The organism is Chitinophagales bacterium (assembly GCA_019694975.1).
In the GTDB taxonomy this organism is placed as follows: domain Bacteria; phylum Bacteroidota; class Bacteroidia; order Chitinophagales; family UBA10324; genus JACCZZ01.
This window is the reverse complement of sequence record JAIBAY010000012.1, coordinates 1-57671: the sequence shown is the minus strand read 5'-3', so window position 1 is coordinate 57671 and position 57671 is coordinate 1. Positions and strand designations below refer to the sequence as shown.

At 41.1% G+C, this 57671-nt stretch carries 40 protein-coding genes; 27 read left to right on the top strand and 13 right to left on the bottom strand.

The window, feature by feature from the left end; all coding sequences use genetic code 11:
• Positions 1 to 287: 287 nt before the first annotated feature.
• Positions 288 to 908 carry a murein L,D-transpeptidase catalytic domain family protein gene (locus tag K1X61_15935; GenBank protein MBX7110141.1) on the bottom strand — a complete coding sequence of 207 codons (621 nt, stop codon included), beginning with the start codon at positions 906 to 908 and terminating at the stop codon, positions 288 to 290.
• A gap of 202 nt (positions 909 to 1110) precedes the next feature.
• On the opposite strand from K1X61_15935, the gene K1X61_15930 reads away from it, so the two are divergent.
• Entirely contained in the window at positions 1111 to 1698 is a 588-nt protein-coding gene (locus K1X61_15930) for a hypothetical protein (protein MBX7110140.1), read from the top strand.
• Positions 1699 to 1974: 276 nt separating this feature from the next.
• Here the strand turns inward: K1X61_15930 and K1X61_15925 are convergent, their stop codons facing one another.
• From K1X61_15925 to K1X61_15915, 3 genes are read right to left on the bottom strand one after another with little or no spacing between them, the layout of a single operon-like run.
• On the bottom strand, positions 1975 to 2202 hold the full coding sequence (locus tag K1X61_15925) for a Na+/H+ antiporter NhaA (GenBank protein MBX7110139.1): 228 nt from the start codon (positions 2200 to 2202) through the stop codon (positions 1975 to 1977).
• 44 nt (positions 2203 to 2246) lie between these two features.
• Entirely contained in the window at positions 2247 to 3419 is a 1173-nt protein-coding gene (locus K1X61_15920; protein ID MBX7110138.1) for a cation:proton antiporter, read from the bottom strand.
• 3 nt (positions 3420 to 3422) lie between these two features.
• Positions 3423 to 4802: an HAD-IB family phosphatase gene (locus tag K1X61_15915; protein ID MBX7110137.1), complete on the bottom strand. Its 1380-nt coding sequence runs from the start codon at positions 4800 to 4802 to the stop codon at positions 3423 to 3425.
• A gap of 280 nt (positions 4803 to 5082) precedes the next feature.
• On the opposite strand from K1X61_15915, the gene K1X61_15910 reads away from it, so the two are divergent.
• Entirely contained in the window at positions 5083 to 5391 is a 309-nt protein-coding gene (locus K1X61_15910; protein MBX7110136.1) for a hypothetical protein, read from the top strand.
• A gap of 997 nt (positions 5392 to 6388) precedes the next feature.
• On the opposite strand, the gene K1X61_15905 is transcribed toward K1X61_15910, so the two are convergent.
• The gene (locus tag K1X61_15905; protein ID MBX7110135.1) at positions 6389 to 7756 is read right to left on the bottom strand and encodes a T9SS type A sorting domain-containing protein; all 1368 of its coding nucleotides are present in this window, start codon (positions 7754 to 7756) and stop codon (positions 6389 to 6391) included.
• A gap of 1175 nt (positions 7757 to 8931) precedes the next feature.
• Here K1X61_15905 and K1X61_15900 point away from each other — a divergent pair.
• The 3 genes from K1X61_15900 (at position 8932) to K1X61_15890 (ending at position 12837) form a co-directional block, all read left to right on the top strand.
• Positions 8932 to 10125, top strand: coding sequence for a beta-lactamase family protein (locus K1X61_15900; GenBank protein MBX7110134.1), 1194 nt, complete (start codon positions 8932 to 8934; stop codon positions 10123 to 10125).
• A 129-nt stretch (positions 10126 to 10254) separates the two neighbouring features.
• Positions 10255 to 10887, top strand: coding sequence for a response regulator transcription factor (locus K1X61_15895; protein ID MBX7110133.1), 633 nt, complete (start codon positions 10255 to 10257; stop codon positions 10885 to 10887).
• Positions 10888 to 10926: 39 nt separating this feature from the next.
• Entirely contained in the window at positions 10927 to 12837 is a 1911-nt protein-coding gene (locus K1X61_15890; GenBank protein MBX7110132.1) for a hypothetical protein, read from the top strand.
• Positions 12838 to 13053: 216 nt separating this feature from the next.
• On the opposite strand, the gene K1X61_15885 is transcribed toward K1X61_15890, so the two are convergent.
• The 6 genes from K1X61_15885 to K1X61_15860 all read right to left on the bottom strand — a co-directional run bounded on the left by K1X61_15885 (position 13054) and on the right by K1X61_15860 (position 28790).
• Positions 13054 to 15357, bottom strand: a complete 2304-nt coding sequence (locus tag K1X61_15885; protein ID MBX7110131.1) for a M4 family metallopeptidase — start codon at positions 15355 to 15357, stop codon at positions 13054 to 13056.
• 52 nt (positions 15358 to 15409) lie between these two features.
• Positions 15410 to 16852: a hypothetical protein gene (locus K1X61_15880; protein ID MBX7110130.1), complete on the bottom strand. Its 1443-nt coding sequence runs from the start codon at positions 16850 to 16852 to the stop codon at positions 15410 to 15412.
• A gap of 907 nt (positions 16853 to 17759) precedes the next feature.
• Positions 17760 to 19718, bottom strand: coding sequence for an FG-GAP-like repeat-containing protein (locus K1X61_15875; GenBank protein ID MBX7110129.1), 1959 nt, complete (start codon positions 19716 to 19718; stop codon positions 17760 to 17762).
• 221 nt (positions 19719 to 19939) lie between these two features.
• Positions 19940 to 21439, bottom strand: coding sequence for a T9SS type A sorting domain-containing protein (locus K1X61_15870; GenBank protein MBX7110128.1), 1500 nt, complete (start codon positions 21437 to 21439; stop codon positions 19940 to 19942).
• Between the two features lie 161 nt (positions 21440 to 21600).
• Positions 21601 to 24207 carry a T9SS type A sorting domain-containing protein gene (locus tag K1X61_15865; protein MBX7110127.1) on the bottom strand — a complete coding sequence of 869 codons (2607 nt, stop codon included), beginning with the start codon at positions 24205 to 24207 and terminating at the stop codon, positions 21601 to 21603.
• Between the two features lie 1781 nt (positions 24208 to 25988).
• Positions 25989 to 28790, bottom strand: coding sequence for a T9SS type A sorting domain-containing protein (locus tag K1X61_15860; protein ID MBX7110126.1), 2802 nt, complete (start codon positions 28788 to 28790; stop codon positions 25989 to 25991).
• A gap of 603 nt (positions 28791 to 29393) precedes the next feature.
• Here K1X61_15860 and K1X61_15855 point away from each other — a divergent pair.
• Positions 29394 to 29639: a hypothetical protein gene (locus tag K1X61_15855; protein ID MBX7110125.1), complete on the top strand. Its 246-nt coding sequence runs from the start codon at positions 29394 to 29396 to the stop codon at positions 29637 to 29639.
• A 265-nt stretch (positions 29640 to 29904) separates the two neighbouring features.
• On the opposite strand, the gene K1X61_15850 is transcribed toward K1X61_15855, so the two are convergent.
• On the bottom strand, positions 29905 to 31977 hold the full coding sequence (locus K1X61_15850) for a T9SS type A sorting domain-containing protein (protein ID MBX7110124.1): 2073 nt from the start codon (positions 31975 to 31977) through the stop codon (positions 29905 to 29907).
• A 797-nt stretch (positions 31978 to 32774) separates the two neighbouring features.
• On the opposite strand from K1X61_15850, the gene K1X61_15845 reads away from it, so the two are divergent.
• From K1X61_15845 to K1X61_15765, 17 genes are all read left to right on the top strand, one after another.
• Complete coding sequence (locus tag K1X61_15845) at positions 32775 to 34391, top strand: hypothetical protein (GenBank protein ID MBX7110123.1); 1617 nt, start codon at positions 32775 to 32777, stop codon at positions 34389 to 34391.
• Positions 34392 to 35000 (top strand): response regulator, encoded by a 609-nt coding sequence (locus K1X61_15840; protein MBX7110122.1) that lies wholly within the window; start codon positions 34392 to 34394, stop codon positions 34998 to 35000. It abuts the gene before it with no gap.
• A 335-nt stretch (positions 35001 to 35335) separates the two neighbouring features.
• Entirely contained in the window at positions 35336 to 35689 is a 354-nt protein-coding gene (locus tag K1X61_15835; protein ID MBX7110121.1) for a response regulator, read from the top strand.
• A gap of 115 nt (positions 35690 to 35804) precedes the next feature.
• Positions 35805 to 36314 (top strand): DUF1269 domain-containing protein, encoded by a 510-nt coding sequence (locus K1X61_15830; GenBank protein ID MBX7110120.1) that lies wholly within the window; start codon positions 35805 to 35807, stop codon positions 36312 to 36314.
• Positions 36315 to 36467: 153 nt separating this feature from the next.
• Positions 36468 to 36935, top strand: coding sequence for a hypothetical protein (locus K1X61_15825; GenBank protein ID MBX7110119.1), 468 nt, complete (start codon positions 36468 to 36470; stop codon positions 36933 to 36935).
• A gap of 81 nt (positions 36936 to 37016) precedes the next feature.
• Positions 37017 to 37478, top strand: coding sequence for a hypothetical protein (locus K1X61_15820; GenBank protein ID MBX7110118.1), 462 nt, complete (start codon positions 37017 to 37019; stop codon positions 37476 to 37478).
• Between the two features lie 78 nt (positions 37479 to 37556).
• Positions 37557 to 39185: an arylsulfatase gene (locus K1X61_15815; GenBank protein ID MBX7110117.1), complete on the top strand. Its 1629-nt coding sequence runs from the start codon at positions 37557 to 37559 to the stop codon at positions 39183 to 39185.
• A gap of 101 nt (positions 39186 to 39286) precedes the next feature.
• Positions 39287 to 40858, top strand: coding sequence for an arylsulfatase (locus tag K1X61_15810; GenBank protein MBX7110116.1), 1572 nt, complete (start codon positions 39287 to 39289; stop codon positions 40856 to 40858).
• 86 nt (positions 40859 to 40944) lie between these two features.
• Complete coding sequence (locus K1X61_15805; GenBank protein MBX7110115.1) at positions 40945 to 41985, top strand: haloacid dehalogenase-like hydrolase; 1041 nt, start codon at positions 40945 to 40947, stop codon at positions 41983 to 41985.
• 183 nt (positions 41986 to 42168) lie between these two features.
• A complete protein-coding gene (locus K1X61_15800) occupies positions 42169 to 42579 on the top strand; it encodes a hypothetical protein (protein ID MBX7110114.1) in 411 nt (136 codons plus the stop codon).
• Positions 42580 to 42633: 54 nt separating this feature from the next.
• The gene (locus K1X61_15795) at positions 42634 to 43356 is read left to right on the top strand and encodes a 2'-5' RNA ligase family protein (GenBank protein MBX7110113.1); all 723 of its coding nucleotides are present in this window, start codon (positions 42634 to 42636) and stop codon (positions 43354 to 43356) included.
• A 111-nt stretch (positions 43357 to 43467) separates the two neighbouring features.
• Entirely contained in the window at positions 43468 to 44802 is a 1335-nt protein-coding gene (locus tag K1X61_15790; GenBank protein ID MBX7110112.1) for a DUF2252 domain-containing protein, read from the top strand.
• 59 nt (positions 44803 to 44861) lie between these two features.
• Positions 44862 to 45413, top strand: a complete 552-nt coding sequence (locus K1X61_15785) for a DUF308 domain-containing protein (GenBank protein ID MBX7110111.1) — start codon at positions 44862 to 44864, stop codon at positions 45411 to 45413.
• 228 nt (positions 45414 to 45641) lie between these two features.
• Complete coding sequence (locus K1X61_15780) at positions 45642 to 46106, top strand: hypothetical protein (protein ID MBX7110110.1); 465 nt, start codon at positions 45642 to 45644, stop codon at positions 46104 to 46106.
• Positions 46106 to 46756: a hypothetical protein gene (locus tag K1X61_15775; GenBank protein ID MBX7110109.1), complete on the top strand. Its 651-nt coding sequence runs from the start codon at positions 46106 to 46108 to the stop codon at positions 46754 to 46756. The genes K1X61_15780 and K1X61_15775 overlap by 1 nt, the downstream gene beginning before the upstream one ends.
• 22 nt (positions 46757 to 46778) lie before the next feature.
• Positions 46779 to 48233 (top strand): cardiolipin synthase, encoded by a 1455-nt coding sequence (gene cls / locus K1X61_15770; protein ID MBX7110108.1) that lies wholly within the window; start codon positions 46779 to 46781, stop codon positions 48231 to 48233.
• A gap of 31 nt (positions 48234 to 48264) precedes the next feature.
• The gene (locus K1X61_15765) at positions 48265 to 49008 is read left to right on the top strand and encodes a DUF3575 domain-containing protein (protein ID MBX7110107.1); all 744 of its coding nucleotides are present in this window, start codon (positions 48265 to 48267) and stop codon (positions 49006 to 49008) included.
• Between the two features lie 920 nt (positions 49009 to 49928).
• On the opposite strand, the gene K1X61_15760 is transcribed toward K1X61_15765, so the two are convergent.
• Positions 49929 to 51881 (bottom strand): agmatine deiminase family protein, encoded by a 1953-nt coding sequence (locus tag K1X61_15760; GenBank protein ID MBX7110106.1) that lies wholly within the window; start codon positions 51879 to 51881, stop codon positions 49929 to 49931.
• Positions 51882 to 52008: 127 nt separating this feature from the next.
• On the opposite strand from K1X61_15760, the gene K1X61_15755 reads away from it, so the two are divergent.
• From K1X61_15755 to K1X61_15740, 4 genes are all read left to right on the top strand, one after another.
• A complete protein-coding gene (locus K1X61_15755; protein MBX7110105.1) occupies positions 52009 to 53115 on the top strand; it encodes a histidine kinase in 1107 nt (368 codons plus the stop codon).
• Positions 53112 to 53828, top strand: a complete 717-nt coding sequence (locus tag K1X61_15750) for a response regulator transcription factor (GenBank protein ID MBX7110104.1) — start codon at positions 53112 to 53114, stop codon at positions 53826 to 53828. The genes K1X61_15755 and K1X61_15750 overlap by 4 nt, the downstream gene beginning before the upstream one ends.
• A 212-nt stretch (positions 53829 to 54040) precedes the next feature.
• Complete coding sequence (locus tag K1X61_15745; protein ID MBX7110103.1) at positions 54041 to 55261, top strand: T9SS type A sorting domain-containing protein; 1221 nt, start codon at positions 54041 to 54043, stop codon at positions 55259 to 55261.
• A 567-nt stretch (positions 55262 to 55828) separates the two neighbouring features.
• Positions 55829 to 57433 carry a site-specific integrase gene (locus K1X61_15740; protein MBX7110102.1) on the top strand — a complete coding sequence of 535 codons (1605 nt, stop codon included), beginning with the start codon at positions 55829 to 55831 and terminating at the stop codon, positions 57431 to 57433.
• The last annotated feature ends 238 nt before the right edge of the window (positions 57434 to 57671 follow it).

Below are 57671 nucleotides of genomic sequence, written 5' to 3'. Positions count from 1 at the left end.
GGATTAGTATGCAATAGTGTTCAAAGCTTTTTTGACCACGGTTATTGGCATTTGATTTCAAACATTGATGATTAAGTGCGTCTTCAGTTGCTGGTCTGCGCCTCCCGCTGGCGTTGCTAAGACCAACGGAACCAGCAAAGCGATGCTGTTATTCAGGAGGAATCACCTGCACTGCCCGCATGTCTCATGCGCGCGACACGGCGGCGGTGTAAAATATTTTACCCGCTTACAATGGAGTGAGCAGATTTCGGAAGAAAATTTCTATCGCAGTATAAGTGATAATTTGCCTAATCATAAATCCACATAAGCACTGGTTTCAAGCTTGCATTTAATAACGGATCAATGATCTCGAAACTCTTATTGGAAACTGCGGGACAACCCCACGTTTCCGGCGTTCCGTTTGGATAAACTTCTTGATCCGGAACAGCTTCCCATGAATGAAATACAACAAAGCGTTTAAAAGCATTACTATTAGTTGAATCAAGGCCATGGAGCGCATATTTAACGTGAACACCCCAGGAACTATAGCTTCTTTCTCCAATTTTGAATCTACCCAATGATGAGCAATGACTATTCTCCACATTACTGAATCCGGGATGGTCGTTTGAAAAATCATTACTCCAGGGATTGCCACAACAGCCATGTGCGACCAAAAAGCTGAGTGAGACAGTGTCCTTCTTAAAATCCCATACCATCATTCTTTTTAGACCCGAGTGTACACTCATGTCAATTAAAATACAAAAATCATTGTTGAATTCTTTGCGATTGCAAAAATCCAGCGCCTGTTTTGCTTTTATTCTCGCTGATTCAATATTCAGCGGTTCACCCTTACTTGCAGCTTCTTTGGGTACTCCATTATTACAGTATAAAAAAAACAGGGTGATCAAAACAGTGAAAGTGAGTCGCATGCTTTGCAAGGATACTTTTTCCTAAAACGCCATTTACTTTTAAGGTATTGCAGATAGAATCGACAAAAAAATGGGGTTGGTGAGCGGTTGATTCATCCCGCATTGGCGCTTATTTCAGATGTTATCATGACAATCACTGTTCCACTCGCCTGCAATTAGCCGCACATTATAAAATTCAATATCTTTAATAAAATTCTTCGCAATGAAAAAGCCAGCAGCAACCCATCTGAGAAGTGTAAAGGCCATGAAGCTTATTTCACTTAATAATCCTGTAGTACGCGATCTGCAAACCGATGTTGATTTACCTGAAAAGTATACATCGGCGCAATTAAAACAGCTGGTTGCCACGGCAGGAGGAACGTATAAGTTTGTTCAGCCCTACCTGACGTTGTCTGCAGCAAAAACAATTGATACCAGCAAAGGATACCTTACCGCTGCAGGCTGCAACAGTTTTTTTCCTACTGAACCCGTTATTGATTTTCCCTGGGGAGGTACTGGTTTCAGCGGTAAAATGGAATTATGGCTTACGAATGTAAAAAACGGGGATTCCTTCACCGTGCAGTTCCGTGTGAGTGTCGGCTTCTCTCCTGGTAAATCTGGGCAGTGGAGAATAGGCAGCAGCGACACCCAGGCACACTTTATTGCTATGGTACCTGTTTTCCAGAGTCTCGATTTTTATATACCTCCCATTACCAACGGAATGAACATGAGCCTGCTCACCCTTGAATCAAATTTCAATTCAGATGGTATGTGGACTTTCAAGGATGTGATTATTACCAAACTGCAGTGATTGTTAGCTTTCCGGACTCGGTCGTTTGCAGACAAGCATGTAGAGCGGCGAATGAGTGAATGTTCATTCCATACTTCCACAGTTTCTCCCGTTAGTCCGGATTGGTAATCACAGGTGTTCGAAACCTCCAGAACCCATAACTGGCTTAACTTTCATTCATATTTCTATCGGGAAAAGTGAACATAAAATTCTATCTCAAATAGTCATCAACTATTATCCCCTCAGAAAAAGCATGGTGCCAATTGTAACCCATTGCATTTTCAGTATAAAAATCTCTTAAGCAGATTGTCTGCAACGTATGCCCGGCAAGCTTTTGAGCATGTTTCGAACAGTAGTGACTACAAATCCCGACCAACGGAGTAAAAAGAAAACCTTCATTAGTCCGTCATTTATCCAATATGTTGAACTGTGTCCGCCAATTTGAAAGTCCCACAACTGAATGTAGTTGTCCTTGAGATAAAAGTTTGCACGTAAAAGTGAAATGGCTGTGCAACCAATCAACAAAATGCCTCCCGCTTTTTCGCTTTCAAAAAAATCCGGTAAATAGCTTAGTTAGTTTCATTTTTCTTAGTTGTCATTAGTCCTAGCATCATCACCAAAACGGAGAGAATAATTGCTTGTATGATGAGTGATTTATTTGCGATTGAAATACTTTGCTCGGGAAGTATAGCCAAGAAAAGAAGTATGCTAATTAACCCTCTCGGTGCAACAAATAACAGAGGCGATGAAGGAAGTTTTGAAAATTTAAGTGCAATCCATCTAACTAAAATAATAGATAGAACAATTCCTGCTGCCCAAGGAATTGTTTCAGGATTTAAAATTTCTTTGGCCTCCATCAGAAAACCAAATAGAAGAAAAAACAATGACCGAATAAGAAATGTAGCTTCTGTTGTAATCTCCTTGAACTTCTTTACTTCTTTATCTAATTTTTCAGGTCGTAATTTTTCTATCCAGTTAAACCGTTTCAGCTCGTCAAGGTTGCCAAGGAATAAGCCAAAAATAAGAATGAAGATTAAGCCAGGCAAATGATACACTTTTGAAACCGCATAAATTAGAATGACAATTAGAATAATCGGTGTGAAGGTAATGTGATGCTTAATGCGGCTTAATAAAAACGAAAGACCTAAAACAGCTACGAATGAAATGACAATTATGAGAAGAAACTGTAAAGCAAAGTTTCCAAAGGATTGTGCATTTATTATTTGATTTAGAGCAATGAAATTGAAGAACAGCACACCGAAAATATCCGACAAACTGCTTTCGTAAATAATAAACTCTTTGTTGAAAGCAGAAAGATTTCTGACGCTTGGGATAGCAATAGCACTACTGATTACGCAAAATGGAATTGCATTTACCAAAGCCATTTTATAGGAAACATGCCCTAAGTAATGAAATGCAAACGCAAAAATAAATGCCAAAACAAACATTGGAATGAGTGCATTGAGCAATGATTTTTTAATTACAGAGAGTTTGGATTTATTGAGTTCAAGTTCTAATGAACCTTCCAACACGATTAGGATTAAACCAATAGTTCCGAGTATTGGTAAAAGTGGATTAAGGTCAGGAATATGAATGTTGAACAAATCCACCGTTTGTTTTACAGCCCAACCTAACAGCAACAAAAGTATTACCGAAGGAATTTTTGTAAGCGCCGAACTAATGTCAAAAACATATGCTAAAAGCAGAAGCACACAAATAGTGATAATGATGGTTGTGGTCATTCGTTATTTAGCAAGGGTTAATAGTTCGGAAAAACTTGGCTCGTGAATTACAATGTCGGCATGATGGTTTACCAATTCGTCTTTGGAACAAAACGCTATTCCAAGTCCTGCCTCTTTTATCATGCAAAGGTCGTTCATGCTGTCGCCAATTGTGATTGTGTTTTCTCGTTTGATTTGGTATTTGTTTAGGACATTAAGCATAGCATTTGTTTTGCACAGTGTGTGTTTGCACAAACTTTCTGGATGGCTGAAAAAAAAGGATGGAATTTTGACTTCGCCTGTGCTGATGCTTTTTGAGAATTCCAGTTCATTAGATAGGGAAAAATCCATACCCAACTTATTTTTGATATGGTTGGTGATGCAATCATAACTGTCAGAAATTATTCCGACGATGTAACCTCGCTTCTTTAGTTCTGCAATAATTTCTTTTGTGCCTTTAATAACCGGAATACAGTCAGCTATTCCGATGAGTTCACTTATCGTTTTGCCTTTTAGCAAAGTAGCTATTCGCTTAGTAAGAATGATTACATCCGTTTCGGATGAACGAATGTTCATCAATTCATTTTTGAAACTGAATGTATCGGCACAAGTATCTATAAATCTTCCTTTCAAAAGTGTATTGTCCATGTCAAACACAATTAACTTGTCAAGTGTGTTTAGTTGGCTGTCCAAAGCAAAATCCATTTGCGAACGGATTTCATTCAACACTCCAAGTTCTTCAAAATTGTAATGGGGATTTTTTGAGGAAGCAGCTTTAAGAATAATCGTCTGTGCTACTTCTTTACTCATTTTACCAAGAGCTTGCCAAGGTTTGCTTTTGTTTTCAAGATACCCGATTTCTATTTCTCTCATTCGTGCATTCATAAGGTGCATGTCTATCAGTATGCCTATGTCCACACCGTAATCGTCTCTGAAATCTAATTGCAGAAAGTGTGATTTTTTTCCTGCAATCATTCCGCTTAAAGGTTGACTAAACCGAAGTAAGTCAGGGAAGAAAATGCTGAGAAGTGGTTTTGCCACAAGTTCTGTTACCCTACCAGCATTGCGATTGAATGAGGATTTTACAAAATCAACTTCACCTTGCAAGATGGGGTCAGTCAATAATTTAATGGTGTAGTGCGGATAGGGATCAATATCGCCATCAAGAAAAGCAATGATGTCATTTGTTGCACACAAAATTCCATCTTTCATAGATGCACCTTTGCCTAATTTGGTACTGGTGATAACCTTTGCTCCGTTTTCCTGTGCAATGGAAACTGTCTTATCAAGCGATTTGTCGTCCACCACAATTACCTCTGTTACATGCGGTTGCCCTTTTGCAAAGGTCACAACACTGGCAATGTTTTCTTCTTCGTTAAGTGTGGGTATAATTACAGTAATCATTTATCTTTTTTCGTTATTGTCAAAGTTAACTTTTTGAGCCGTCATGCCGTTATGAAAAACGGTATTTGTGCATGGGACAAAAGCCAATGTGAAGCAAAAATGCGTTGGCTTTTTGCGTGGCTTTGCTTCTCTTTTGCTTTTACGAAGGATAGCCAAACGGCTTTGCCGAAGTTTCTATTGTCGGTTGTTGTCCGCCCCAAAGTTTGATAATAGCACTGTCGCTTTGCAGTTGCAGCTAATCAATGGGTTGGGGATGTTTTGACCGAGAATTATTTTGGGTTTGATGTTTGAAGCTTGGCAAAACCAGACGTCATTGCGGATTGCGGATTTACGATTGCGGATTGGAGGGGCGCAAGCTGAATTTTCATCTCAGTATTCTCTTTTTGCAAACTATAAACTGCAGATTGTAAACTGTCAACCTTTGATTTTGTCTTCCGTCTTCCGTCTTATATCTTCTTCAGAAAGTGCTTGGATTCCCCTCGCTGGTGCGCGCGTTTCACGCGTATCATTAAGAACTCTTTCAAAAGAAATCGATCTCCAAAAGTCTTTTACCTCTGCTGTAATCAATGGCACTGCTGTATTTCCATAGCCATGGCTCTCGTTAGTCCGGATTTGTAATCAAAGGTTTCGAAACCTTCAGAGCCTATAACTGGATTAACTTTCATTCATATTTCTATCGGGAAAAGTGAACATAAAATTCTATCTCAAGTAGTCATAAACTATTCTCCCCTCAGGAAAAGCATGGTGCCAATTGTAACCCATTGCATTTTCAGTATAAAAATCTCTAAAGCAGATTGTCTGTAACGTATGCCCGGCGAGCTTTTGAGCATGTTTCGAACACCTGTGATTACAAATCACTAGTGTTCGAAACCTTACTGGTTTTCAGCTCTGCTTAACAAATCAAAGAAATTCAAGTTTGAGGTTTACACAGAAGACAGCCATTAGAGGGAAACAAAAGCAATGTCACGCTGAGCGCAAACTATTTTGCAAATCGAGTTCTTTAGCAATGACACTTTCCTAGCATTAAAGCTTTGATAGATTTTTCAATTGAATAACTGAAAATCGTCGAAACACTTTACAAACGTGCAGGATGTCAAATCGAAGCCGTGCGCGAGCCAGCGATTGCCGGGCGGAGCCGTTTGGCAATCGCGCTTTTTTTGGTTACTTTTTTTCTAAAAAAAAGTGACAGGAAAATAAATTCAAACTGAGCATTTTTATAACATGCTAAAAACCAATTGATAAGACAATGTGTCATTAGCAGCACTTCGACAACGCTCAGTATAAACTCAGTCGAAGTGCGACATTGCTTTTGTGGTCAGTTCTTCAGAAAAATGCCATGCTTCGACTCCGCTCAGCATGACATTTTTTTTACTACTCTCGTCACACAATGTTTCGAACACTTATAATTACAAATCCCAACCAACGGAGGGAAACGCGCGCACCAGCGGGGGCACCAGTGTGGAGAGCGACTGTAGACTTATTTCAGAACTATTCTTTCAAGGGCACACGAAATACGCGTACACCAGCCGCATGCCTGACTGAAGTTGAATACTATTGATTTTTTATATGGCGATGATAATGATGGTTTATCGTTGAATAGTAAATTTCCCTGCAAAGAATTGCTGATCACTTGTTCTCACAGTGTAGAAATACATTCCATCACTGCCGATTTCATCAACAGGAAGCTGGAGTTGGGTGAAATGGGATACGGGTATTTGTTGGAGCAATACGCCGCAAGAGTTGTAGATAAAGAGTTCTGCTTTTGCTGATGCAATGTTGGCAAGATTGAAAGTAATGTGGTCACTGGCAGGGTTCGGGTAAAGGGTTACTGCGACAAATGGTATGGCTACTTCTTCAATACCTACTGAAGTACAGGTAAGTATGTTTACCTGTGCATGCAATTGGATATACTCACCTGTAAGTGTTCCGCCTCCTGCAATTAACAGGTGGTTTCCTTCGGATACCACTGAATGTTCGAAAAGATTGTAAGGCAGTGATTGCGTTGACCAGTTGCCGCTCATTTCATCATAGATGTCAATTACATTATAATCGCCGGTAAATGTGTAGTTTTCTGTTTCAACAGTCATTCCGCCTACGAAGTAGGCTTTGCCGCAAACGGAAGCTGCATTTTCATTTTCATAAAACGCTCTTGCCACTGAAAGGGAATCAATTGACCACGTATCAGTGGTAAGATCATAGATATCTACTCTTTTACTTGGTACCCCATTTTCATCCGCACCGCCTGCAAACAGAGCTTTGTTTCCAACCGTGACCGCGCCAATGAAAAACCGTGGTTCAGATAACGTTGCTGTAGACCAGGTACCAGTGCTGAAATTGTAAATATCAATTTTATCGGTAACCGTTCCGGTCGAAAACTTAAATCCGCCGGCAAAGATGGCCAGTTCACCAATGACGGTGGTGCCCATACCTGCTCTCGCTTCGGAAAGCAGACCGATTGTCCATATGTTTGTTTCCGTGTTGTAGATATCCACTACAGCGTATTCTTTCTCCATTGAAATATCTCCACCGCCGGCAAATAACACCCTATTTCCCTTGCTCACTGCACCGATGCTGAACCTGGCTTGTACCAGCTGAGCACTACTCCACTGTTGTGTAACTGTATCGAAAATATCTACAGTGGTGGTGGTTGCGCCACTGCTATTGATTCCTCCGGCAAAGAGCACTTTGCTGCCGCAGCTTATTGCAGCAGGAAAGCTTCGGTCTATATCAAAATAATCGGACGTCCATAATTGGCTTTTGGTATCATAGATGTCAACCAGATTGGAAGTTCCGGCTCCGATGGCGCCCCCGCCGAAATATACTTTTGTTCCGAGCGTGGTGGATCCCATCTGGTATCTGAAATCAGACAAATTGGTGGTGGTCCATTCATCCTGCCCATAGGTTTTGGTGAAGGAGAGGAGCAGAAATGCGAGTAAAAAATATATCGTTTTCATGATGCTCATGTTTTTGGTATTGGTGAATTAAGATATGTTTTGTTAAAAGCTTCACTTTGCAGAGGTGTTGACCATGAATTGACTTCTGCGGATAGATTTTTTTCAGATATGTATTGACATAAGAAATTTCCTGCGCTGCATGTGAAATAAAATACGGCTTGTCCTTCTTTTGCTGAACAAAAAACTTAGCAAGCGGAAATGAATACGGTTTCATTTTAATATTATTTATTTCCTGCCCAATGTTCCGATAGCGCAGATACAATTCACATGACCTGGATTTTGCAGGTTGTCTTTTCGCCTTCATATGAGCGCATCTCCTGAGCAAAAACATAAGATGCTGCTAGGAATAGTAATGCAAAGACCAAAAAAGAGCGTAATACAAACAGGATTCGCAGTGAGAATTCGTTCTGCATAGATTACGGTTTAATTTTTAGTATCATCCTAATTTTCACCAAAGTTACTTGAAGTTGCTATGGTCTTGCAATGATAAAAATCATTTACATGAATGATTTATGATAAAATATTTTATTAATGAAATGCGGAAAAGCACAGAATATTGAAAATTATGAATTGCGTATTGGAACTACCATTACCAATAAAAAAAGCTCTCGTTAGTCCGGATTTGTAATCAAAGGTTTCGAAACCTTCAGAGCCTATAACTGGATTAACTTTCATTCATATTTCTATCGGGAAAAGTGAACATAAAATTCTATCTCAAATAGTCATAAACTATTCTCCCCGCAGGAAAAGCATGGTGCCAATTGTAACCCATTGCATTTTCAGTATGAAAAACGCTAAAGCAGATTGTCTGTAACGTATGCCCGGCAAGCTTTTAAGCATGTTTCGAACAGTAGTGACTACAAATCCCGACCAACAGTGAATTACTTTGTTATGGAATTGGAAGCACAGGGTATCAGTGCAGGTTTGAAATTTTCAAAACAGTAAAACCGCCATCGTGAGCAGAAAGTAATGAATAACCTGTAGTCTGCATTTCCTTTTTTTCAGAAGCCATGTTACCAAAAGGGACACGGCTTTTTTGTCAGGAGTTCAACTGTTCCAATATCGTTATTCTTTCATCTCCTCATTCTTTTATTACCTTCCAAACCGGTTTTTGTTTAGTGATTACTTCATCGAAATCCAAAATTGCTTCAATCCAAACATTGAAAACGAAAAATATGCGCATACAAAAAACAGTCTTATTGCTTTTCTGCTGCACTGTAATACATTCTGCCATCCATGCGCAAATCATTAAACGGCTTGATAAAAGCAAAATATCCTTTGCTGCATTAGACGATTCGATTCAATCCCTGATGAAGGCCGCCAATGTTCAGGGATTGGCCATCAGTATTTTTAACAACAATAAACCTGTCTATAAAAAGACTTATGGCTACAAACGGCTGGATACAAAGGAACCGATAAAAGGCAGTACAAACATATACGGAGCTTCCCTTAGTAAACCGGTGTTTGCAGTGATGGTGATGCAATTGGTGGAAGAGGGCGTTCTTGATCTGGATAAGCCATTGCAGGATTATCTGCCAAAACCAATTTATGAATACACACCATCAAAGAAATGGCATGACGACTACAGCAGCCTGAGAAATGATACGTTGTACCAAAGGATTACTGCACGGATGTGTCTCGATCATACATCCGGTTTTCCCAATTGGCGATGGTATGAACCTGATGAAAAACTAAGAGTAGATTTTACACCTGGTTCAAGATATAGTTATTCAGGAGAAGGACTCGTGTACCTGCAGGTAGTGCTTGAGTATTTGCTGGGCAAATCACTGGATGAAATGATGCACGAAAGGGTTTTTAAACCATTGGGCATGAACAACTCTTCTTACACCTGGCAACCTGAATTTGAAAAGGATTATTGTGTGGGCCATAGCGCTGCAGGTGAATTGTATGAAAAAGACAAGGACAATGATGCACGTTCCGCCAGCACGCTGGAAACTACGCTGGATGATTATACTTTGTTTGTGCAGGCCGTTCTGAATAACAGCTTGCTAAAACCTTCCGCAACGAAGGAAATGTTTACACCACAGATAAGAATCCGGAGCATCCAGCAATTCGGTCCATTGCAATTCCGGGATTCTACAGCTAATGATGCTATAAAATTAAGTTATGGTTTGGGCTGGGGCTTATTGCAATCGCCCTATGGGGCAGGTGCTTTCAAAGAAGGGCATGGAGATGGTTTTCAGCATTACTGCATTTTATTTCCAAAACAGGGAACAGCCATACTAATACTCAGCAATAGTGACAATGCTGAAAGCATTTTTAAATCATTACTGGAAATTGCGATCGGTGACACTTTTACTCCCTGGTATTGGGAAAATTATATTCCCTATGACCGGAAAGGAAATTGACTTCTTATTGAAATGAGGGAAATGAATATACTACCCAAATATGGGGGAATCAGTTCAGGACCTATTCACTATTTTACTTTCGAAAAAAATTTTCATCGCACTCCATCTATATCCAACTAAATAGCCTGAATGATACGCGTGTTGCTTTTTGAGGACAACCTTGACTTTATCGATAGCCTGAGCGAACTGATCAGCAATACCGACGGAATGGAATTGGTGGAGGTTTACAACAACTGCAAAAATGTGGTGAGAAACGTAAACTTTCATCAGCCGGATGTGGTGTTGATGGATATTGACATGCCTGTTGAAAACGGATTGCAGGGCTTGCGCAATTTGCGGGCAGCAGGCAATGAAGTAACCGTGCTGATGCTGACGGTATTTGATGACAATGAACGTGTATTTCAATCGGTCTGCTTTGGCGCAAGCGGTTATATTTTAAAACGCACAGTTCCGGAAAAAATAATTGATGCCATCAGGGAAGCGCATTCCGGCGGCGCGCCGATGACGCCTTCCATTGCAAAACAGGTGCTGAAGCTTTTCTCAAAACCATTTCAGCAAGCAGCGGAATTGCAGGCGCTGACCCCACGGGAACACGATGCGCTGTCACTGCTCGTGCGTGGTTACAGCTATAAGATGGCGGCGAACGAAATGAATGTAAGCGTTGAAACATTGCGCTTTCACATCAAGAATATCTACTCCAAGCTTCATGTCAATTCGAAAAGCGAAGCCGTGGCCAAGGCAATTCAGAATAAAATTGTCTAATTTGTTAGTGTGATGGCCGGAAGCATACAATCAAAAATTTTGAAGCATATTCTCATTTCCTGTTTTGGATTCGTATTGTTTGGGTGTAACAATTCCACGCAGATAAAAACTAATGCTACCGGCAAGAAATTATTCGACAGTATCGAAGTAATGCAACGATGCGATAGTATTTTTTATCACGCAGGCATGTTGAGTGATACGGCTTATTGTATCCGTGAAATACGGTATTTTAACAATGAAGATCTTGCGAACCAATATCCTCAGATGGTGGGCCTTGCATATTCGTCAGCCCTGGTCGCGACACAGTCTGTTCCCTGCGACTTAAATGGAAATAATTACACCGCAAACGTGCTGCGGCAAATAGAAATATTGGCGGATGTAACAGCAAACAAAAGGGTAAAAACGTGGGCTAAATACCTTAGGGCGAGGTACTATTGCGACATAGATGAGTATTTGATCGCATTGCCTGATATGCTCACCGTGTACAGCGAATTTGAGCAACAAAACGACAGCTTGGGCCAATGTATCACCAGTAAACGAATCGGAAATATTTACATGGGGAGCTATAACGATTATGATAAGGCCATTGTATATTTCAAAAAAGCATTGGAAAGATCAAATGAGACGGAAAAAAGCAAGAACATAGTGAATTTGTTCATGTGCTACCATGCATTGCAGAATGCTGATTCCTTAAATTATTATTACCACTGGTTTATGGACCGGTATCCGTTTTTATTTTCTGAGATTGACTTTATCAAAGTAAATACCCTGTATCAGATCTACTTGTACGACAAAACTCAAAACGGAAATATTGATTCAGTGAGCTATTATATGAAGCTACTTAACGGTCCGTCCCTTGGCAATACGATAGATGGCAATGACTTGCGCCTTTCGACTATTTCTTACTATGTCAATGTATTGCTGGAAAAGCGGGAATATGCAAGGGCAAAAGCTGCGCTAAGGGAAGGATTAAGAATAGACACCACCTGCGGATATGTCTGCACTTCAAGAGTGGATTTATACAAGTCGAGGTATAAATATTATGCGGCGACCGGAGATTTTACAAAAGCATATACCAGCCTCAATATTTACAATGAAGAAGTCGCGAGGATAAACTTTGCAGAGACGAAAGCAAAAATAGAGCAAATGAAAGTGCAGTTTGAAAATGAAGAGGACGAATTAAAGCGCATGAAGGCGCAGGAACAAAAAGATGCAGTTGCGCAACAGGAGATTAAAAATCAAAAAATAATCCGCAACGCACTGATTTTCGGAGCTGCGTTATTAATGGCTTTGATTGGTGTTTTAATCAGCCGCTTCCGTTTAAAACGCAAAATGGAAATGGAGCTGATCCGCAACCGGTTGAGCCGTGATTTGCATGATGATATCGGAAGTACCCTGAGCAGTATCAACATCCTCAGCCGTACTGTTCAGAAAAATATTGCTGCTTCGGGTGATGAAAAAACCAAAGCTTCCCTGGAAAAAATAAATGAACGCAGCCAGCGCTTGCTGGACAGCATGAGTGATATTATCTGGAACATCAATCCCGGCAACGATACCATGGAAGAAGTAATGAGCCGGATGAGGGAATATGCAACCACCATCCTGGAAGCAAAGAATATTGACTATGTTTTTGATTTTCCGGATGAAAAATCAACCATGAAGCTTTCCATGGATGTAAAAAACAACCTGTACCTCATTTTTAAGGAAGCAGTAAACAATCTTTCAAAATATTCAGCATGTACCAAAGCATGTGTCTCGCTCACTTTTGATGAGAAAAATATCTGTTTGAAAATTACGGATAACGGAAAGGGGTTTAATCAGCAGGAAATAATACATCGCGGTGGTCTGATCAACATGCAACACCGGGCGGAAGAGATTAAGGGAATACTTAGGATAATTTCCGAATCCGGAAAAGGTACAAGTATTGAATTGATGATGCCGAGATATTAATGAAGGCGTGCTTACCAAATTGTCGCTTAAGGATAATCATTGCTGTGGTCCCGAACTTGTTTCGGGATCTTTCGATTAAGCCGGGATGCCGAAATCAATTCGGCATGACAGCTCCGGTCAGCGACAATCAGGTATGTACCCTCCTGAAGTCCGGATAAATAAAAGCCCCGCACGTAAGTGCAGGGCCGGTTTGGAAATCTATTTGTCAACCGGAATTTACCTGCTGATCACCAGCTTTGCAATATCCGATCGTGCTCCTGCTGATGCGGCTATAAAATATATTCCGGAAGTCAGATCATTTGTTTCTATTTCATTTTCGGTTCCATCAGAAAAATTAATTGTCCTGACCAGTTGCATCATACTGTTATAGATTTTCAACGCAGTATGAGCGTTTGCACCGGCTATTTTTACGGTAATGCGGTCACTGGCCGGATTGGGATAGACGCTGATGGTTATTTCATCCCTGCTGTCGTTAACGGATTCCCCCGAAGTTATTAATGGTCCGGTGCTGCTGTTCTTATCATGTATGGTAAGGTTGCATGGATTGACAAAAACATCAATGATGTTGCTGCCGATAGCACTCAATATCGTTCCTCCTTGGAAAATAATCTGGTTGCCTGCCACGAAGTAAATGTTTCCAAGGACAGGTATAGCATTCAGATTGCAACCAGTCCCGTTGGTAGTGATGTCATTGATGGCACTCCAGGTTCCCACAGGAATAAAGTTGCACAGGTTCAGATCGTATCCATACTCGTCAAGCCCTACTCCAACTGCCCGCCATGCTTCGGCAACAGAAATGGCCTGCTGGCTGCAGTTACCGAATAAATCAATGGCAGCCTGTATCCAGGCATCCCGTGCATCGCCGTATTCTGCTGAGCCCCATAAATAAGTGTGAGAGAGAAAAGCGATGTCTTCCGCATCGTGTATATCAATTGGAGTTACATTATATGGAGTGCCATTATCATTGGTTCCGATTCCACCTGTTGCCAACAGATAAAACATAAAATTCTGAACCCCGCTGTTGGTATGTACACCTCCGTGATCTTCAGATGTGCAGCTATAAGCACTGTTTTCGTAGTCGCACCAGAAACCTCCTTTGTAAGTATCAGGATCATTTTTAAGTGACGGAAAGTTCATGCTCCTGATATAGCCGGTGCTTTTATCTGCGCCCACAAGCCAGTCAAAGTCAGTTGCGTCTAAGGTAAAATCATAAGGATCCCGCTCAAGGTCTGCTTCTAATATTTCACCCATAATATCTGCATATGATTCATCTAAGGCTCCTGACTCATCAGAATAATCCAGGTCTGCAGTATAATCATCCACACCATGTGTATACTCATGGGTCACTATGTCAAGGCAGGTGTAGGAATCGAATTCGTTGTTTTTATCATTACCGTAGCCAAAGTCAAAATCTTCCCAGGTTTCATCGTAAGCAGCATTGTTTCCATTGTTATCGGAGAAGCTGACATTCACGTTTACATCAAGATCTGCGTAGTTGTCATCATAGCTTCTCCAGTCAAAGGTCATCCAGTAATAGTCCAAAGCCTTTTGAATTCCCCATTGTGCCTGGGCACCATCACCCTTAACTCCGGTCAATTGCAATGGAAAATAATAACCATGGTCAAAGCAGATCTCTCCGTCGTTGTCGTAATCTTCCGTATGAATTTCAATGTCTCCGGCATAATCTGTGCAGATAAATTGATCTGTATTACCATAAGGCGTGCATAAGTTACCATTTAATGAAAATAATACCGGCTGCACGCCATTGAAAGGTAGAATAAAGTCCCAGTTGTTGCAGTTCAGTGAGATCGGTAATTCATTCACCAGTTGTCCGGTAGCTGCACTGATAAAAACATTTTTTGATGCGCCGTGTTTCAGGTTGAGCTCTACGCTCCAGCACAATTCGTAGGCAGTATTATCAAATGCTTTCCGTTCTGATTTTTTGTGATACATATAAACCAGTTTGGGATCTGGTTCCAGCTTTTTACCGGACAGTTTTTCTTTCGCAGAAAACCGGGAAACCAACACAGGATCTGTCCACTGGTACTCTTGCGGATCGATGTTTTGCAAAGCGATCCGGACCGCATCTTCTCCACTTAGCAGCGGTTCACGGTCTTCAAGATTTCTGATAAGGCGTCCGTTTGCCTTTTCAGCATTTCCATTTTTCTCAAAAATATTCATCACTGCACCGTGCACTTTAATGCCGTTGTGATATTGCTGATACCGGTAGATGGTTACGCCGGCAGTAGTATGCTCCTGAGTACGATACAAATTCATTTCGTCTTCTTGCTGTAATCCAAAATTGCTTTTATAGGTTTCAAAAATGTTATGCGGATTGATCTTCAATTCTTCTCTGAAGAACAGGAATGATCCGGCATCATGTATCCTGCAAATCTTATCCAGGGTGTGCCAGGTATTATTCGCTGCCGGTTGAGCAGAGCTGTTGTGGAATCCTGCGATCCAACAAATCGTGAGCAGTCCGATGCGCCGGACTATTTTTTCATTTATTACATTTTTCATGACGATGAGGTTGAGCTGTTTTTCAAATACAATTTCAATGTTCGATAAGAAACTATTTCTTATTACTCTTTAACTCATCCACCTGCTTTTGCAATTCAATCACGTATAGGGTAAGCTCCTCAATCTTCTTAATCATTTGAGCTGAGGTTTTGCCTAATTCCAATCCTTCATTTTCAATAACAGCTCCCGGTGTAACATCAGGCAAGTGCTTGTTTTCCTTAATAAAGGTTTCCACATACTTTAGTGACGGCAGTTTATAATCATCTGCAAAAACATAGTCGCACCAACCCGCTTCCACTCTTACTTCCTTTCCCCGTATTATGCCGCACACATCCAGCTTGTAGTTTGGATTGGCAGTGCCGATTCCCACGTTGTTGCCTATATCAGCAATGATCACATTGGAAGTTGCTTTACCGCCCCGGATAAAAGTGGTTTCATCAAAACCATAAGCAAAATGGGAGAATACCTCAGTACCCTCGAAACTGGCTGCATCATCAGCGTTTGCTACCTTCTTTACTGCCAGGGTGCTGTTGATTTCCGGTGCGTTGATGATCACCCTGCCGTCATTGGTAATAAACAAAGGAAGTGTTTGCGAAACTGTTTGATTGGCCGCTAACGTATTCGAACCGGTATAAAACAGCAGGTTACCGGATACAGGATCCAGGCTGATTTGAGCTGAGTATCCGGTACTCATAGATTTCCATGTATTGGTTGCGTAGTAAGCATTTAATCCGATAGCCGGATAATTCTGTACTATGGAAATTCCGGAAGAGCCTTGTCCGAAAATGGCAGTGGTTTTTCCAACGTTTCCTGATACCACCAACTTTGCCAGGCTGGCATCATCGGTACCTATGCCAACATTGCCGGGTTTATGCGCATACAAGCCTGAATAGGCCATGATGATGTTGCCCGGTGTGGCGCCTGAAGCCGTTGTAGGTGTAAAAGATGATAAATACATATTGTTGCTGCTTTGGGTAAGCGTTCCAACGTTATCTGTGCCGGGAGCGCCAAGCGAAACATATCCTGCCGGAAAGTTTACAAAGTTGCTGCTTCCTGCAATTGATAGTGCATTGCTCCCTGTGATTTCATTGCCGATCACATAGTCCGGAGAACCGTTGGCATTTACTATAAGTCCTGTTTTCCATTGCGGCACTCCTGTCTGCATATAGCGCGTGATTGCTTCGTAGCCATTGCCGGCACGGTCGATAATAAGATGCGAACTGGCCGCGGTTGATTTAATAAGCACATCCGCCAGGCCGTTCTGTTCCACATGCAGTATAGCAGCCGGGCTGTTTATTCCGATTCCAACCTGGCCTGTTTTTTTTATGGCCACGCGCACTTTGTTGTCGGTAATAAGATTCAAGTTTTGTTTGGTGGTGTTGCCAAGTGTGCTTGTTGCCGTGGGTGCATTGCCGCCTAGATTCCAGGTTTGTGCTTCAGCGAAGTGAACCAGTAAAGCGAAAAGGCAGATTGAAAAAAATGGTTTGCTTTTCATGGTAATAGGTTTTAGGATTTGCTTGAGATTATTTTCTGTGAAAAAAATCAGTTCACAAAAGAAGCCTGGTTAGCAGGCGAATGCACCTACATAAATAGGGGGGGCAGCAGTTGAGGTTGCGAATTTTGTAAACTGAAGCAAATAGTAGTTCTGCAGATGTCAAGCAGTGTTTTCCTTCAGATGGAAAAGCTCAACGTATACTCAGGCAAAAAGACATGTCTTTTGAACAGGCTTTTTCTTCGTCAAAAGAATATGGTATTTCTTTCAATCCCCGGATTTCAGGATGAGCTTTATCCTGTGCCGCATTCGGAACGGTTTTGTAAGTGAAGTGAATGCTTTTTATCGCGCGTTACACCGCCGCCGTATCTCTGATGAAAGCTTTGTGCTGAGAGCCGGCAGGGCCCGGGGGAATTCAATGCCCAACGCTTCAAACTGACGGTCACCTTCCATGCAGGATTGCTGCATCATGCGCTATTGGAAATTGACAAGGCTTGACCAGTTCGTAAAATGATGCACCGGAATATTCTCTCGTTAGTCCGGATTTGTAATCAAAGGTGTTCGAAACCTTTGAAACTCTTTACTGACTTCAGTTCCAAAGCATTTTTAATGTCTAAATATCGAGTCTGAACTTGTTCCGAAAAATCCTCATGTAGGTTTCTCGCTGACAGCAATCACATTCACGATGCCAAAGGAATGCTTAGATGGGTGAAAACGCTTGATTAAAACAGCTGTAATGTATACTGGATAAGCCTTTGAAGATGTTTCGAACACCTATGATTACAAATCAAGACCAACGGCGTAAAACTTTCCGGAAGGAACTCCAACACGGTAAACTTCCATCCTTACTCCAAAACAACGGGCTCCGGTAAACTTCAGGAGCCCGTAGTAAGTAAGATAGTTTAAGCAACTATTTCTGATACAGCAATTTCTGTTCTATTACCTGATCACTCATCACCACTCTCACCACATACCAGCCTGATGTGGCGGTGGATGGCATCGTGATTACCTTATTAAGCATACCATTTCCAACGATTTCATGAGCTGAATAAACAACCTGGCCCAGGGTATTCAGCAGGAAAAGATCAACAGCCTGATCTGGCAGGGAAGTAAATCGAAGGTTAATCGTGAAGTTTTCAGATACCGGGTTGGGAAACAGTTGCAGGGTTACCATTTGCTGATCGCCAATCCGCATTGGTGCGGAAGTGAATAGTTGTTTTACCGACCACTCAGAGGTAATTTTGGGTTCTTTCGAACAAATACTTTTTGAGCGCCAATAGTAGGAAGTATTGGGAGTTAGTCCGGAAAGAAGGTAAGTGGTGGAAGTTATTTTTGCCAGCGTATTCCAATCACCCGTACCTGCAACTTTATATTGCACTTTGTAATGCAATGCAGTCGGATTATTTTCCCATTGTAACTGCGCTGATGTGCTGCTGATATTACTCACTGCTAAACCGGTTGGATTATTGCATTCAATATTGTTGCCCATAGTATTTAAGTAAACAGAATAGCCATCCGTAAGATCCGGTTTACCGTCTCCATCCAGGTCAATTGCAATAAATCCGCTTAAGCCGGGTATCACTTTTTCTATAAAAGAAATGAGGCCTGCGTTTCCATTGTTTTGCAAAACAGTGAAACCCTCACTGCTGCTACCTATCAAGTCAACTTTCCCATCACCATTCAGGTCGCATGATGCATTGAAAAAAAAGTCAGCGAAGTTTTGCTCTGCATCGAAAGTAAATGAATCCACCGTGCTGGTGTTTCTCCAAAAAGAAATCCCCGAGGCAATACTTGCGAATACATCCTGTTTACTGTCTTGATCCAAATCTGTTGTATTGACCTGGTATGCCTGATTTTCTCCAAAAGGGAAGGTTAGTATATCTTTTGTGAAGCTGAACGAGCCGGTGGTACTGGTATTTTTTGATATTCCGATTACGTCGTCTTCATTATTCGGATAAACCAAATCAGGTTTGTTATCACCATTCAGTTCTCCAAGTGCCAAATACCTTGGAGCATAGCAGCCGCATTCGCCAAAAGACAAATCTCCTGTATGAGAAAAGGCGATGTCTGCAATAGTGCTGTTATTATGGAAAAGGTAAACCGTGCCATTTACATTATTAGCTACTGCCAGGTCAGGTTTGCCGTCGCCATCCATATCCCCTGCTACAATATCGTCATTAAAACCTCCGGCAGCAAAAGTGATTTTCGGCCCGAAGGAAATCACGCCCGGTGAGCTTAGGTTTTTAAATATGACTACCTGGAAATTCCAATAATTGCTGGTAACGATGTCCAATTTTCCGTCACCATTCACATCGGAGAGTAAAAGGTTATTGTAGGTGTCTTCAGTTCCTAATGCGATCAAAGGATCAAAGGAAATATTGCCCGGTGTGCTGGTATTTCTGAGGATGTAAATATCTCCATAAAATTCAGCGGCAACAAGATCCGGTTTGCCATCACCATCAATATCACCGGTAATTCCTCCTGATGGTTCTTCCAGGTCAATTTTCGGAGCAAAGGAAGAGGACGTAATATCACCTCCGCCCGGGAAAGTCAGTGCGAATGAAAAACCAGAATAGCCGGTAAGACCGATAGCAGTGTTGGTTACTGATATGGGTTGAAAGGTAGTACCTGCAGGCACCACTATTGATAGTTGGGAGCTGCTTGCCGCAGTAACGGTTGCTTTTACTGCGCCAAAGTAAACTATGTTATCGGCTACCGATGGATTAAAGTTATTTCCATAAATGGTCACACTGGTGCCAGCTGCTCCTGAAGTTGGATAAAAGGAAGATATGATGGGGGCTAACTGAGCCCAACTACTGGTTAAGCAGCCAATAAGTAATACTACTGGTATTAGTCTGATTGTTTTCATATAGCATAATTTTAGATTAAAGAGTGAATGGACAAAGATGATTTTTAAAGTACTGTTTGTGAATGATAAATGTCAGTTCAAAGTATGATTCGTATCAATTTTCCCGGGCTTCAGAATGGTAGTTGATGGTATGACTAACCATAGAATCTTGAATGCTATATGAATAGGAGCGGGCCCCGAAAAATTTCCGGAGCCCGCAGTAAGTATAATAGTATAAACGACTACTTCTGATACAACAACTTCTTCTCAAACACCTGATCACTCATCACCACTCTCACAATGTACCATCCCGATGTTGCTGAAGACGGCATCGTAATTACTTTGGTCAACTCGCCATTCACTACCTCCTTAGATGAATGAACGGTTTGTCCAAGTGTATTAAGCAGGTATATAGTTGCTGATTGGTCCGTGGTTGTGCCGAGTTGAAGATCCAATGTGAAGGATTCAGTAACAGGATTGGGATATAACTGCATTGATGTTGCTGGGTCCGTTTCAATTCTGAGTGTCCCGGTAGTGAAGGATTCTTTTGCAGACCAATAGGAAGAAACAACAGGAGTTGCAGAACAGATACATTTAACTTCCCATAGATAAAGTGTGTTTGGTATTAAGCCGGAAATAGCTATTGAGTTGGATATTATATTTGTAAGTATTATCCACTCATTGGTTCCAGCAGCTCTGTAACGAACGTTGTAACGCTTTGCCTCATCAACAATATCCCACTTCAATTTGGCGGAGGTGCCGGTGATGTTTACTGTTGCTTCGCCGGTAGGAACAATGCATGAAGGTGTGGTTTCAGGTGTATACTCCCAGAAATCATTGTAAATATCGTCTGATGAACCTAAAATTTTAAATCCCATGCCAATGTATACTTTCCCGCTAATAGAGAAACCAACTGCACCGGTTCTGGCTCCCCCGGGAAATCTTGTAATTCTCCAGTAACCTTTTATTGGGTCATATTCTTCAATATCGTTATATTCAATCAAATAGCCCAATGCATCACCACTTCCTAGGCCAACATATCCCTTTCCATTTGCTGAAAAACCAACTGCCCCTGATCTCCATCCATTTACACCTGCTATCTCATTCCATTTATCAGAAGTTGGGTTATATTTCCAGAAATCATAGGTTTGATATTCATCAGACCCTACTCCAGTTCCTACATATCCAAATTTGTCGATTGAAAAGGCAACCCCGCCCCAGTGTCCTAATCCTGGATAATTAGTTTTTTTGGTCCATTTATCAGCATCAGATTCATATTCCCAGAAATCGTTTGAAATTGTTCCACCATAGCCTGTACCAATATATCCATTGTTTCCAATGGAGAATCCAACGGCTAATTTCCGAGCTTCACCACCATAATCGGATTTTTTAATCCAGATATTAGTTGAAGGATCGTATTCCCAGAAATCTTTGTAGAGAGTCAAACCATTCGAACCCGTTCCCAGGTAGCCTTTGCTGCCAATGGAAAAACCTACGGCCCCTGATCTGCAACCGCCACCATAATCTGCTTTTTGAGTCCAGACATCAGTTGCCGGATCATATTGCCAGAAAGCTTCGGTGCCAAAAGCGCCAACGTAACCTTTATCGTTAATGGAAAATGCTACTGCTCCTGATATTGCACCACCGCCGAAATCGGCTTTTTGAGTCCAGATATCCTGCGCCCGGATACTGTTTAATCCTACTGTAAATAGAATGATGAGTATTGCTGTTAAGTTTTTCATAGCGAGAGTTTTTAGAATAAGTAATTCTCAAAGTTTCGTTCAAAGTGAAGAGAAATCCAATGACATGGATCAGCTTCATGATATATTTATAAAGAAACAAATTCCTTAATGAGGAGACGGTTCCATTTGGAACCGTCTCTCCATATGAACGGCTTCGTCAACTATTTTTGATACAACAAGTTCTGTTCTATTACCTGATCGCTCATCACCACTCTCACAATGTACCATCCTGATGTTGCTGAAGACGGCATCGTAATTACTTTGGTCAACTCACCATTCACGAATTCCTGAGAGGAATAAACAGTTTGGCCAAGAACATTCAGCAGATAAATGGATGCTGCCTGATTGGTGGTTGAACCTGATTCAATATTCAGCGTGAACTGTTGCGAAACAGGGTTTGGATATAGAGTAAGCGAATTGGATTGGTCATCCCCGATTTTGAATGGGGCAGTAGTGAAGAAATATTTTTCTGACCATTCAGCAACAACTTTCGGATCTTCTGAACAAACACTTTTCACCCTCCAGAAATAGGCAGTGCTTGGTGTTAATCCGGAAATGGGTTTTGAGTTGGATTTGGAGTAGGTTACTTTGGCTTTACCAGTTCCGCCCTCTGTATTGTACTTAATCACGTAACCCAAAGCTGTAGTAACATCATTCCAAACAAGATCGGCAGTAGTGCCGGTAATATTTATTGTTGCTTCACCTGATGGCACCTCACATAAAGCAGTATTTGTGACAGGAGTATATTCCCAGAAATCCTTTAGCGAAGATCCATTATTACCAAGGCCCAAATAACCTTTCCCGTTGATGGAAATGCCGGTTGCGAACTGTCTGCCTGACCCGCTGAAATCCGCTTTCTTTGTCCAGGTGTCAGCAACCGGATCATATTCCCAGAAATCCTTCTTATATCCGCCATCGCTGCCGGTACCAATATATCCTTTACTCCCAACTGAAAATCCGGCGGCAGCCGATCTTGCTGTTCCTCCGAAATTGGTTTTCTGTGTCCAGGTGTCAATAGCGGGATCATATTCCCAAAATTGATTGGTAACAACTCCTCCGAACGGGTTACCTGTGATACCGGTTCCAATATACCCCTTAGTTCCAATACTAAAACCGCTTGCCCAAGCACAATTTCCACCCGTGTAATCTGCTCTTTTAGTCCATTTATCTGTTGTTGGGTCATATTCCCAAAAATCTTTCAGGTTTGTCGCGGTGTTACCATTAGCTCCCCAGTTGAATCCTGTACCTGCATATCCTTTGTTTCCAATCGAGAAACTAACAACAGCATACCTTCCTGATCCGGCAAAATCCGCTTTCTGTGTCCAGGTATTGGATGCAGGATCATATTCCCAGAAATCCTTACTGAAATCGGTTCCTCCTTCGCTCCCGGTTCCAACATAACCTTTATTTCCAATAGCGAAGGCCATCCCCCTGTAAGTTGTATTTCCGGAGTAATCAGCCTTTTGCGTCCATACATTGGTTGCGGCATCATACTCCCAAAAATCTTTATAAATCGCGCCATTGTGATATCCGGTGCCAATATATCCTTTGCCGCCGATGGAAAATCCGACAGCTCCTTCCCTGGCTGTTCCTCCGAAATCCGCTTTTTGCGACCATATATTTTGTGCTATATCATCTATAATTCCATTGCAATCATCATCTGTTGCATTCATTATTTCAATTGCACCCGGGTGAATGGTTGCGCTTCCATCATTGCAATCGGTGCTGTTCGATACATATCCATTTGGAACAATGCAGTCTGCTGCAAAGTAGGTATTGGCAGCATCACCATAGCTATCGCCATCTATATCTGCATAAACTGTCAAACCAGTGCAGGTTTCCGGGGTATATTCCCAAAAAGATTTTAAGGCAATATTTGTTTGTCCTGTTCCAATGTAACCTTTGTTTCCAATTGAAAACCCTGCGGCAACATTAACGCCTCCACCTCCATAATCAGCTTTCTTCGTCCACTTGTTTAAATCAGGGTCATACTCATAGAAAACAGCACTGCCGACACCGGTTCCGATATATCCTTTATTTCCGATCGAAAAACCTACAGAATACTGTATGGCACCTCCTCCGTAATTTGCTTTTTTTGTCCATGTATCGGTGGCAGGGTCATATTCATAGAAGCTTGCGCTCAATCCATTCTTCCACCCGGTGCCCATATATCCTTTATTGCCAATGGAGAAAGCGGTAGGATCAGCCCAATCTCCTCCTCCAAAATCAGCTTTTTTGGTCCATACATCCGAAGCAGGATCGTATTCCCAAAAATCACTGTAATATTCGCCAATGGTATAGGTATAACCTGTTCCTATGTAACCTTTGCCTCCGATGGTAAAGCCTCCAGCTTCACTTCTGGGTACACCTCCAAAATCCGCCTTCTTTGTCCATGAATTTGTAACAGGGTCATATTCCCAGAAATCATTGTAATAGGTTCCCCAAAAACTGCCGCTGAAACCCGTCCCGATATATCCTTTCCCATTGATGGAAAGGCCAACCGCTGCAGCCCTTTCGCCACCTCCGAAATCCGCTTTCTGAGTCCAGGTATCTGCAGCGGGATCATATTCCCAGAAATCCTTAAACAGGGCGGATACTGTTGGTGTGCTACCTGTTCCTAAGTAGCCTTTATCTCCGATGGAAAAGGCTGCTGCTCCAGATCTTGCGGTGCCACCAAAATTTGCTTTTTGTGTCCAGGTATCTTGTGCCCGGCTACTGGTTAAGCCGGCTGCAAGAAAAAGAATGAGTAATAACCTGATTGTTTTCATATGCATATATTTTAGATTAAATGAATGATCAAAGTTTGCAAATTCAAATACAGAAATTCAATGATCTCAGGCAGGAGTGGAAATGATTTTAGTCAGGTTTAAGGGCAGGGAATTGCGGATTTCGGATTTGCGCTTGTCCGAAGTACACCAATGGAGCGGATTGGAGCAACAGTCATCATATGACCTGATACAAACCCGCAAAAAAGAAAAACTGCTTGGAAGTCATCGGATGACTTCATCACTCATTCCGCTTAAGAAGAACCCTGAATGGATTCCGCATTTATGGAATCACTGACAAGTATAAATCAACAAGAAGCAATCTCAAAATTGTTTTGACAAGCACCATGAAACAAACTAGTTGAGCAAAGCCCTTGAAATTTTCAAAATGGTAGTGATGTCTGGTGATGCTTCTCCAATAATTCTGAAGCCAGGCAAATAACCGTTTGGTATTTCATCTCCCGTTAGTCCGGAATTGTAATCACAGGTGTTCGAAACCTACAGAACCCTTAACTGGATTGACTTTCAATAAAATTTTTGCCGGGTAAATCGAGAGCAAGATCAATCTCCAACAGTTCATTGAATTTGTTCTCCTTAGCAAAAGTCTATTATTACTGATGCTCCATTATTCTTAATGATGCAAAGCCCCAAAATAAATTGCCTGTAATCTTTGTCCATCATGGGTTTACTTATGTTTCGAACACCATTGATTTGTAAGCCGGACTTGCTGAGAAGAGGATTATAATCCTCAATATACCAGAAAGTTCATCTCCCGATTAACTCGTTAGTCCGGATATGCTGCAGCGCGGGTAGGATTTTATTTAATGTTAACCGATTGAACTTTTGGCTTTTCAATTCATTTTCCTTCACCATCAATACAAAAATATAACGTCGTACTCATACTGGCTGGATTGAAAATCCCTTTGCTCAAGAGGCACGGATTACAAATCAAAGGTGTTCGAAACCTTCAGAACCCATAACTGGCGTAACTTTCATTCATATTTCTATTGGGAAAAGTGAACATAAAATCCTATCTCAAATAGTCATGAACTATTCTCCCCTCAGGAAAAGCATGGTGCCAATTGTAACCCATTGCATTTTCAGTATAAAAATCTCTAAAGCAGATTGCCTGTAACGTATGCCCAGCAAGCTTTTGAGCATGTTTCGAACAGAAGTGATTACAAATCCGCGCCAACGAGGAAAATTAGTGGTATCGTCAAACTTTTGATTCAGTGACAAGGTGATTGAGCCGAAGCTATATTATTACAATAAGGCTGTCTTTTTCAGGCAGCCTTTTATTTTAGCTGCATGCATAAACCCACATTTTGCAGTTCAAAATGGAAATGGGTTTAACCCCGACGTAGAACTGCTTAGGGTTTGTGAAACATTTTCTTTCTTATTAAAATGAACAAACCATTAGCAGTTCTAAGTCGTAGCGGAGCGGGATTTTTCAATTGAAAAATCCGGGATAAAAGGAAATTTGAATCTTCCCTTCCGTAATGTTTGATGAATTGGGTTTTCTCATTGTTCTGACGACGTACAAGCCAGAGATTCGGCAAGTGAGGCATAGACAAATGCTATTGCTGCAAAAGTGCATGGTATCGCTGAGCGTTTGACCTGGAAGAACGGTATACCGTCGATGGAAATCAATACCATCTTTTTTTTGATTATGCAATGAAAGATTAAGGATTCACCATTGTTGATTGCATCTACACCTGCCTTTCATGTAATGGAAGAACGGGCTCCGAAAAATACCGGAGCCCGAATAAAATCAATGCAACATTTTATTTCTGATACAGTAACTTCTTCTCCATCACCTGATCACTCATCACCACTCTCACAATGTACCATCCTGATGTTGCTGAAGACGGCATCGTGACTACTTTGGTTAACTCACCATTCACGAATTCCTGAGATGAGTAAATAATTTGGCCAAGGACATTCAGCAATTGGATGGATACTGATTGATTGAGGGCGGAATGAAATTGGAGATTCAGAGTGAAGTTTTCACAAGTAGGATTAGGATACAGGTTTAAGGAAGTTGACTTGTCGTTACTTATTTTCAGCTGGGCAGTGGTGAAGAATTGCTTTGCCGACCATTCGGACGTAATCTTCGGATCAACATTGCAAACACTCTTTACCTGCCATACATATTTTGTATTGGCCAATAGACCATCCACGGTTTTTGTTTGTCCTGTAGGCCCAAGCAATGTCCAGGTGCCGGTGGTAGCAACTTTGTAACGCAGTTTGTAAGAGGTTGCTGAATAATTCCACTTGAATTTAACAGAAGTTGAAGTAATGTTTTCAGTTAGCAGTCCTGTTGGAGGATTGCATACGATATCATCAACAATTCCATTGCAGTCGTCATCGACGCCATTGAATATTTCAAGGGCACCAGGATATATTGCTGCATTCGCATCATCGCAATCGGTACTGTTGCCAACATACCCGTTTGGAAGAATGCAATCCGCTGCGAAAAAACTGTTGGCAGCATCGCCATAATTATCGCTATCGGCATCTGAATATACAGTTAATCCGGTACACAAGCCTGCCGGCAAATATTCCCAGAAATCATTCTTCCTACCTGCATTGTTCCAGCCGGTTCCGACATAGCCTCTTTCGTCAATGGAAAATGCAACAGCGCTATTCCTTGTGCCGCCTCCAAAATCAGCTTTCTTAGTCCAAATATTAGTTACTGGATCATATTCCCAGAAATTTTCTGATGAACTAACACCGTCGTACCCAAGTCCCACATACCCTTTAGTTCCAATTGAAAAACTACTTGCATTGCTTACCATTCCACCTGCATAGTTTGCTATCTGTACCCACTTATCCGTATCAGGGTAATATACCCAGAAATCATTCATGTAATCGACGGACGAACTGCCAGTTCCAACATAAGCTTTATTTGCAATCACAAAGCTTGTCGCATCTTGCCTTTCCTCACCTTCGAAATCTGCTATCTTTGACCATGTATCGTTAACTTGATCATATTCCCAGAAGTCCTTTTTGTAAGAAGTGCCATCCCATCCGGTGCCAATATATCCCTTATTACCAATGGAGAATCCAACCGCTTTACTCCTTGCTGCACCTCCAAAATTGGATTTCTTTGTCCATACATTAGTAACCGGATCATATTCCAAGAAATCTTTCCGTAAGGCACTACCGACAGCCCCAACACCAACATACCCTTTGCTTCCAATTGAAAAGCCAGTTGCATCATATACACTACCTTTTAAAACGTCGGCTTTCTGTGTCCACACATCAGTTACAGGGTCATATTCCCAGAAGTCCTTTTTGTAAATAGTGCCATCAAATCCGGTGCCAATATATCCCTTATTACCAATGGAGAATCCTACCGCGAATATTCTTTTAATTGCTCCTACGTCTGCTTTTTGCGTCCATGCATCTTGCGGTTCATCAATAATTCCATTGCAGTTGTCATCAATGCCATTCAAGATTTCTAAGGCACCAGGATTAATCGTTGCATTCATATCATTACAATCGGTGCTGTCATAAACAAATCCATTGGGGACAATACAATCCGCCGAAAAATAGCTGTTTTCAATATGACCATAACCATCACTATCGACATCTAAATACATAGTCAATCCGGTGCATATGGCTGGAGAATATTCCCAAAGATAATTATAGTAAGTATTGGATCCTGGTAGAACTGTCACCCCTGTTCCTACGTAACCTTTTCCACCAATAGCAAATGCAGCAGCCCCATCTACGCCCGATCCTCCAAAATCAGCTTTCTTGGTCCAGGTATTGCTTATAGGATCATATTCCCAAAAATCTTTATGTGTACTTGAATAACCTGCTGCCAAATACCCCTTGTTACCGATGGAAAAACCACTTGCTCCATAATATAGAAATGCATACCCTGGATAGTCAGCACGTTGTAGCCAGTTATCAGTTTCAGTGTCATATTCCCATAAATCAATCATAATAGAACCCGAATACAAGTTCCTTCCTGTTCCAATGTACCCTTTATTGGCAATGCTGAAACCAACAGCCCATCCACGTGCAGCTCCACCAAAATCCGCTTTCTGTATCCAGGTATCAATATAGGGATCATATTCCCAGAAATCGGTGTAATAATATGGATAAGCGCCGCCGGTGCCGATGTATCCTTTGTTGCCAATGGAGAATCCAACGGCATTTCTCCTTGCAACACCTCCAAAATCAGCTTTCTTGGTCCATGCATTGTTCAAAGGATCATATTCCCAGAAATCTTTGTAATAGTTGTATGCTCCATCATATTTATATCCTGTTCCCAAGTATCCTTTGGTGCCGATGCTGAAACCTACAGCAGATAATCTGGATTCACCACCAAAATCCGCTTTTTGAGTCCATACATCTGATGCCGCATCATACTCCCAAAAATCAATATTATATGAAGTTGGGTTTTGCTCCTGTCCACCAGTGCCTATATAGCCTTTGTTCCCAATCGAGAATCCTACCGCTCCATATCTTGCTGTTCCTCCAAAATCAGCTTTTTGTGTCCATGTATCCTGTGCCCGGCTACTGGTTAAGCCGGCAGCAAATAAAATCGCGAGTAATAATCTGATTGTTTTCATATGCATATATTTTGATTAAATGAATGATCAAAGTTTGCAAATTCAAATACAGAAATTCAATGATCTCAGGCAGGAGTGGAAATGATTTTAGTCAGGTTTAAGGGCAGGGAATTGCGGATTTCGGATTTGCGCTTGTCCGGAGTACACCAATGGAGCGGATTGGAGCAGCAGTAATCATATGACCTGATACAAACCCGCAAAAAAGAAAAACTGCTTGGAAGTCATCGGATGACTTCATCACTCATTCCGCTTAAGAAGAACCCTGAATGGATTCCGCATTTATGGAATCACTGACAAGGATAAATCAACAAGAAGCAATCTCAAAATTGTTTTGACAAGCACCATGATGCAAACTAGTTGAGCAAAGCCCTTGAAATCTTCAAAATAGTAGTGATGTCTGGTGATGCTTCTCCAATAATTCTGAAGCCAGGCAAATAACCGTTTGGTATTTCATCGCCCGTTAGTCCGGAATTGTTAACCTGACTAACGTGTACAGGTTTACAGTTACCTGTTGCCATCCGATACCAACGATCGGAAGGTCGCGCAAAGCTTGAAAGGGATGGCTTTGAAGGTATCGTGCTTAAGCGCCTGAATAACGCGGACATGAGTCAGCTATGTGGAAGGAACAGGTTATGCCGGGTCGTGTGGTTACCGGTATTTTCAGCGGACTACTACCCCGAAGACAAAACCTGCATGATTGAAACAAATATTTACGCGCAGAATCCAAACAAGCTGCTGTGGACTCGTGTCCCATCCGCACTCAATACCAATAAATCCGGAGATACGACAGATGCGATTATTGCGGTGAACAAAGCTGAGTGGGAGCGTATGGGGTTTCTGCAGGAGTAGGTTGGTTGAAGCGGAAACGGTGACATTGAAGCTAGACTAATGTTTGTAATCACAATATTGCAAGAGTGCGCTTGGTAAGGTTTAGGTCGTAAGACTTAAGCCATAAGATGCATATCCAGTTTGACCAATGCCACGGGTCGATTGATTTTATGGAAACTTATAAGCAGTCCAACTTGGTCTGCTCCTGCATTTCGCGACGATTGAAACTTGGGGCGCATCTTGGGCTTACCAAGATTGTATTATGTTTAGTTTCAGAACACCGATGCTATTTATCCGCGTCTGTAACAATTAACTTGAACACCTGAGGAATGTCTTTCCTTCCGTCAAGGGTTACAAAGTAGATTCCGTCTGTTGCATTTTCAATACTTATTGGAATTTCATTAGTGCCGGCAACCAAATCTACCGAGGAATGATACACTACTTTACCAATTGAATTGGCTATTGTAATGCTCATTGTCAGATCTTCTGCTGTATGAATCATATATATGAAGGAACCAGAATTCGGGTTTGGATAGATAGCAGCTTCTGCTGCTGCTATGTCGGTTTGCCTGCACGTTACATTTATTACTGTTGCTTTTGATGTCTTGCTGCATCCGGTCATGGTGTTTGTTACGACGACTTTGTATGAACCTGCAGCAGGAGCAGCATAGGTAAGGCCGGTTGCTCCGCTGATCGAGTTGTCATTCAATAACCATTGATAAGTTTGTGAAGTTGAAGAACTGGCAGACAATGTATAGGGAAGTTGATTGGCACAAATGTTTTTGATACCGCCGGGAGTAATTTTTGCTAAAGGTAAATTATTCACGGTAACAGAAATGCCATTGGAGGTTGCTGTACCACATTCATTGTTCGTAGTACAAAAATAAGTGCCGGGATCCTTTGCCGTATAACTCTTTTTTGTAGCACCGGCTATGTTTATCCCATTCTTCTGCCATTGATAGCTAACTTGGGTGGAAGCAGTCAATTTCACTTTTTCTCCGCTGCAAAGACTGGTTGTTCCGCCGGCACTGATGCTGATTGATGGCAGCGTACAGGCAGGATTCAGTTGTACCAGCCAAAAATCATAGCCGCCATAACCAACCCCCACATCACCAGTATTCTGAGATTGCGTATTGCCACTGACAATATAGCCACCGTCTGATATAGGCAAAGCCTGAATTCCATAATCATCAAAACTGCCTCCAAGGCATCTTTGCCATTGCAGCGTTCCCAATGGATCGCTTTTCACAATCCAATAGTCTGTTTCGCCATTCGAAGCAGAAACATCGCCATTATTATTTGAATCGGTAGTGCCGGAAAGCAGAAAACCTCCGTCGCTGCATTCAATTACGGATGAAGCTCTTTCCGCCAAAGAGCCTCCAAAACAATTTTCCCATAATATATTTCCTGATCCGTCAATTTTCACCAGCCAGAAATCGTAATCACCATGGTTAGCACCCACATCGCCATTGTTATTTGAAGCAGTTTGAGCCGCAAAAATATAATTGCCATCCATGGTTGGTTGTATAGATGAGATTCGTTCGTCATCGTTTCCACCAAAGGTTTTCTGCCATATTTTATTGCCAAGACTATCTAGTTTCACCACCCAGCAATCTTCTCCGCCATGATTGAGCGTAACATCACCATTCGTGGATGAAGTATATCCTGCAACCAGCAGCCCGTGATCATTTGTAGGGAGCACATCATATGCAATGTCATAAGATGAACCACCCAAACATGATTGCCAAAGCAAGATGCCGGACGCATCCGTTTTTATTACCCATATATCATAACTGCCATGCGTACTGCCAACATCGCCGTTATTATTTGAAAATGTGGTGCCCACAGCAACATAGCCGCCATCAATGGTTTGACGAACGGAATAAGCAACATCACTTCCGTTGCCACCATAGCATTTCTGCCATTCCAATAATCCGTTACTATCAAGTTGCGTCAGCCAGAAATCAGACCCTCCGTGATTTGCGCCTACATTGCCACTATTGTTTGAAGAAGCTTCACCAGCTACCAGGTATCCACTTCCATTGGAAGGAATTAATGAATACCCTTTTTCCGTACCAGTGCCACCTAATGATTTCTGCCACAAGAGTGTTCCTGCATTGTCGAACTTTGTTATCCAATAATCATATACGCCATGATTTCCTGTAACTAATCCATTTGTCGAGTTAGAATAACCCGCAACAGTGTAGGAGCCATCAGCATTCACCACCATGTTTTGAGCATAACCCGGCTTATCGGTAGAGGAACCTCCATAACATTTTTGCCAATGAATGGTTGGTTGTTGTGCATTTACGGTCATGAAACAGGTAAAGAGCATCAGGGTAGTTTGGAATATTTTCATAATTGAAATATTTTATTGCTTAAAATGGGAAGCAGTTATGATGTAATCTCAATTATTACTTAACTATGAGCATCCGGATTTGTTCGTTCCTGTCATTTCTTTTTACCCGTTAGGCAACGTTCAGGACATTTAACCTGCCCATGAAGATGATAGTCGCCAACCGTCGGTAATTAAAAGGGGAGTAAGCGAATGGTATTTTTAGTATTGTGCCTAAATATACATATTTTCAGATATGTAAACGGGAAATTTTAAATTTGGAGAGGATTCGTTAAGGTTGTGCAGGAGAGCAAGTTATTGTTTGTTGGGCAGCAGTGGTATCGCTGGCACCTGTCTCAACTTTGCCAAAGCATTTTTGAAACAGGCAGCTTAATTCCTGTTGGATAGCAGGATTTGCTATCTTAACATTTCAGAAAGTTATTCAGCAGCTGATTGCGGATGTTTTAAATCTTAGAGAGCATTACACGCCACCTACATAGTTCCAGTATTATTACTTTTAACCACTTACCTTGATTTAATTAAGGATGTATCATCTCAAAAAATTGCTTTTTCCAATAAGAGTCTTCACTCCGCTATTCTTATTGATCTTCCATACTTCTTATAAGGCTTTTTCGCAGGAACGGGTAAAAAATGTTGTGGTACTGTTTTCTTTTGGCCCTAATCTGCCTGCTTTCGAGAAGATTCTGACCGGACTGGACAATACCATTAAAGGCAGTACGGATGAACCGGTAAACATTATGACGGAGTACCTCGACCTCAGTCGTTCAACCAATGATGACTATGCCAAGTACATTATTAACATGTACAACGAAAAGGTGAATGAGTTTACTATCGACTTGTTGATTAGCATTGGACCTGGTGTTAATGATGCTTTGCTTCAATATGGTGATAGCGCATTAAAGGCACTTAACATGATTAATGTTGACCTTGATTTGCCGGGAAGAAAATCGATACATGACCTTGGCAATAGTAACAGTAAAGAAATTTTCCTTCGATTTCAACCTTCCCAAACGTTGCAACATGCCTTTGACTTATTTCCGGATCGCAAAAATATTTTTGTAATAAGTGGTGTATCGAAACTTGATGCCTATTATACGTCATTAGTCAGGCAATGCAAAACTGAATTTGAGCCTGCCTACCAATTCAATTTTGTTTCTAATCAAACTTTAGATTCAACCATCCGTTTCGTAAGAACCATACCACCGGAAAGTATTGTATTTGTCACCGCTTATTTGCAGGATGCCGCCAGGGTTAGTTTTTCAACACCTGAAATAATGGATTTGATTTCAAAAAACTCGCCTGCACCTGTGTTTCTGAGCATAACCGATGGAGGTTTTAAAGGACAGGGAGGAGGCATTGGTGGTTATCTTTTCAGTTACGTTAAGCTTGGTGAGGAAATCGGTAGAGTAGCAAATGAAATGATGAACGGCAAACCAATTTCTGAAATAACTGTTGACGAAAAATCGAACTATCAATACATGTATGACTGGAAGGAATTGAATCGATGGCATTTGACTGACTCAAAGGCTATTCCTTCAGGGAGTTTGTTTTACAATAAGGAAACAAGTTTTTTTGAACTATATAAATGGTACCTGTTTGGAACATTGTTATTCGTCGTTACACAAATGATGCTTATCATTTATTTATACCGCACCAATAAAAGACAGAGAGCACTCAATAAAAAAATGCAGGTTACTGAGAGAATGCACAGGGAATTGGAACATACCGATCGGCTTTCTAAAATGTCAATACTCACTGCTTCCTTATCGCATGAGTTGTTTCAGCCGCTTGCAGCGATAAGATTCACAGCACAGGCGGGCAAACAATTTTTGCTTAATGATAAATTGGATGCAAATAAAGCCACACAATTATTTGAGCATATATTGGAAGATGAATCGCGGGCAACCAAACTTATCCGCAGTGTAAAGAGTTTGATGAAATCAGAACCGATGGGCAAGGAAAATGTTAGTCTCAATGCCCTTATTGATGAGACCCTGGACCTCGTGAGAACAGAAGCGGAACGAGCGGGAATATCGATTGATGTTGAATTGGAAACTGAAATTACTGTTGTACTCGGAGACAAAATTCAATTGCAACAAGTGCTGATGAATTTTATAAGGAATGCATTTACAGCGATGGCGGAAAGTGAATCGCGAAATAAAAACCTGAGAATAGTTTTAAAAGTGATGCAAGATGAAGCTGTTGTATCGGTAACGGATAGCGGTCCGGGACTTGCTGCAGCAGTTAAAGAAAAGTTATTTAAGCCATTTGTTACTACAAAAAAGGAAGGCTTCGGTATTGGTCTTGCACTTTGCAAATCGTTAATTGAAAAACACAATGGAAAAATAATGTTTGAAAATATTCCTTCAGGTGGGGCTATGTTTGCTTTCAGTCTCCCTGTAATCCGTAAGAAATAAATGAGTGCAATTGTTTTTATTATTGATGATGACATCTCGGTGAGACGGTCGCTCTCGTTGCTTCTTGGTGCGTACGATTATAAAATTGAAACCTATGAAAGTGCAGAAACTTACCTGGAGCGGGATATGCATACGGGTACCGGCTGCATTATACTCGATATTAATCTTGGCGGGAAATCGGGGATTGAACTGCAGAAGGAACTGATAAAGGCAGGGCAACACTTGCCGATAATATTCATTACAGCCAATGGAAATGTGCATTTGAGTGTGGAAACCATCAGGAAAGGTGCAATCAATTTTCTTGAAAAGCCATTTAAGGAAGAGGAGCTGCTGAATTCCATATCAGAGGCTATTCTGCTAAGTGAAAAATTAAAGGCAGAACATGATAAATCAGCAGCCGCAAAAAAGCTGATGGAATCACTTACGCCAAGAGAAACAGAGATTTTGAAATTTCTTATTACCGGAATGCTGAACAAACAAACTGCCGGAGAACTCAACATATCAGAACATACTGTTCAGCTGCACAAGTTGAGCATAACCAATAAACTTGGTGTAAAATCCATTCCCGAAATGATAACAATTGCAAGAGATGCGGGGATTATTTCTTAAAGCAGGATTGAGCTTCAAAGACCTTTTTCTTCTAAATTCAACACCATTCTTAAAGCCTGGATGGATATTTAATAAATGAAACACCGTCAATGCGCTCCCCTTTCCGATCGCTGTCAGAGCCAAAGGGCGCAAACGAGCGGGTATCCCCTTCAGGGTGAGGGTGCATGAAGACCTTAAGTATCACCATAACTATCAGCACAAAAAAAGAAGTTTAGACAGGCCTTTCATCCCTCAGGGAACAGGCAATATTTATGGCCTTAATGCAGTCTTTCAACCGCTGCATATAGAATGAACATTCTATTGACAACACTTCTGATGCAATCTATTTTTGCCGGGTGATTTACATTATAGAAGATGATAGTTCAGTGAGGCGTTCTTTTGAGATTTTCCTTGATGCGGCGGGAATGGAATTTATGTCTTTCGGAGATGCAGAAGCGTTTTTGGCTGATGCAAGCTACTCGGATAACGATTTGCTTTTGCTTGATATTAACCTCGCAAAAATGAGCGGGTTGGATTTGCTGCACAAGCTTTCGGCGGATAAGAAACGTATCAACGCTATTGTGATAACTTCATTGGAAGATGTGCGTTCGCGTGAAAGTTGTAAACAATATGGTGTGAAAGCATTTCTGCGCAAGCCGGTGGATGGCGAAGCATTGATGGATTTAATTAAGTATAACCTTCATGCATAAACAAACATCAGCGGAAGCGGTTGAAATTGAATAATGATAATCAACAGAATCCTAAAACGGACAAGCCGAACACCGTTTTTACAAAGTAGGCATAAACAATTTAAATCTATTTATCATGAGTTATTTTAAAGCATTTACGTTTTCTGGGAAAAACGAGGCAGGAAAGGCACTTGACAAGTTAGAATGGAACAATACGTCCTATTACTGGCTTGATGATGTAGCTGAAATTTCCGTAAACAAAAGAGGGACTTATCGTGTACACAGTACATGGGCACAGGACAGCAGCAATGTTCCCGGAGGTATCGGATACGGGGCATTGGTGGGAGGTTTAATTGGCTCATTGCTTGGACCGGCAGGCACTGCTGCAGGTGCGGCATTAGGTGGTTCAATGGGCGGTTTTGTTGGAGCAAGCTTGAATGTGGAATTTAACGATCCTGTTCTGGACACGTTTGCTGCTTCCTTGCTGCCTGATACATCAGCATTAGTAATTATCGGTGACCAGCCAACCATCGCAGCTGTTACAGCAGCTTTAGTGGAGTATAAGGTTCAGGCATTTGAAACCGAACTCGATAAGGATGCTGAAAAAGCGCTAAGAAAAGCCCTTAATACGGCTGTTGCAGCTTAATCACTATTTCCGTTTAAATATCGGTTGGTGCATTCATCAACCGATATTTCAATGAGCATACTAATAACTATACCGGACAATTCAAAAATAAAAACGGACAAGCTGAACACCGTTGATACAAAGTAGGCAACCCAAAACTAAAATCTTAAAAAAATGAAAAGCGTAAAATTCATTTTAAGTGCAGGTATTATGCTTGCCATCTGGTCCTGTTCTTCACCTTCTGATAATGCTGCAAAAAAAGCTGATGAAGCAGTTGCAACTGCGGAAGACCAGGCTACTGTTGCAGCCGAACAAAGAGCAGCGGCAGACGCAAATGCCGTAAATGCGGTTGCAAACGTAGTTGTTGCAAATGCAGATGAACTAATGAGTAAGGTTCCCATGCCAACTTTTGCAGGAAAGGAAGCCGAACTGTATGCAAAGGCAATTGGCAATCATATTGTTGATTTCGTAAATGCTAAAGATGCCACACAGGCTTCTGTTTACGCTGCTAAAGTGAAAGATGAATTAACCAAAGTGGATGAATTAACTGCAAAGGGCAAAATCTCCGCAGCCGATTCTAAATCAATCAAAGACTATGCAACTGCTTTAATGAAAGCAGCCGGAATTACCCCAGCTCAGTAAGGATGGTTAAACAATGAAAAATAAAGCGGACATGCCGAACACCGTTTTCACAAAGTAGGCAATACTTTAAATCATAATAACATGTCACACAAATTATCTGATGGGTTAGCCACTTTATCCTCAAAAGCAAAAAGCGTAGAAGACAGAATTGCACAGGCAAAGGCAAATAACAAGGAAAAATTAGAAGCTCAAATTGCTGAAGCAAAAGCCTATGCAGAAAAAAAGAAAAGCGAATTTGTTTCCAAAGCTGATGCAACAAAGGCCACTGTAGAAGGAAAAGTTTCAACGGCAAAAAGTTCTTTCAAAGAAAAGCTGGCTCACCTGAAAGCTGCTGCCAGTGCAGAGAAAACTGCCATTGAAGCAAAAGTAGCTGCCAGGAAACATGACATTAAATTAACCGATGCGGAATGGGATTATGAAGATGCTGTTGAATATGCACAGGATTGTGTTGACTGGGCTTTGATTGCATTGGCCGATGTAGAAGAAGCAGCTTTGGAAGTGCTGGATGCTAAATTAAAAGTGGATAGTTTACAAACTGCTTAGCCCTTCAGGAATATTCAGAAAATTTCTCTGCAATGTTTCTTAAATAAATATTCAATTAAATTTTAAACTAAATAAATTATGAAATTAAAATCACTGTTAACCACGCTGCTAATAGCTGCAACATGCATCAGTGCACAAGCGCAAAAAAAGGATGCTGCAAAAGCACCTGCAGGCAAACCAAATATTGTAGTCATCATGGCTGATGATATTGGGTGGTTTAATATCGGAGCCTATAACCAAGGTATGATGGCTGTTAAAACGCCCAATCTCGACAAGCTCGCTGAACAAGGTATGAGGTTTACGGATTATTATGCCGAGGCAAGCTGCACTGCGGGCCGGGCAAATTTCATTACAGGACAGTTGCCAATTCGGACGGGAATGACCACCGTTGGGCAGGCAGGTGCAGCTATCGGTTTACCGTCTGCGGCCTGTACCATGGCCAGCGCTCTTAAAGACCTGGGTTATTCAACCGGACAATTCGGAAAAAACCATTTAGGCGATAAGAATGAGTTCCTTCCAACTGTTCATGGCTTCGATGAATTCTTCGGCTACTTGTATCATCTGGATGCCATGGAAGACATTTATGATCCCTCTTATCCAAAGGATTTAATAAACACTGTTGGTCCTCGTAACATTGTTCACTCCTGGGCTACTACTACTGATGATGCAACAGAAATGCCACGATGGGGCAAGATTGGCAAACAGAAAATAGTGGACGAAGGTCCAATGCCACCACATCCGGTTGAAGGAGTTAAATACAATATGGAAACAGTGGATGATGCATTTCTTGCTTCTTCAATTGAATTTATGAATAAGGCAAAGAAAGATAACAAACCGTTCTTCTGCTGGCTTAATCCTACTAGGATGCATGCCGTTACACATCTCTCACCAAAGTATGAAAAGATGCGTAATGCCGAAAATAATTGGACTATTTCTGAAGCAGGTATGGCTCAGCTTGACGACATTGTTGGGTCTGTTATGCAATATCTCAAAGACAACGGAATGGAAGATAATACGATTGTTATGTTTACAACTGACAATGGTACGGAGAACTTTACCTGGCCGGATGGCGGTCAAACTCCTTTTGCCGGAGGTAAAGGCACTGTTATGGAAGGAGGCTTCCGTGTGCCTTGCATCCTGCGCTGGCCGGGACATGTACCTGCTGAATCTGTTCAAAACGATATATTTTCAGGATTGGATTGGTTCCCGACATTCTTAGCAGCTGCAGGTAATCCGAACATAATAGATGAATTAGCTAAGGGAAAAACTATTGATGGTAACACTTATAAAAACCACCTGGATGGTTATGATCAGACTGCACTCATTACCGGCAAAGGTCCCTCTGCACGACATGAAGTATATTATTTTGCAGAGTCCACAATGGGGGCGGTTCGCCTCGATGACTTCAAGTATCGTTTCGTAGATCAGCCAGGTGGTTGGCTTGGCGGAACTGTTAAGCCAAACTGGCCTATACTGACTAACCTGCGCCTCGATCCATTCGAACGTACAGGTATGGGGCAATCTATGATGTATTTTGATTGGTATGAATTCCAATTCTGGCGTTATGTTTTTGTTCAGCAGCAGGTAGGCAAAATAGCCCAAACGTTTCTTGACTATCCGCCTATGCAAGCTGGTGCAAGCTTCAATCTTTCTGCATTAAAGGCAGAACTGGAGCAGAAGATGAAAGACATGAATAAGGATAAATAATAATCTTATCTGAAAATAACCAACGGCCATTTCAATAAGTGACCGTTGGTTTATCAATGATGTATATAAATTCATGAACTCAATTCTAAATCAAATAAATTATGAAAGTAAAAACACTGTTAACCGCACTGCTAATTGCTGCAACATGCATTAGTACGCAAGCGCAAAAAAAGGATGCTGCAAAAGCACCTGCAGCCAAACCCAATATCCTCATTATAATGGGTGACGATATTGGTTCGTTTAACATCAGCGCATACAACCTGGGAATGATGGGTTACAAAACGCCCAACATTGATCGCATTTGCAAAGAGGGCGTCTTATTTACGGATATGTATGGTCAGCAAAGCTGTACAGCGGGACGCGCAGCTTTTATTACCGGTCAATCACCTATTCGTACCGGACTCTTAAAAGTTGGTTTGCCGGGTGCCAAGGAAGGTATTACTAAACTTGATCCAACGCTTGCTGATTTGCTGAAACCTTTAGGCTATCTCAACGGACAGTTTGGGAAAAACCATCTTGGTGATTTAGATGAGCACCTTCCAACCAATCATGGTTTTGATGAGTTCTTTGGAAACTTATACCATTTGAATGCAGAAGAAGAACCGGAAAATCCGGATTATCCCAAGGACCCTGATTTCAAAAAGAAATTTGGTCCTCGTGGAGTAATTCACAGTACAGCAAATAGCGATGGAACACAAAAGGTAGAAGACACCGGTCCGCTTACCAAGAAAAGAATGGAAACAATAGATGCAGAGGTTACTGCAAAAACGCTGGCCTTTATGGAACGTGCAAAGAAAGAAGGCAAACCTTTCTTTATCTGGTATAACACCACCCGTATGCACGTTAATACGCATCTCAAGGCCGAATCAGATGGCGTCACAGGACTTGGTATAGAAGCGGATGGTATGGTTGAACATGATAAAATGGTTGGGCAATTATTAGACAAGCTGAAAGAACTTGGTATGGATGAAAACACAATTGTTATGTACACAACCGATAATGGTGCTGAATTTTTTGCCTGGCCCGATGCCGGAACTTCTTATTTCCGCGGTGAGAAGAATTCGCAATGGGAAGGTGGTTATCGTATCCCTGCTATGATAAAGTGGCCTGGTGTTGTAAAACCAGGCACCATAAATAATGAAATCACTTCGCTGGAAGACATGGTACCAACGCTTATGGCTGCCGTGGGTGACCCGAATATAAAGGAAGAATTGTTGAGTGGAAAGCAAATTGGTTCTGCTAATTATAAAGTACACTTGGATGGTTACAACCTGATGCCAGCCTTACAGAATGGTGGCGAATGGCCGCGTAAAGAATTTATTTACTGGACTGATGGCGGCAGTGTAGCAGCGCTGCGTTATGAAAACTGGAAGATTACTTTTTTACGTCAGGATGCACACGGGATGCACACATGGATTGAGCCTTTCACTGAATTGCGTGCCCCAATGATTTGTAACCTTCGCATGGATCCTTTCGAACGTGCGCAAGATGAAGCAGGCGGATATGATAAATGGTATTTCATGCACATGTTTGCCTTTGCACCGTCAGCAGCGTATGTTGGAAGGTGGATACAAAGTTTCAAAGAATTTCCACCTCGTATGAAACCGGGAAGCTTTAGTCTTGACAAGGCAATGGAATCAATAACATACGGCTCATCAGGAGGCAGCAAATAATAAACTTTTAATTTAAAACCAGCGGTCATTCATCTGTGACCGTTGGTTTTTATTCTAATAAATATAAAAAGTTAAATCTATAAGATATGAAAATTAGAAATTATATAGTTGCAATTGTCCTGCTTGCATCAACAGTTTTACTGATCAGTTGCAATCAGCAAAAAGTAAAAACGGAAGCAACAGTTAGTGTAACTGATAGTGCAACTGCCGATCCATTGCCATCGTGGAATGAAGGCAACGCCAAACAATCTATCATCGACTTTGTAACAAAAACAACAAAAGATGGCGGTGCAGATTTTGTTCCCGTTAAAGACCGCATTGCCTGCTTTGATAATGATGGAACATTATGGACAGAGTCGCCTCTTCCATTTCAATTATTTTTTGCGATTGACCGCATTAAAGCAATGGCGCCACAACACCCCGAATGGAAAAACAAACAACCTTTTAAAGGAGTATTGGAAGGAGATATGAAAGCCGTATTTGCAGGTGGTGCGAAAGCATTGGGAGAACTCGTTATGACAACTCATACAGGAATAACAACAGATGAATTTGAAAAAACAGTGAAAGACTGGATGGCAACAGCTACTCACCTAAAAACAGGTAAACATTATAATGAAATGGTTTATCAGCCAATGCTCGAATTATTAAATTATTTAAGAGCAAACGGTTACAAAACATTTATTGTTTCGGGCGGTGGAATTGATTTCATGCGTGTATGGGTTGAACAGGCCTATGGCATTCCGCCTTACCAGGTGGTTGGAAGTTCAACCAAAGTAAAATATGATACAAGCGGAGCACAACCGTTTTTATTTAAGCTGCCCGAACTCAATTTCTTTGATGACAAACTTGACAAACCTGTTGGCATTCATGAGCACATAGGTATGCGCCCGGTATTTACTGCCGGAAATTCTGATGGTGATTACGGCATGCTGCAATACACCAGCACTGGCAGTGGTCCGCGTTTCGGATTATACATTCATCATACCGATTCGGTTCGTGAATACGCTTACGACCGTCAATCAGCATTAGCCAAATTAGATAAAGGATTGGATGATGCTGCAAAATATCATTGGGTAGTGGTAGATATGAAAACAGACTGGAAGAAGATTTACCCGTTTGATAAATAATTATTTTAAAAAAACATGAAGTGGTATTCATCCATAGCAAGTAGAATAGGTAAAGGCATTATTCAGTTTTTGTTACCAATACTTATTTTGATCTTTATTTACGAAAAGGCAATATCCGTTGCCCAACGTATTATACAACCCTTAAAATCGTATGTACCTGAGCAAAGAATTTTTGGTGTAGGCATGTTTACACTGCTGAGTATTCTTTTTATTTTAATTGTCTGTTATGTAGCCGGATTGCTGTCGGACCGGAAATATGTAAAGGCTTTTCTTGCATTTATTGAAAACAATCTGCTTGTTTTTATTCCCGGATACACTATGCTAAGATCGAGTGCAGATGCCACCGTAGAAAATACGGATAACAATTGGAAAGCGGTTATGGTTAACGAGGATGGTGATTGGAGTTTCGGCATAGAGGTGGAGAAACGAGATGATGGTTACAGCATGATATTTTTTCCGCAACCACCTGACGCGAAATCAGGCGACCTGAAACTGATGAAGGAAACGAAATTCAGGAGAGTAGATTTTCCAATGAACAAATTTGAAAAAATTATCAGGAATTACGGACAAGGTTCAGCAGTTATCCCAACCTGAAATTCTGCGATACATTTTATGAATCATTAACATTAAGCATAAAGTGGAAATGAAATGAAACAATTATCATCCATTAAAAGCATAAGCTTTTTAGCGCTGGTTTTATTTACATTCTCATTAAGACCTGCATACGCACAATCGGATATTGTGGCAATTGATGTGTTGTTGAATCCTGATCAGACCATGCTTGATTCTGCAAAAGCATATAACCTGCTGATGCAGAGAAATTATTCCGGGCCGGGCAGTTATTCACTTGACGAATTACACACCCCGCACATTACCGTGTTGCAATGTTTTGTAAAAAAAAGTGACCTCGAAAAAGTATATGATGCGGTATCCAAAGTAGTGAAAAACGAAAACCCAATGAAGGAAAAACTTTCATCAAAGGGGTTTTATTATTTCCCTACCAATGATTTGGGATTAGCCGGTATTACTATTGATACCACCCCTGCGCTGATGCGCTTTCAGGCAAGAATTATTGAAAAGTTACGGCCATTCATTGTTACGGGAACCAATGCAGCATTTATTCAAAATGCAGATGGAACACCGATTGCAAAGGGAAGCGATACTTATGTTAACGGATTTATTCCTGACCATAGCGGAGCCAAATACAATCCACATGTTACCATTGGATTGGCGCACCAGGATTTTTTAAAGGGACTGCTTGCCAAACCTTACAATAAGTTCACATTTAAATGTGCATCAGTAAGTATTTATCACCTCGGTGATTTTGGTACGGCAAGGACTAAACTTTGGAGTTCAGGTAGTCTTAAGTAAAATGAAGCGTTGTGACAACTTTAATAATTTAATGTTTGGCGAGCTTCAAAGAATATGAGCAATAAGCCCTCAAGTCATTTTCAATCCAAACAGCGTAGCATTGAAGAACGCTTGGCTGCCGGAAAGGAATTGCGTAAAAAAATTCCAAGGGCAGTACACGGAGACTTTAATCCATCGCCTGACAGAGTGGACCCGATTGCTATTTTGGAAAAGCAGGCAAAAACGCGATTACCGTTTTTAGTGCCTATACGTTATGCACGTATGCTGGAATCTCCGTTTGCTTTTCTGCGCGGAGGTGCTGCAATCATGGCGGCTGATTTGGCACCTTATAAGACCACAGGAATAGATGTGCAAACCTGTGGCGATATGCACGTGGCAAATTTTGGCTTGTATGCTTCGGTGGAACGCAACCTGATTTTTGGCATCAATGATTTTGATGAAACCATTCCCGGCCCATGGGAATGGGATTTGAAACGCCTTGCAACAAGTGCAGTAACCTCATGCAGGTTTCTGGGTGGCGATGTGAAATTATGTGAAGAAGCTGCAAGAAGCGCTGTGAAATCATATCGCAAAAAAATGAAGCAATATGCGTATATGGGTAATTTGGATTTGTGGTATTCCTCTATAAAGGATACTGACATACTAAGCATGATACCGCATTACATGCGCAAAAATGCTTTACACATACTTTCAAAGGCGCGTACACATACCAATATTCAAGTGCTTGAAAATCTAACCGATATCATTGATAAAAAGCACAAACTGCGCATTAATGAGCCCTTCATGGTGCGGGAAACCAAAACCATGTTTGGCAGAACAATAATAGAAGCACTGGACATATTGATGGAGGATTATAGTAAATCATTAGCCAATGACAGACGATACCTTTTAGGGCATTACAAAGTTGCAGATGCTGTGCGCAAGGTGGTTGGTGTAGGCAGTGTTGGGACGCGTTGCTGGGTTGTTTATTTGGAAGGCAGTTATAAAAATGACCCGTTATTTTTACAAATAAAGGAAGCGCAACCATCTGTATATGCATCGGACAGTATATCATTATATAAAAACGAGGGTGAGCGGGTAGTTGCAGGGCAACGGCTATTGCAAGGTTCTGCAGATATTTTTCTGGGATGGGCACAATTAGACGGCACTGATTACTACATTCGGCAGCTGCATGACATGAAAGGCGGATTAGCATTCGACCCTCACAAATTAGTGCTATCAAACTATCACGAATATACTGCATTGTGTGGATGGGCGCTTGCATTGGCACATGCCAAATCAGGTGATGCTGCTATGATTGCAGGTTATGCAGGCAACAGCAATGAGTTAGATGATGCTATGGTTCGCTTTGCATTCGCCTATGACAAACTTACCATTAGCGACCACAAGGCACTTGTAGCAGCAGCAGAGAGCGGAAGAATTAAAGTGTCGAAAGAAACGGAATAGAAATGGATGTAAATTATTAGAAAGCAATGCTTAACTTAAACATTTAAAACAAAAACATTATGAGCACATCATCTGTATTCAGTAACTGGTGGGTTACACTCATCCAGGGAATTTTAATGCTTGCATTAAGCATTCTTATTTTCAATAATCCGGGGGCATTGCTGTTAACACTTGCTCTTTGGTTGGGTTGCATTGTAATAGCGTCTGGTATTTATGGAGTGATTGCCTATTTCGCCACATCAAAAAACAACCGCTCCTTAATAAACCTGCTTGGCAGCATTGCAATGGTAATTGTGGGTTTTATGATGTTGATGAAAATGATTATCAGCATGATGGCAATTACCATTGCATTTGGTTCAATGGTAGCCGTAATTGGCATTGGTTTGATTGCCGGAAGTTGGAATGCAAAAAAACATTTTTCAATGTGGTGGCTCACTGCATTGCTTGGCATTGCGGTTTTAGTAACAGGTATTGACAGTATCATAAATGTTCAATCGGGTGCTGAAAGCATCAGTTCGCTATTAGGTATATCCGTTATGCTTTCAGGATTCGGACTAATCAGCCTGGCCTTTCTGAAGAGGAAAATTGTAAAAGCTGTGCAGGCAAAATAGCATATCACTTAATGAATAATGGAAGATAAGATCAGTCAAACAAAGCCTGTTCGCGACAACGCCTGGATAAGTACAGAAGACAGGATATCCGAAATTTTGTACGGAGTAATTATGGCGCTGACTTTTACCTGTACCATCAGTGTAACAAAAACAGATAAAACCACGCTGAATGATTTGCTTTTTTGTGCACTCAGCTGCAATACTGCCTGGGGACTTATAGATGCTGTGATGTATCTCGTATTTGCAAAGACAGATGAATCAAGAGAATCTTCAATTTTAAAATTTGTCAGGAAATCGAATAATTCGAGAGAGGCCTGCCAGTTTATAACCGATGCACTTCCATCCTCTATTGCAGGGGTAATGCAACCCGGGGAAATAGAACTGATAAGACAAAGGATTGCGTTATCGCCTGAACCCAAGCCGGTAAAAGGAGATAGAATTAAGGATTTTAAAACTGCAGCGGGAATTTTCTTAATTGTTTTGCTTTCAACATTTCCTGTTGCAATACCTTTTCTTTTTCATAGTAATTTGCAAATCGCACTGAGAATTTCAAATGCAATCGGGATTTTGATGATGTTTTTTTGCGGATGGGGACTTGGAAAATATGCCGGCAGAAACAGCCTGCTCACTGGTATAACCATAAGTTTATTCGGGATAATACTGGTAACGATAGCAATTGCTTTAGGAGGATAATGATGAGCAATAATGTAATGGTTATTTTATTATTACTATCCGGCTTAAAAGCATTTGCTCAAAAGGTAAATGAAAATTCCTTAGCAACTGTTAGTGATACACTTTCATCATCGAGGTCATTTGAAGTCGAATCATTCAATTACATTGTTCCTGACGATGGACTCACACCTTTGGTTTTGGGTTATGCTGATTACCAGGCATGGCATTTTGAGGCACGTTATAATTATGAGGACTTAAAAACGGTTTCTTTATTCGGGGGATACATGTTCGAAGCAGGTAAAAAGCTAACGTTAAGCATAACCACTATGTTTGGATTTGCAGTTGGAAACACGATTGGCATTATCCCCGCATTGGAATTCACGCTCAACTGGAAAAAATTATACTTCTATTCTGAAAATGAATACGTGTTTGATATTAAAGAAAAGGAAAATGATTTTTATTATAGCTGGACGCAATTAGGTATAACTGCCTTCAGGAATTTCAGAACAGGAATATCAGGAAACCGAACAAAGCTGTTTGAATCGGAATTTGAAATTTCCGAGGGGATTTATGCAGAATATGATTTTTGGAAATTAACTGCGGGAGCTCATTATTTCAACCCGTTTTCGGATGAATACTTTGTAATTGCAACGCTGAGCTTTGAATTTTAAGGCATTTCTAAATTAATATACTATGGACCTCATCTACCCGATCATAATTGTTGTTTACCTGTTGCTGATTATCTACACGGTAATCCGAATACTGCTTGATACGGAAACTACTTCAAAGGCGCTTGCATACCTGCTGCTGGTATTGGTATTTCCTGCCATTGGCGTATTCATTTACTTTGCACTGGGCATCAACTTCAGGCATCGCAGCAGCCGGTTCATGGTAGTTAAAGCACAAAACGAACTTGACGATGCAATGAATAAGCAGGGATATCTTAAACAGGATGCTCCTTTAAATGTTACCAGTCCTGAATTGCTGAATTACAGCAGCCTTATTAAGTTTCTGAATGGCTTAAATGATGAACCACTGCGTAAAAGCCATTTCACATTGCTTACCAATGGTGAAGAAAAATTTCCTGAAGTGTTGCGGGTGCTCGAAACGGCCAAGCATTTTATTCATATGGAATATTATGCATGGGAAAATGACGTACGTGGAAATCAGATTAAAAACATTTTGTTGCACAAAGCAAAAGCAGGTGTTAAAGTCCGGGTTATTTATGATGACTATGCAAGCCGCAAGATAAAACCCAATATTGTTAAAGAGCTGAAAGCGGGTGGTGTTGCAGTGGTTCCGAAGATTAAGGTAAAAATAGCCATGCTTGCCAATACAATGAACCACCGCGATCACCGGAAAATAATTATTGTTGATGGCATAACAGGATTTGTAGGGGGCATAAATGTTTCTGACAGATATGATAATTCAATAGACACCGGACTTTACTGGCGCGATACGCATGTTAAAATTGAAGGGCCTGTGGTGAACAGTTTGCAGCGGCACTTCATTGTAAGCTGGAATTCATGTCAGCATGAATCATTGCAGTTTTCAAATGAGCTGTTTCCCGACAAGGCATATGATAAGCCTGCAGGGTTTGAAGGCATGGCACAGGTTATTGCCGGTGGTCCTGTTTACCCGATGTCGAACATCATGCTTACGTACCTGAAAATATTTACCGCTGCACGAGAGAAACTATACATTACCAATCCTTACTTCATACCAAGCGAGAGCATTATGGATGCGTTGAAACAAGCTGCCATAAGCGGAGTGGATGTAAGGCTGTTGATTCCCTATAAATCAGATTCTGCCATTGTTGGATCCGCATCAAAATTTTATTTTCCGGGCCTGGTGGCTGCCGGTGTAAGGATTTATCTTTATAAAAAAGGATTTGTGCATGCTAAAACAGTTGTTGCCGACAGTTGTCTGAGTGTAATAGGCACAGCCAATATGGACGTGCGCAGCTTCGATCTTAATTTTGAAATAATGTCGGTGATATACGGCAGTGAATTTGGTGAGCGGTTTGAAAAGGTATTTCTAGAGGATTTGAAGGAATGCATGGAGGTTACAAGCGAAACAGTAAAGAATATAAGTTTTGCCAATCGCCTTTTTTATTCCATTGCCCGTTTGATATCCTCTGTTTTATAGATATTCCTTTCATAATCTTAATCAATTAATAATGAAAGCACTTCTGATCGTATTGCTCCTTTTAGGGCGCTGTGGAATTGTTAAAGCACAAGATTCAGTGCAGCAGGTACATCGGATGAATAATATTAAAGTAGAATTGTCACACATACTTTATCCAACTTCGGCTATTTTTTCTTATGAGCGCATTATAAAGCATCACCAATCTATTTGCATCAGTGGTGGATATGAAGAGTTTCCGCCGTTGCTAACGGTTAGTAATACAGTTCATGTGCAGGAAAATCTTTCCAAAAACGGCTTTAAAGCCGGAGCTGAATACCGGTTCTATTTAAAAATGGAAAACAAGCAATATGCTCCGCATGGTGTTTACATAGGTCCTTACATAGCGTATCATTATTTCAATAATATAAGAAATATGGAGGTTGAATTTGATGGAATAAATGAGCAAGCCGAACTGGCGTCACTGTTCAAAATATTGAATGTGGGTTTTCAGTTGGGTTACCAGTTTGTTATAAAAAACAGGTTGACTTTTGATTTTGTTTTGGTTGGCCCTTCCATGTCAAATTACAATGCATCACTAAAATTAAACGGTGATTATAATTTTGATAAAAACGATGTGGAAAACGAAGTGCTGCTAAAACTGCTCGACAGTTTTCCAATGCTGGATAAATTGCTTGCCGAAAAAGAAGTTGATTCAAACGGGCGGTTTGATGCGTGGTCGTTGGGCTGGCGCTATCAGTTTCTCATCGGCTTTCAGTTGGGGAAGAAGAGAAAATAAACTGCTTAAACAGCCAAATGTTCATGTACAATCATCACGATCTTTCGCAGAGCGAAATGAGAGGAAGGATATTAAAGGGACTTGGCTCATTTGGTTCATTAGGGAATTTCATAGATAATCGCTACTCCTTCATCTGACAGGCAATGGATTTCTTTTTAGCGACGAGGTAAACGCGAAAAGCGTTTGCCACGTTGTAATAATAGGATAAGTTGATGATTCAGGTTTTTCAAATGAAGTGACTGCATAAAAAACCAGCGCCGGTAAATGGCGTCTAATGCGCCCACACTCAATATCTCATGATCTGTTTTATGAAATTGTTTTGAGAGCGGCGTTATTACAAAGCCTGACGTTTTGCAGAATTCCAATGGGAGGGTTTTCTCCGTTAGTGCGGATTTGTAATAACAAGTGTTCGAAACCTTTGAAACTCTTTACTGGCTTCAGTTCCAAAGCATTTTTAATGTCTAAGAATCGAGTCTGAACTTGTTCCGAAAAATCCTCATGTATGTTTCTCACTGATAGAAATCACATTCACAATGCCAAAGGAATATTTAAATGGGTGAAAACGCTTCCTTAAAGCAGCTGTAATGTATACCGGATAAGCCTTTGATGATATTTCGAACACTTGTGATTACAAATCCAGATCAACGGAACAGGCCATCAATTAAAAAATACCTAAAGAAAACTCAATAACATCTCCAGTTTTAATAAAGCCAGGTTTTGCTCTGAACTTGAACCCGATGAAGAAATAATGAAACAAGTTGCCATCCTATGTGGTTGTGATCCTGGCTAAGATAAATACCTGTTTAATAACTCTAAAGGATTCGAACACTTAGGATTGAACATCTTGACTGACATCAAATCAATGAATGCAGGAACACCGGCCTAAATCCGGCGTCCCTGCATTACATTGTTCTTATGAATTAATGTTTTGCAACTTTAACTACACCCACAAAATCCTTTGAGCTAACCCTGAACAGGTACATGCCACTTGCGAATGCCGTCAGGTCAAGATCTACTAGCTGAATTCCTTCCGATAAGTTGTCGTTAAATAAGCTGCCAATCATTTTGCCCTGCACATCAAGGAGGTCAATATGAATGTTGCTGCTTTCTTTCAAAGTAAATCTGAGTTGGGCAATTGATGCAACCGGGTTGGGGTAAATTACCAGATCCAGGCTCTGATTGATTGCATCATTGGTTTCTCTTTGGGCATCCGTAGTAAATTTTATTGTCTCAGAAAAATCTGATTTGTCAGCTCCGCAAAGGCTTTTGATCCTCCATTTGTATTTTGTTTCAGCACTCAAGCCGGTGAGATGACAGGTAGCAGCAGGGGCCGAAAGTTTTACTATCGTCCAGGGCTCGCCTGAGGAAGCGTTCTTGTATTGAATTTTGTATTTGGATGATGCCTCAACCGGGTTCCAATTTAAATCAACGCTGTGAGCGGTAATATTGGTTGAATTCAATCCGGTTGGAATAAGGCATGCACTTCCACTTGTTGTAAAACTGAACACCCAGTCTGGAGCTGACCTTGGCAATGTAACCGTGCGACCAGAGGAATCTGCTGCCTGAATATAGTATTCAATGCTGGTCCCCGACAACTGTGGGGGAATGTTTGCAGTCATCGAATCAATACCACCCGTTGTTGTCAACTGGACGCTTTGCCAGGATGATGTTCCTTTTATTCTCCAGTAAAGGCGGCAATTTTCCTGGATAAGTCCCAGGCCGCTCCGCGCGTCAACAGCTACCAATATTGGAATGGAGTTCGAGCCTGAAGTGATAACGGAGTCAAGGGATCTGTGAACGATCCGAAGCATGTCTTTGTCGAAAATACCCATCGTGCGGCAATGTAATGCGTCATAATAATACCATTTGGAAGCTCCGGAAGAGGTATACCCGGTTACTGTATAGCCAGGCATTGCATTTCGGTATGTTTCGAGGGCCATCGAGTCCGTTGAAATGCCGAAAAGAGGAACGTAAACGTTTTTATTTAGTATCAGCGCATTGGTATAGGCGGCAGTCAGGTCGCCACTGTATTCCCCTGCAAATATCCTGACAATTTTATAGGGTCTTCCATAAACACTTTTCATTTCTTTTACCTGATCGACCAGGTGTTCAATGCAGGTATAATCAGTGTTGGCCGGACTCACTTCTTTTATCAGAATCGTTTCCTCATCCAGAAATTTTGCGAAACAGTCTATATGCTGGATACCTAAATCCTCCGGATTATCCACGAAGTAATAACTATTTATTCCGCAGTATGTTTTTGCATAATTAATAAAGGTAGATGAGTCAATAAAGTTTTTTTCATTCTCCTTAATCATTTGATTTGACGAAACAGCGGTACCCAGACCATCCACCATGTTGTTGCCTCCGACGAAATGGCTTGGCATAAACCGCAGCGGCAAGCCCAGCGTACTTGCTATAATGGAATTGACCGCATCATCTTTGGTATGATTTCCAAAATAAGAACCATTCCCGGTAGACCCGCATCCGGGCACCCATAGGTATCCTTTAAAAGTGAAATCCAGAATACCGGCGACTCCTTCGCTATCGAATGTGCAGTTTGGGCCCCAATCCCTGGACCAATGGGTATTGTGAGGTGCCTGAACAAACTCACAATTGTTCATGTTCACACCCAAAGAAGTGAAAAGTGATATCGCGCTTGTTTGTTCAGCTGTTGAACCGACTGCAACATACAGGGTATTTTCCTTCGCCAAATCAATAACCAGCGACTGAGGAATGCCAAGTGGCCAGGTGATGAGCGTTCCGATACATGGATCGAATTCCGCCGCCATTCGCACAGGGTACTGAGCATGGACCGTGCTGTTCAGTAGGTAAACCGTGCAAACAAGAGTGAGTAACAGGATCTTTTTCATGATTTCATTTGTTTGATGCAAATATTAAGAAATGAAATCGCGGAAATCAGGAAAATTACATGAGCGTTTATTTTTGAGGATGAGCGTATTTGTATTTAATGATATGAACCCGGGAACCTTGTTGTGAATGACTATTCATATCTTTATCCTCACAGCCACCCAATTGCCTGACCTGGTATCAATATGGAAAAATTTGAGCCATGAGAAGAAGTATTGGTGTGTCCAGATTATTTTTTGGACACTATACAACGGATACCTGAATATTAATATATGGCGATACAGCAGTTTCGAAGTGGGGCTGATCGAGTTAATATCTTTCAACACGATCAGCATTCTTGGATCCCACATTTACCGCAATACACTTCGAAAGCTGAAGATCAATTACAGCTCACTGGTTTCTGTGATTGGTTATGCCTTAATCGGAACTGTTGCCCTGAGTGCTGTAATCGCATTAATGTCGATACTATTCTATTATTATTTGGAAGAACCAAATGGTGAACCGCTCCATTTTTTTGATTACCTCAGCTATTTCTCAATAAACTGCAGCATTGTTTCAATCTGGTTTTTTAGCTATCACACATATAAGTTTGCACAATCGCTCGGAAGAACGGAGGCCGAAAAAGCGCGTATCGAACAGGAAAAGGCTGAGGCGGATGCATTACTGAAATCAGCTGAGCTTGATAGTTTAAAAAGTCAGCTCAACCCGCATTTTCTCTTTAATGCGCTAAACAGCATTAAAGCACTTACGCTGGAGAACCCACATGGTGCCCGGGAGGCAATTACACAGCTTTCTGATTTACTTCGAACATCATTAAATTTTCACAGCAGGCAATTGATAAGTTTGAAGGATGAGCTTGCTTTGGTAAATGATTACCTCTGTCTTGAAAAAATCAGGTTTGAGGAACGGTTAGAGTGCGATCTGCTGATAGATCCCGATGCACTTGATGTGGCGGTTCCGCCAATGATACTGCAGATGCTCACCGAAAATGCCATCAAGCATGGTATCAGTCAGCATGAACAAGGTGGAACCATAACCATCCGGGGAACAAAAACAAAGAATCAATTGAAACTTTGCGTTGAAAACAAAGGCAATTTTGATTTTGAGGTAGCAAGCGGAATCGGTTTTCGAAACCTTGCAAGACGATTGAAGCTGAATTATGGAGAAGGCGCATCATTCAACATTCACTCAGAAAATCAGGTCGTAAAGGCTACCGTAATCATACCATTATTATGAATAGTCCGATCAGGACACTGATTATTGATGATGAACCGCTGGCAAGAAAGGAGCTGCGGTATTTATTGTCTTCCTATCCGGAAATAGAAATTCTTGGTGAGGCTAAAAACGTTACGGATGCGCTGGAGAAAATCCAGTTCTATCAACCCCAGCTTCTTTTTCTTGATGTGAACATGCCAGGGAGAAACGGGTTTGAATTACTCGATGAACTAAAAACAGTACCAAGAGTGGTTTTTATTACTGCCTACGACAAATTTGCTGTTAAGGCATTTGAAAAAAACGCGCTGGACTATATAATGAAACCAGTCAAGCCCGAACGGTTGTCAAAGACCATTGAAAAAGTGAGAAAAGATCTGGAGACTGACAACAAATCGGATACTGGTATGAATAAACAGATTTTTTTAAAGGATGGCCAATACTGTTATTTTATTAAGCTGATAGATATCTACCTGATCGAATCACTGGGAAACTATTCTAAATTCTATTTTGACCATCGTTCCTGTTTGATGCATCGCTCGCTTAAACAAATAATGGAGCAGTTACCATCTGCTGATTTTTTTCGTGTCAACCGCCGCCAGATTATCAATCTCCATCTCGTATCAAATATAAAAACCTCGGATAAACGAGGACTCAAAGCCATACTAAAAAATGGAGTTAATATCGGAATCTCAATTAGAAAAGCGGCGGCATTTAAGAAGATAACAGGATTTTGAGCATGATTGACAGTCATCTGCCTATTATGGAAAAGAAAATAATAAACAGACACAGCAGTGTAGTAGCGGCAGGTTTTGTAACGAAGGATTCAATATGCGTTGAGTTCGTCTGTTTTTCCCTGATTGGCGAGACGCCTACCTGGGACTGAGCGACAGAAAATAAATTTGAACATTATTAACTTCTTTTTGTTAGATGAAGAGAACAAATCCTTATGAAAAAAGCATTTTTGAGCTGTATTTTAGTGACCACCCTGCATATCGGAGTTTTTGCGCAGATAAATCTTATCGGAGCTTCCACCAATTCCAGTACCGGCAGCATTAACCTCATTCAGTGGCAGGCGCTGGATTCGCTAACCGTAAATGTGATACCAACCATGCTGGATGGCTATTATTTCGCCACCTCAGCGTTTGATGCACTTAACAGCACGTATTATATTACCGGAATTGCGGACGGCAGCTCAGGATTGTATTCATATAATTCAGTTACCGGTATGGAAAATCTGGCAGGTGGGTCCTTATATACCAATGTTTCAGAATTCGATATGAGCAACGGAAAAATGTACAACCTGTTAATGGAAACCGAGGAATATATCAGCATTTATGAATACAATATCAGTGCGAATCAGGACAGCCTGATCGGTATTATCTATGAACCGGGTGCGAATGGTATTGTCAGCGATGCCATTGGTTTTGATTCAAATAACGGCATTCTTTATTATGTGGGTTTTACCAATGATCCTGCTTTGTGTTTATATGCAGTACCTGTGCGAGATAGCCTGTTTTCATTCACGAAAACAATTCTGAATTCAACAGCGCCTTACAACAATATTACAAGCGTTCATTTTGATAATGTCAATGAAATCATTTATGCCCTGAGTGATACGTATGACTCCCTGTTTAATTTCACAGGAAGGAATATTGTCGAGATAGATAAAACAACCGGAGATATTATTAACCGCGGAGAGCTGATCGGTTTTCCTTATTACGTGGGTGGTTCATCTTCTTTTGACCAAAATACAGGGACCTTTTTGCTGGTTGCAATGAACACCGGCAATATGCTTAGAATGATTGCTTTCAATACTTATAGCAATACGTATGTAGCTGGTTTCGTCCCCGATCTTGTTTCTGAAATTGTTTGTGACAATTCCATTTTCGCAAAAAGTACCTATTTAACTACCGGAATAAAGCAGGAACCGGTTCTGAATTTCAAAATGTATCCTAACCCGGTTTCAGAGATACTGAGCATCGAATCCAAAAATCCAGGACCTGTTAGCGTTCAAATCTTCTCTTCTTTAGGGAAGCAGGTTTTTTCTCAGGATTTTAGCACTGCCGGGAAAATTGATTTGGATTTGGAATCACTATCTCCGGGACTTTACCTGGTAAACCTTATTACCAGAGAACAAACTGGTACTGATAAGATTCTGGTTCATTAGCCAAGAACAATTTTTTTTTTGCAGCACGAGCGGGTAAACCGGTCTTTCCTCGTTAGTCCGGATTTGTAATCAAAGGGTTTCGAACACCTTTGATTAAAAATCCCTACCAATGGAGGTGAAAGACAATTCGTTCATCTTTTCAGGCAATGGTTGGAGGGTTAAATTGTTAGATGGCGGCGGCGAAGCCGATCACTTGTTATAGTGTATTCACTAATCTATTTCACTCACTTACTTTATTATCAGCTACCAATAATCTATCATTATTGTCCGACTAAAATATCGGTGATTAAGCTGAAACCCACTACTGGCAAGCATCCTATAACCCCACGTTTCAGCGGGGTTGTAGGATGAAACCCGCTCCTGGCGGGCTTTAGCCCACGTTAGTCGGATAATAGTGACAGTTTTTTTAAATTTGAAAGCTACAGGTTGATCTGAACATCTGATATGTATGGGAATCAGAAATGCTGATCTATGGCAAGATAAATCAGGCTGAAATGTAGGTGCGGATTTTTTATTTCATTTCTTGTGAACGTTATAATATATTATTCACAATTATAGAAGTATCGTATGAAAGCCAGCAAAATATTTCACCGGAATGAATACCGGATCAAAATTGATTTTCCATTCAATGTGGAAACAGAGTCAAAAATAAAGCGGCTGCCGGACGCGAAATGGAGCGCCAAGCAAAAAGCGTGGCATATTCCATACAATAAAATCGCCTTCGCGGAATTGAAAAAAATGTTTCCCGGAGTTGAATATGAATCAAAACCCACAACTGCCATAGATGCAGCGCATGCATCGTCTCGCCAAAAAACCAATGCCAACGTCAGCATACAGGTTTCTGGTCGGAAAATAACCGTTCACTTGCCAAAGAATGAGGTGGATACGAAGTTCCTCCTTTCCTTCCGGTACAGCAGGTGGGACCGCAAGCAATTTTGCTGGGTGATCCCCAATTATCCGGGTAACATCGATTTGCTGCAAGAATATTTCAAAGAAAGAATTTCCACAATTGTTACCAACGAAGCGCTAACGGTGATAGGAATCATTGACGATCACAGAAGTATTGAAAAGAATGATTTACTGATCATCAGAACCATAGCAGGCCGGCTTAAATTATATTATGGATTTAACAAGGAACTGACATATGCGGTAAAGAAGGTTCCGTACAGCAACTGGAATCCGCAGCACAAATGCTGGAGCATTCCATTTGCCGAAAAATTCCTGGCGGAAATAACAAGAATCGCCAGCACTCAGAACCTCAAGATTATTTACGAGGAGGAGTTGAGGGATCCGTCTAAAAAGCCAAGAAAGTCTTTCTTTGATGCCGGAAGCTATCGCAAATGCCCCGATGAATACCTGATAAAGCTGCGGGAATTGAGGTACAGTGAAAAAACCTTGAAGACATACAAAGGGGCATTCGAGGAATTTATCAATTATTACCATGAAGCGGAGCTCTCTGCCATAAATGAAGCCATGATCATTGATTTCCTCAGGTACCTGGTAATCGAGCGGCAGGTATCTACTTCCTATCAGAACCAGTCCATAAATGCCATTAAATTTTATTACGAAAGGGTTATGGGCGCACAGCGGAAGGTATATTTAATTGAGCGACCTATAAAAGAAAAGACGCTGCCTGTTGTTTTGAATGTAAAGGAAATAGGTGCATTGCTCAATGCCACAGGAAATATCAAGCACAAAGCGATCTTAATGCTTGGTTATTCCGCAGGATTAAGAGTGAGTGAATTGATCAATGTCCGGTTAAAGGATATTGACTCTAAAAGAATGCAGGTCAGAATAGAACAATCCAAAGGCAAAAAGGACAGGTATTCACTTTTATCAAACAGGCTGTTAGCTGTCTTACGCGAATACTTTAAGATCCACCGGCCGAAAGAATGGCTTTTTGAAGGAATTGGTGGCGGACAATATTCCGTCAGGAGTATTCAGGAGATCATGAATGCCGCCGTAAAAAAAGCCGGTATCAAAAAGAAAGTGACGGTGCATACGCTGCGTCACTCTTTTGCCACCCACTTGCTGGAGCAGGGAACTGATCTTCGTTACATCCAAAGTTTATTGGGGCATGAAAGCAGCAAAACCACAGAAATCTATACTCATATTACCACCAAAGGTTTTGATCAGATTGTAAGTCCATTAGACAAATTAGAAAACATATAAAAAGCGGATTAAAAACAAATTCTCTTAACTTGCCATAGAAACTCACATCTGCTGATCTTCATGCTTCAGCGATTTTTTTTGAAGGGGTATAACCTCTGACAGCGATGCAGAAATAGGCGCTATGCGTAAAAAGAACTTCCAAATCACTAAACGCTTATTTATCAAGTTCTTGTTATTTTCACAACTCAAAACCTAATGTCGAAAATACCCGCTATTAATAGCGCTAACCGAACTGTTA

Bases quoted from the DNA above. Each gene is read 5' to 3' on its own strand.
- K1X61_15935 (MBX7110141.1), bottom strand. From the start codon at position 908: ATGCGACTCACTTTCACTGTTTTGATCACCCTGTTTTTTTTATACTGT.
- K1X61_15930 (MBX7110140.1), top strand. From the start codon at position 1,111: ATGAAAAAGCCAGCAGCAACCCATCTGAGAAGTGTAAAGGCCATGAAG.
- K1X61_15920 (MBX7110138.1), bottom strand. From the start codon at position 3,419: ATGACCACAACCATCATTATCACTATTTGTGTGCTTCTGCTTTTAGCA.
- K1X61_15915 (MBX7110137.1), bottom strand. From the start codon at position 4,802: ATGATTACTGTAATTATACCCACACTTAACGAAGAAGAAAACATTGCC.
- K1X61_15905 (MBX7110135.1), bottom strand. From the start codon at position 7,756: ATGAAAACGATATATTTTTTACTCGCATTTCTGCTCCTCTCCTTCACC.
- K1X61_15900 (MBX7110134.1), top strand. From the start codon at position 8,932: ATGCGCATACAAAAAACAGTCTTATTGCTTTTCTGCTGCACTGTAATA.
- K1X61_15895 (MBX7110133.1), top strand. From the start codon at position 10,255: ATGATACGCGTGTTGCTTTTTGAGGACAACCTTGACTTTATCGATAGC.
- K1X61_15885 (MBX7110131.1), bottom strand. From the start codon at position 15,357: ATGAAAAATGTAATAAATGAAAAAATAGTCCGGCGCATCGGACTGCTC.
- K1X61_15880 (MBX7110130.1), bottom strand. From the start codon at position 16,852: ATGAAAAGCAAACCATTTTTTTCAATCTGCCTTTTCGCTTTACTGGTT.
- K1X61_15875 (MBX7110129.1), bottom strand. From the start codon at position 19,718: ATGAAAACAATCAGACTAATACCAGTAGTATTACTTATTGGCTGCTTA.
- K1X61_15870 (MBX7110128.1), bottom strand. From the start codon at position 21,439: ATGAAAAACTTAACAGCAATACTCATCATTCTATTTACAGTAGGATTA.
- K1X61_15865 (MBX7110127.1), bottom strand. From the start codon at position 24,207: ATGAAAACAATCAGGTTATTACTCATTCTTTTTCTTGCAGCCGGCTTA.
- K1X61_15860 (MBX7110126.1), bottom strand. From the start codon at position 28,790: ATGAAAACAATCAGATTATTACTCGCGATTTTATTTGCTGCCGGCTTA.
- K1X61_15855 (MBX7110125.1), top strand. From the start codon at position 29,394: ATGAGTCAGCTATGTGGAAGGAACAGGTTATGCCGGGTCGTGTGGTTA.
- K1X61_15850 (MBX7110124.1), bottom strand. From the start codon at position 31,977: ATGAAAATATTCCAAACTACCCTGATGCTCTTTACCTGTTTCATGACC.
- K1X61_15845 (MBX7110123.1), top strand. From the start codon at position 32,775: ATGTACAACGAAAAGGTGAATGAGTTTACTATCGACTTGTTGATTAGC.
- K1X61_15840 (MBX7110122.1), top strand. From the start codon at position 34,392: ATGAGTGCAATTGTTTTTATTATTGATGATGACATCTCGGTGAGACGG.
- K1X61_15830 (MBX7110120.1), top strand. From the start codon at position 35,805: ATGAGTTATTTTAAAGCATTTACGTTTTCTGGGAAAAACGAGGCAGGA.
- K1X61_15825 (MBX7110119.1), top strand. From the start codon at position 36,468: ATGAAAAGCGTAAAATTCATTTTAAGTGCAGGTATTATGCTTGCCATC.
- K1X61_15820 (MBX7110118.1), top strand. From the start codon at position 37,017: ATGTCACACAAATTATCTGATGGGTTAGCCACTTTATCCTCAAAAGCA.
- K1X61_15815 (MBX7110117.1), top strand. From the start codon at position 37,557: ATGAAATTAAAATCACTGTTAACCACGCTGCTAATAGCTGCAACATGC.
- K1X61_15810 (MBX7110116.1), top strand. From the start codon at position 39,287: ATGAAAGTAAAAACACTGTTAACCGCACTGCTAATTGCTGCAACATGC.
- K1X61_15805 (MBX7110115.1), top strand. From the start codon at position 40,945: ATGAAAATTAGAAATTATATAGTTGCAATTGTCCTGCTTGCATCAACA.
- K1X61_15800 (MBX7110114.1), top strand. From the start codon at position 42,169: ATGTTTACACTGCTGAGTATTCTTTTTATTTTAATTGTCTGTTATGTA.
- K1X61_15795 (MBX7110113.1), top strand. From the start codon at position 42,634: ATGAAACAATTATCATCCATTAAAAGCATAAGCTTTTTAGCGCTGGTT.
- K1X61_15785 (MBX7110111.1), top strand. From the start codon at position 44,862: ATGAGCACATCATCTGTATTCAGTAACTGGTGGGTTACACTCATCCAG.
- K1X61_15780 (MBX7110110.1), top strand. From the start codon at position 45,642: ATGTATCTCGTATTTGCAAAGACAGATGAATCAAGAGAATCTTCAATT.
- K1X61_15775 (MBX7110109.1), top strand. From the start codon at position 46,106: ATGATGAGCAATAATGTAATGGTTATTTTATTATTACTATCCGGCTTA.
- cls (MBX7110108.1), top strand. From the start codon at position 46,779: ATGGACCTCATCTACCCGATCATAATTGTTGTTTACCTGTTGCTGATT.
- K1X61_15765 (MBX7110107.1), top strand. From the start codon at position 48,265: ATGAAAGCACTTCTGATCGTATTGCTCCTTTTAGGGCGCTGTGGAATT.
- K1X61_15760 (MBX7110106.1), bottom strand. From the start codon at position 51,881: ATGAAAAAGATCCTGTTACTCACTCTTGTTTGCACGGTTTACCTACTG.
- K1X61_15755 (MBX7110105.1), top strand. From the start codon at position 52,009: ATGACTATTCATATCTTTATCCTCACAGCCACCCAATTGCCTGACCTG.
- K1X61_15750 (MBX7110104.1), top strand. From the start codon at position 53,112: ATGAATAGTCCGATCAGGACACTGATTATTGATGATGAACCGCTGGCA.
- K1X61_15745 (MBX7110103.1), top strand. From the start codon at position 54,041: ATGAAAAAAGCATTTTTGAGCTGTATTTTAGTGACCACCCTGCATATC.
- K1X61_15740 (MBX7110102.1), top strand. From the start codon at position 55,829: ATGAAAGCCAGCAAAATATTTCACCGGAATGAATACCGGATCAAAATT.